Here is a 46,099-nt window from a genome sequence, read left to right as displayed (position 1 = left end):
GTCGAGGTTGAAACCGAAGACGTACTCCAGGTGCTGCCACCGGCCCAGCAGGCTGCGCCGGTTGCCGACCTTGGTGTTCCCGCTCACCGCGCCGATGGCCGGGTGGGCGAGCGGCTGGATGAGCTGGTGGATGGCATCGGCCTCGAAGACGGTGTCGGCGTCGACCATGACCACGATGTCGTGCGCCGCGTGCGCGAGCCCGGTGTTGAGGGCGGCCGCCTTGCCGGAGTTGACCTGCCGGATCACCGAGATCCGGGGGTCGTTGATCCAGGTGGCGAGGTCCGCCGTCCGGTCCGTCGATCCGTCGTCGACCACGATGATCTGGAGATGCGGATGGGTGGAGGCCAGCAGGGAGCGGACGGTGGCCTCGATGCCCGCCTCCTCGTTGTACGCGGGGACGATCACCGTCACCGGGTCGTTGACCTCGCGCAGCCAGGGGGAGCCGGGGCGGAAGCGGGTCAGCCGCCGGACATGGGCGCGGGCGAAGAAGACGAGCGTGATCAGCCGGAGCAGGCCCAGCGCACCCGCGATCGCGAGCACCCAGGCCATGGTGTTGGTGAACGCCCGCCCGATGGCACCAACCCAGAGCAGCGCATCGCCCTCCAGGCGCTCCCACAGGGACGCCGGGGCGTTGCCCGCCTTCGCCCCGGCCCCTGCGGTCACGGTGGTGAACCGGTCGACCTTCCGGTTGCCGAGCAGCTTCTGCGCCTCCTGGTACGCCGTCTCGTTCTGGCTGAACTGCCGGACCACGCCCTGCGACGGCTTGCGGTACCACTGGTCGGCGGTGACCAGGGTGTATCCGTCCGCGGCGACGCGCTGCGCCGCCTTCCACTCGGCGCCGCACAGGGTGTCCATCGCGGTCGTCTGGGGCATCCGGAGCAGCTTGGTGCGGACGCCCGAGGAGCCCGCCAGCGCCGTTTGCGTGAGCGACAGCTCGAGACCGGTGCGCGCGGATGACGAGGTGCCCAGGTCGGCGCCGGTGTAGGTGTTCGACCCGATCTCATGGCCCGCGGCGCGGATCTTCCGCACCAGGTCCGGGTGCTCGGCCGCCTTGGCGCCGTAGAGGAAGAAGGTGGCGTGCGCGTGGTGCTTGCGCAGCAGGTCGAGCAGGCGCGGTGTCCATACGGGGTCGGGGCCGCCGTCGAACGTGAGCGCCACGGTGCGTGCGGGCATCGAGGCCGACGACACCTTGCCGTCCTTGATGCGCAGGACCGGGCCGCCCTTGTCCACGGCCCGGGGCACGGGGGTGGTGCAGGGGCGCCGGGTCTTCGCGGCGTCGATCTCGTTGTCGGTCCACCCCTGGAACATCAGCATGGCGAACATCACAGGGAGGACGATGATCAGGAACAGCCAGTGGCCGCGCGGATCACGGGACGCGGCATGCCGACGTCTGGGCTTGCGGCTCATTCGCCGACGCCCGGAGCCACCCGGCGGAGCACGCGGACGACCCGTCTTCGGCCCGGTGCGGGGCCGGGCGCGGTGGTGACCACCATGGCGCGGCGAGATGTGGCTATGAGACGGATTTTTTGTCGCTTGCGGTTCCGGCTGGCCTTACACATGTGGAGGGAGTGTAGCGATCAGTCATTTCGGCGCGACCCCGAGATTTCTTACCGACCAGTTGGCCCGCGTGACAGAGAACTCACTGATGGGGGAAGGGCGGCGGCGGCGCCGGGGGCGGTTGACGGGCCGCGGTATTCGATGATCGAATCGTCGGCCCTGTCAACCGCGGGCCGGATTACGGGAATTCACGTTGTCGTTGAATGTATTTCGCCGACGCCGCCGCAACGGTTGAATTCAGAACGGCACGCCGCAGCGCAGCAGCACGTTCGCGTACGGCCGCGCCTCGCCGGTCCGCACGACCAGCTTCGCCGTGGCGGTACGGGCCTTCAGCTCCTCGTGCGACACGAGATCGAGCGCGGGGTACGGGAAGTAGGTGTCGAGCAGGGCCAGCGCCGCCGGGTTGTACTCGCTCACCTCCCGCGCCGCGACGGCCCCCTCGGTCACCAACTCGTCCAGCAGCCCGGTCAGCACCTGCTCGAAGGACGGCACCCCCGCCCTGAAGGCGAGGTCGACGACGAGGGGACCGGAGGACGGTATCGGCAGGCCCGCGTCGCACACCATCACCGTGTCGGTGTGGCCCAGCAGCGCCAGACCCGCGCTCAGGTGACGGTTGAGGATCCCCCCACGCTTCACAGGGCCGCCACCTCGTCGGCGGTCGGGAACGACACCTGCGCCCCGGACCGGGTCACCGCGGCCGCACCGACGCGCACGGCGTACCGGACCGCGGTCTCCAGGTCGTCGCCGACGCCCAGACGCCAGGCGAGCGCACCGGTGAAGGCGTCACCGGCGCCCGTGGTGTCCACGGCCTCGACCGGCAGGCTGGGGATCCGCACCGTACGGTCGCGGTCGGCGACGAGCGCGCCCGCGCCGCCCAGGGTGACCACCACCGAGCGCGGGCCGCGCGCCAGCAGAGCCGCCGCCCACGCCTCGGGGTCGGTGGCGTCCCCGTCCGGATCGTCGCCCAGCAGATACCGCGCCTCATGCTCGTTGACGACGAGGGGGTCGCACGCGGCCAGCACATCGGCGGGCAGGGGTGCGGGCGGTGAGGGGTTGAGCACCACGCGCGGCCCGGACCGGTCGCCGAAGCCCGCGTCCGCGGTGCGCACCACCGCGGCGACCGTCTCCAGCGGGATCTCCAGCTGGAGCGAGACGACCCGGGCGGCGGCCAGCAGGCTCCCGGCGTCGCGCACGTCCGAGGGGGTGAGCCGGGAGTTGGCGCCGGGGGAGACCACGATGCTGTTGTCACCCGAGGGGTCCACCGTGATCAGCGCGACCCCGGTGGGCGCGCCGCCGACCAGGACGCCGACGGTGTCGACCCCGGCGGCCCGCTGCGAGTCCAGCAGCAGCCGGCCGTGGTCGTCGTCGCCGACCCGGGCCAGCAGGGCCGTACGGGCTCCCAGGCGACCGGCGGCGACGGCCTGGTTGGCGCCCTTGCCGCCCGGGTGGACGGCCAGGTCGGAGCCGAGGACGGTCTCCCCGGCCCCGGGGCGGCGGTCGACGCCGACCACCAGGTCGGCGTTGGCCGACCCCACGACCAGCAGGTCGTAGTCGTGCATGCGGTATGTCCTTTCAGACGGGCGATTTTGTCAGCCGTCAGCTGATAGCTGTCAGCCGCCACGTGTCAGCTGTCAGGTGTCAGCCGCCACGTGTCAGCTGTCAGGTGTCGGCCGTCACGCGTCAGCCGAAATCTGTCAGCTATCACGTGTCAGCCGACACCTGTCAGCCGTTCCGTGTCGGCGGACGGTCACTTCGCCGCGACGACCTTCACCGGGACCTTGACCGCCCCGGCGATCTTCTGACCCTTCGCGGCCTTGATCGCGTTCCGTACGACCAGTCGCCCCAGCTCCTCGGGCTGCTGGGCGACGGTCGCGGTCAGCGTGCCGTTCTTCACCGCCTTGAGGCCGTCCGGTTCGCCGTCGAAGCCGACGACCTTGACGGACTTGCCCGCCTTGGAGCCCAGCGCCTTGATCGCGCCGAGCGCCATCTCGTCGTTCTCGGCGAAGACGCCGTCGACGCCGGAGTGGGCCTGGAGCAGGTTGGTGGTCACGTCCAGGGCCTTGGTGCGGTCGAAGTCCGCGGGCTGCTTGCCGACGACCTCGATGCCCGGGTACGCCTTCAGCCCCTCCGCGAAGCCCTGGCCGCGCTCGCGCGAGGCCGACGTACCGGCGACGCCCTGGAGGACCAGGATCTTGCCCTTGCCGCCCAGCCGCTCGGCCAGCGTCTTGGCGGCGAGCTTGCCGCCCGCGATGTTGTCGGAGGCCACCAGGGACTCGACGTTCGCCTTGTTGACCGTGCGGTCGGCTGCGAGCACCGGGATACCGGCCTTGTTGGCGGTCTTCACGGACGGGCTCGCGGCGTCGGAGTCGACCGGGTTGATGATGATCGACTTCATGTTCTGGCTGGTGAAGTTCTGTATCTGATTGGCCTGCTGGGAGGCGTCGTTCTGGGCGTCGGTGACGGTCAGGCTGATCCCCGCGCGCTTGGCCTCGGCCTGCGCGCCCGCCTTGAGCTGGACGAAGAAGGGGTTGTTGAGGGTCGAGACCGACAGCCCCACCCTGGGCTTCGAGCCGCCGTCCGAACCGGAGTGCCACATCGACGAGCCGAAGGCGAACGCCGCGACGACCACGGCGGCCACCGCGAACTTCCCGGCGTTCATGGCCGCCTGACGGCCGCCGCCGGACGGTCCGCCCGCCGAAGCGCCCGGCGCCGCGGGCCGGGCCCCGGCGCGCCGGCGCACCGTGTCGAGCAGCACCGCGAGCGCGATGACGACACCGATGACGACCTGCTGCCAGAAGGCGGAGACCTCCAGCAGGTTGAGCCCGTTGCGCAGCACGGCCAGGATCAGTGCGCCGATGAGCGTGCCGGACGCCTTGCCGACGCCCCCGGACAGGCTGGCACCGCCGATGACGACCGCGGCGATCGCGTCCAGTTCGTAGCCGACCGCCGCCTGCGGCTGCGCGGAGGAGAGCCGGGAGGCCAGCACGATGCCCGCGATCGCGGCGAAGCCGCCGGACAGGGCGTAGATGACCAGCTTCTGACGGCCCACCCGGATGCCGGAGAGCCGGGCCGCCTCCTCGTTGCCGCCGATCGCGTACATCGCGCGGCCCGCGTACGTACGGCCCAGCACCCCGGAGGTGATCAGGCCCATCGCGACCATCACGAGCACCGGGACCGGCAGCCAGCCGCCGAGCGTGTCGCCGAGGCCGGACACCGAGTCGGGGACGGAGATGGGGCTGCCCTGCGAGATGACCAGGGCCAGGCCCCGGCCGACCGACAGCATCGCGAGCGTGGCGATGAACGGCGGCAGCTTCCCGAAGGACACCAGCGCCCCGCTGACCAGGCCGCACGCGACGCCCGTGGCGACCGCGAGCAGCGCCGCGAGCCAGATGGGCAGCCCCTGCGAGGTCGCCGACCAGGCGAGCACGGTGGCGGACAGCGCGGCCACCGAGCCGACCGACAGATCGATGCCCGCGGAGACGATGACGAAGGTGACGCCGAAGGCGAGGATCGCGGTGACCGCGGCCTGCACGCCGACGTTGAGGAGATTGTCGGTGGTGAGGAAGTCGCCGGACAGCAGCGACATGGCCGCCACCAGCAGCACCAGGGCGCTCAGCGCGCCGTTGTCGAGCAGCACGCGGCGCAGTACGGCCGGGCCCCCGGGGTCCTTCGTGGACGCGAGCGTGTCAGTGGCCACGGGAGCCCTCCTTTTCGTTGACGCCGACTCCGTCGACGGCGCCGTCTGTGCTTCCTTCGACGCCCTTGACGTCCTTCACCGCCAGGGCCATGACCGCGTCCTGGGTCGCTTCCCGAGCGGTCAGCTCCCCGGCGATCCGGCCCTGGGCCATGACCAGGACGCGGTCGCTCATGCCCAGCACCTCGGGGAGGTCGCTGGAGATCATCAGGACGGCGTGGCCGGACGCGGTGAGTTCGTTGACGAGCTGGTAGATCTCGACCTTGGCGCCCACGTCGATGCCGCGGGTCGGCTCGTCGAGGATGAGCACCTTGCTGTCGGCGAGCAGCCACTTGCCGATGACGATCTTCTGCTGGTTGCCGCCGGAGAGCGTGCGCACCTGCTGGTCGAGCCCGGCCATCCGGACCGCCAGCTGTTCGGCGATGCGCTCCGCCGCCCGGCGCTGCCCGGCCCGGTCGACCAGCCCGGCGCGGGTGGCGCCGCGCAGCGTGACCAGGCCCAGGTTCTCCTGCACGGACGCGTCCAGGACCAGCCCCTGGCCCTTGCGGTCCTCCGGTACGAGGCCGACCCCGGCGTCCATCGCGGCGACCACGTCATGGCGGGGCAGCGGTACGCCCGCGACCTCGACGGTGCCGGTGTCGTACGGATCGGCGCCGAAGAGGGCCCGTACGACCTCGGTGCGGCCCGCCCCGACGAGCCCGGCGAGGCCGACCACCTCCCCGGCGTGCACGTCGAAGTCGACGTCCTGGAAGCTGCCGCCGCGGCCGAGCCCCCGGACCCTCAGCAACGGCTCGCCGTCGCTCTCCCCGGCATCCTCGGACGCGGGGCGCTCCCTCGGGTACTGCTGCTCGATGGACCGCCCGACCATCAGCCGCACCAGCTCGTCCTGGTCGGTGGCGGCCGGGACCTGGGTGACGCTGCGGCCGTCGCGCAGGACGGTCACGCGGTCGCCCAGGGCGGCGATCTCCTCCAGGTGGTGGGTGATGAAGACGACGCCCACGCCGTCCGCGCGCAGTGTGCGGACGATCCGGAAGAGCTTGTCGACCTCCTCCGTGGTGAGCACGGCGGTCGGCTCGTCCATGATCAGGACGCGGGCGTTCAGGCTGAGCGCCTTGGCGATCTCGACCATCTGGAGCCGGGCGATCCCCAGGTCGCGGACGCGGGTCCGGGGGGAGACGTCCACGTCGACGCGGGCGAGGAGTTCGGCGGCCTGCTCGTCCATCTTCGTGCGGTTGACGACGCCGAAGCGGCGCGGCTGGCGCCCCAGGAAGATGTTCTCGGCGACGCTGAGGTCGGGGACGAGGTTGAACTCCTGGTAGATGGTGGCGATGCCCAACCGCTCGGCGTCCTGCGCCCCCTGGATACGGACCGGGCTGCCGTCGACCAGGACGCGTCCCCCGTCGGGGCGGTGCGCCCCGGACAGCATCTTGATCAGCGTGCTCTTGCCCGCGCCGTTCTCGCCGAGGAGGACGTGCACTTCGCCGCGGCGGAGGTCGAAGTCGACGCCGTCCAGCGCGACCACCCCCGGAAACGTCTTCCGGACCCCCTCCATCCGCAGGATCTCCGCCCCGTCGTCCGCGTGCGCAGGGCGGTCCGCGGGTGCGGGCGGCGCCGGTTCCGGCTCGGGGCTGGGCGTCGTGGTCATGGCGTGCTCCCTTCGGGCTCGCCGCAGGAGCGGCGGGGGACCAGGCGGGCGGACAGGGTCACCGATGCGGCGGGTCGCCCCTCGATGCGGTCGATCAGCGCGCCGACGGCGGCGTGGCCGAGGTCTCCGGTGGGCTGGGCGATGGCGGTGATCGGCGGATCGGTGTGGACGAACCACGGGATGTCGTCGAACGCGGCGAGCGCCACGTCGTCGGGCACCCGCAGCCCGCGGGAGCGGATCTCGTCCATCGCGCCGAGCGCCATCAGATTGTCGGCGGCGAAGATCGCTTCCGGGGGATGGGGCAGATCGAGGAACCCGGCGGTCACCCGCCGCCCGCTGTCGGCCTGGAAGTCGCCCTGGCCGATGTGATCGGCGGGCAGGGCGAGGCCGAACTCGCGCAGGGCGGAGCGGAAGGCGTCCACCCGTTCGCGCCCGGTGGTGGTGGCGGCCGGGCCCGCGATGATGGCGAGCCGGCGGTGGCCGAGGGCGTGCAGATGGGCCACCAGATCGCGGACCGCGGCGCCGCCGTCGGTGCGGACGACGGGCACCTCGTCCAGCCCCTCGCCCTCGATCCAGCGGTCGACGAAGACCATGGGCGTGCCCGAACGGGCCGCGTCCAGCATCAGCGGGGAGCCGCCGTCGGTGGGGCTGACCAGCAGGCCGTCGATGCGGCGGTCCACCAGGGTGCGGACGTGGTGGTCCTGGAGGTCGGGCCGCTCGTCGGCGTTGCCGATGACCACGCTGTAGCCCCGGTCCCGGGCCGCGTCCTCGACGGAGCGGGCCAGCTCGGTGAAGAAAGGGTTCAGCACATCGCTGATGACGAGCCCGAGGGCGCGGGTCTGGTGGGTGCGCAGCGAGCGGGCGACGGCGTTGGGCCGGTAGCCGAGGTCGGCGACGGCGGCGAGCACCTTGTCCCGGGTGTCCGTACGGACGGCCGGGTGGTCGTTGAGCACCCGGGAGACCGTCGCGACGGAGACGCCGGCGCGCTGCGCCACGTCCTTGATGGCCGGCATCGCCCCACCTCCTTGTGGAATCGATTACATCGATGACGCCGAGGGAGATTGGAATCGATTACACGAGGCTGGGGCAAGATGCCGGAACCGGCCGCAACCCGATCGTGATGTTCCGCTCTGTCCGATGTGCCGCCTCGCCGCTCTCCCGCCCGCGCCGGGTTGTCCACAGGCCCGCTCGTCGCCCCGACCCGGTGTCCGCCCTCGGCGGTACGGTCGGTGCATGCTCAAACTCGCGGTGGTCGAAGGGGTTCTGGAGCGGATCACCTATGCCAATGAGGAGAACGGGTACACGGTCGCCCGGGTCGACACCGGCCGCGGCTCGGGTGATCTGCTGACCGTCGTCGGCTCGCTGCTGGGCGCGCAGCCGGGGGAGTCGCTGCGGATGGAGGGCCGCTGGGGTTCCCATCCGCAATATGGCAAACAGTTCACCGTCGAGAACTACCAGACCGTCCTGCCCGCCACCGTCCAGGGCATCCGGCGCTATCTCGGCTCGGGCCTCATCAAGGGCATCGGCCCGCGGATCGCCGACCGGATCACCGAGCACTTCGGCATCGACACCCTCGATGTCATCGAGGAGCAGCCGAAGCGGCTGATCGAGGTCCCCGGCCTCGGACCCAAGCGGACCAAGATGATCGCCGCGGCCTGGGAGGAGCAGAAGGCCATCAAGGAGGTGATGGTCTTTCTCCAGGGCGTCGGCGTCTCCACCTCCATCGCGGTGCGGATCTACAAGAAGTACGGTGACGCGTCGATCGCGATAGTGAAGAACGAGCCGTATCGGCTGGCCGCCGACGTCTGGGGCATCGGCTTCCTCACCGCCGACAAGATCGCCCAATCGGTCGGCATCCCGCACGACAGCCCCGACCGGGTCAAGGCCGGTTTGCAGTACGCGCTGTCCCAGTCCGCCGATCAGGGCCACTGCTATCTCCCCGAGGAGCAACTGATCGGAGATGCCGTGAAGTTGCTCCAGGTCGACACGGGCCTGGTCATCGACTGCCTGGGTGAGCTCGCCGCCGAGGACGAGGGCGTGGTGCGCGAGCCGGTGCCGGGACCGGAGGACGGCGAGCCGGTCTCTGCGGTCTATCTGGTGCCGTTCCACCGCGCCGAGATCTCGCTGGCGGGGCAGGTGCGGCGGCTGCTGCGTACCGAGGAGGACCGGCTGCCCGCCTTCCAGGGCGTGGACTGGGGCGCGGCGCTGGGCTGGCTCGCGAAGCGCACCGGCGCCGATCTGGCCCCCGAGCAGAGCCAGGCGGTGCGGCTCGCGCTCACCGAGAAGGTCGCGGTGCTCACCGGCGGCCCCGGCTGCGGCAAGTCGTTCACCGTGCGGTCCGTGGTGGAGCTGGCCCGCGCCAAGAAGGCCAAGGTGGTGCTCGCGGCCCCCACCGGCCGGGCCGCCAAGCGGCTCGCCGAGCTGACCGGGGCCGAGGCGTCCACGGTGCACCGGCTGCTGGAGCTGAAGCCCGGCGGGGACGCGGCGTACGACAAGGACCGTCCGCTCGACGCCGACCTGGTGGTCGTCGACGAGGCCTCGATGCTCGATCTGCTGCTGGCCAACAAGCTGGTCAAGGCGGTCCCGCCGGGCGCCCATCTGCTGTTCGTGGGGGATGTGGACCAGCTGCCGAGCGTCGGCGCCGGGGAGGTGCTGCGCGATCTGCTGGCCGACGGCAGCCCGGTGCCGGCCGTCCGGCTGACCCGGATCTTCCGCCAGGCGCAGCAGTCCGGGGTGGTCACCAACGCCCACCGGATCAATTCCGGGGCCCCGCCGATCACGCAGGGGCTGTCGGACTTCTTCCTCTTCGTGGAGGACGACACGGAGGAGGCCGGGCGGCTCACGGTGGACGTCGCGGCCCGCCGCGTGCCCGCGAAGTTCGGCCTCGATCCCCGCCGTGACGTGCAGGTCCTCGCCCCGATGCACCGCGGCCCGGCGGGCGCGGGCACCCTCAACGGACTGTTGCAGCAGGCCATCACCCCGGCCCGGCCGGACCTGCCGGAGCGGCGTTTCGGCGGTCGGGTCTTCCGTGTCGGCGACAAGGTGACGCAGATCCGCAACAATTATGAGAAAGGGGCCAACGGGGTCTTCAACGGCACGGTTGGAGTCGTCACCTCCCTCGACGGCGACGAGCAGCGGCTGACCGTGCTGACGGACGAGGACGAGGAGGTGCCGTACGACTTCGACGAGCTGGATGAATTGGCTCACGCCTATGCGGTGACCATCCACCGCTCCCAGGGCAGTGAGTACCCGGCCGTCGTGATCCCGGTGACCACCGGGGCCTGGATGATGTTGCAGCGGAACCTGCTGTACACGGCGGTGACCCGGGCCAAGCGCCTTGTGGTGCTGGTCGGCTCGCGCCGCGCGCTCGGGCAGGCGGTGCGTACCGTCTCGGCGGGCAGACGCTGTACGGCGCTGGATCACCGGCTCGGCGGGACATAGGAGTCGAGTGTGTCAAGAGGGTTTCCGAACGGTGACGAACGGGGCAGGATGGCCGTGTAGGCGGCACTGAGTGCCGCCAAAAGGCCCTTCAGTCGACCCCGAGTGCAGCTTCATCACCCGAGTAGGGGAAGGTGGGGGGAGTCAGGGCACCTCGAGGAAGAGAACCAGACGTCGGTGAGGGATGACGTGAGCGACAACTCTGTAGTACTGCGGTACGGAGACGACGAATACACCTACCCGGTGGTCGACAGCACCGTCGGCGACAAGGGCTTCGACATCGGCAAGCTGCGTGCCCAGACCGGTCTGGTGACCCTGGACTCCGGTTACGGCAACACCGCCGCGTACAAGTCCGGCATCACCTATCTGGACGGTGAGCAGGGCATTCTGCGGTACCGCGGGTACCCCATCGAGCAGCTGGCGGAGCGTGCCTCCTTCGTGGAGACGGCCTTCCTCCTGATCAACGGTGAGCTGCCGACGGTCGACGAACTCGCCGCGTTCCGTGAGGACATCACCCGCCACACGCTGCTCCACGAGGACGTCAAACGGTTCTACGACGGCTTCCCGCGTGACGCTCACCCGATGGCGATGCTGTCCTCCGTGGTCAGCGCGCTGTCGACGTTCTATCAGGACAGCCACAACCCGTTCGACGAGAAGCAGCGCAACCTGTCGACGATCCGGCTGATGGCGAAGCTGCCGACCATCGCGGCGTACGCGTACAAGAAGTCGGTGGGCCACCCGTTCGTCTACCCGCGCAACGACCTCGGTTACGTGGAGAACTTCCTCCGCATGACCTTCTCGGTCCCGGCGCAGGAGTACGAGCTGGACCCGATCGTGGTCAGCGCGCTCGACAAGCTGCTGATCCTGCACGCCGACCACGAGCAGAACTGTTCGACCTCCACGGTCCGGCTCGTCGGCTCCTCGCAGGCCAACATGTTCGCCTCCATCTCGGCGGGCATCAACGCCCTGTGGGGCCCGCTGCACGGCGGCGCCAACCAGTCGGTGCTGGAGATGCTCGAGGGCATCCAGGCGTCCGGCAGCGACGTCGACACCTTCATCCGCAAGGTGAAGAACAAGGAAGACGGCGTGAAGCTCATGGGCTTCGGGCACCGCGTCTACAAGAACTTCGACCCCCGGGCGAAGATCATCAAGTCGGCGGCGCACGACGTCCTCTCCGCGCTCGGCAAGTCCGACGAGCTGCTCGACATCGCGCTCAAGCTCGAGGAGCACGCGCTCGCCGACGACTACTTCGTGGAGCGCAAGCTCTACCCGAACGTGGACTTCTACACCGGTCTGATCTACCGGGCGATGGGCTTCCCGACCGAGATGTTCACCGTGCTGTTCGCGCTCGGCCGGCTGCCGGGCTGGATCGCCCAGTGGCACGAGATGATCAAGGAGCCGGGCTCCCGCATCGGCCGCCCGCGCCAGATCTACACGGGCATCGTCGAGCGCGACTTCGTCCCGGTCGAGCAGCGCTAAACCGGCACCGCCAGGGCGGCGCCGAAGAAAGCCAGAAGCGCCCCGCTGCCGATCCCCCCACGGGTCGGAGCGGGGCGCTTCCCTTGTCCCGGTTCGGATTCCCCCCACGGGATCCGGCCCGGGCGTTCAGTGGGCCGTACGGGCTCGTACGGACGCGATCTGCCGGGACGCGTACGTACGGGAGGGCCGCTCAAAGCTCCCCGGGTACGTCGCCCCGGCCACGCGTAGCAGGATGCGTCCCCCAAGACGTATCCTCACCGCCCCATTAGACTCGCGACCCCCCTCAATGGTTACGTTGGGTTGTCTGTGATCTGCGTCTCCCGTCATATGGGGGCGTAAAAGGGCAAGAGCCCCGATTCAAAGATCGAGGCTCTCGTGTATGGGTGTTGTGCGGCTTATGGGGACGTGGTGGAGACCGTGGAGGCCGTGAAGGAACGCAGTCGCAGACTGTTGCTCACGACGAACACGGAGGAGAACGCCATCGCGGCGCCCGCGATCATCGGGTTGAGCAGACCGGCCGCCGCGAGCGGCAGCGCGGCGACGTTGTAGCCGAACGCCCAGAACAGATTGCCCTTGATCGTGGCGAGGGTCCGGCGGGCCAGCCGGATCGCGTCGGCGGCCACGCGCAGATCGCCCCGGACGAGGGTGAGGTCGCCCGCCTCGATCGCCGCGTCCGTCCCGGTGCCCATGGCGAGCCCGAGGTCCGCGGTGGCCAGGGCGGCGGCGTCGTTGACCCCGTCGCCGACCATGGCGACCGTGCGGTCCTCGCCCTGGAGCCGCTTCACGACGTCGACCTTCTCCTCCGGCAGGACGTCGGCGATGACCTCGTCGATGCCGACCTCGCGGGCGACGCTCTCGGCGACGCGCCGGTTGTCGCCGGTCAGCAGCACCGGGGTGAGGCCGAGGGCGCGCAGCTGGGCGACGGCTTCGGCGCTGGTTTCCTTGACGGCGTCGGCGACGGTGAGGACGCCGCGGGCGTGCCCGTCCCAGGCCACGACGACCGCCGTATGGCCCTCCGCCTCGGCCGCGGCCTTGGCGGAGGCCAGCTCCTCCGGCAGGTCGATGGCCCACTGGCGGAGCAGTGCGTCGCGGCCGACGAGCACCGCGTGCCCGTCCACGACGCCCTGGACGCCGAGCCCGGGCACGGATCCGAAGCTCTCGGGCGCCGGGAGCTCCCCGGTGCGCTCAGCGGCGCCGTCCGCGATGGCGCGGGCGATGGGGTGCTCGCTGGCGTGCTCCACCGCGCCCGCGAGCCGCAGCAGCTCGTCCTCGCCGGTGCGCGGTGCCGGGATGATCTGGTGCAGCCGCATCCTGCCGGTGGTCACGGTGCCGGTCTTGTCGAGGACGACGGTGTCCACCCGGCGGGTCGACTCCAGCACTTCGGGGCCCTTGATGAGGATGCCGAGCTGGGCGCCGCGGCCGGTGCCGACCATGAGCGCGGTCGGGGTGGCCAGGCCCAGGGCGCACGGGCAGGCGATGATCAGGACGGCGACGGCGGCGGTGAAGGCGGCGGTCGCGTCCTGCGTCGTCAGCCACCAGACCAGCAGGGTGCCCACGGCGATCAGCAGCACGATCGGCACGAACACGCCGGAGACCCGGTCGGCGAGCCGCTGCACCTCGGCCTTGCCGTTCTGCGCGTCCTCCACCAGGCGGGCCATCCGGGACAGCTGGGTGTCGGCGCCCACCCGGGTGGCCTCCACGACGATGCGGCCCGCCGTGTTGACGGTCGCGCCAGCGACCGTGTCGCCCGCCGTGACGTCCACGGGGACGGATTCGCCGGTCAGCATCGAGGCGTCGACGGCCGAGCTGCCCTCGACCACCGTGCCATCGGTGGCGATCTTCTCGCCCGGGCGGACGACGAAGCGGTCCCCGACGGCGAGTTCGCGCACCGGGATACGTACTTCCTGTCCTCCGCGCAGGACGGCGACGTCCTTGGCGCCCAGCTCCATCAGGGCGCGCAGCGCCGCTCCCGCCCGCCGCTTGGACTTCGCCTCCAGATAGCGGCCGATGAGGATGAAGGTGGTCACCCCGGCCGCCGCCTCCAGGTAGATTGAGGACGAGCCGTTCGCGCGGGTGACGGTGACGTCGAAGCCGTGCTGCATGCCGGGCATGCCCGCGTCGCCGAAGAACAGGGCCCACAGGGACCAGCCGAGCGCTGCGAGGGTGCCCAGGGAGACCAGGGTGTCCATGGTGGCCGCGCCGTGCCGGGCGTTCGTCCAGGCGGCCTTGTGGAAGGGCGTCCCGCCCCAGACGACGACGGGCGCGGCGAGGGTGAGGGAGAGCCACTGCCAGTTGTCGAACTGGAGTGAGGGCACCATCGCCAGCACCACGACCGGCAGGGAGAGGGTGAGCGAGACGAGCATGCGGTGGAGCAGCGGGTCGTGCTCGGCCGGTGCCTCGGGCGCGGCCTCGGGGCTGTCCGCGGCGGCGGGCTCGGGCTCGGCCGGGGGCGGCTCCTCGGCGGTGTAGCCGGTCTTGATGACCGTGGCGATGAGGTCCGCGACCTCGATCCCCGCGCCGTAGGACACCTGGGCCTTCTCGGTGGCGTAGTTCACCGTGGCGGTGACGCCGTCCAGCCGGTTGAGCTTCTTCTCGATGCGCGCCGCGCAGGAAGCGCAGGTCATGCCGCCGATGGCCAGCTCGACCCGCGCCTCCTGCCCGACGGCGGGAGCCGTGATGGTCATGCGAGTTCGTAACCTGCTTCGTCGACGGCGGCGCGGACGGCCTCGTTGTCCAGCGGGGCGGCCGAGACGACGGTGACCTGGCCGGTGGAGGCCACGGCCTTGACGGAGCTGACGCCGTCGAGGGCGCCGATTTCCTCGGCGACGGCCCCTTCGCAGTGGCCGCAGGTCATGCCGGTCACCTGGTAGACGGCGGTGACGGTGTTCGCCTCGGAGCTCATGGTTTCTCCTCTGTGGGGGAGTGGCTGACGGTACGCGAGCGGCGCCGGTTGGCGCAGCGCCTCCTGACGGTTTCAACTCTATACCCCTAGGGGGTATTCCCGAAAGCCAGGGGTGCGCCGGCTCCGTACGCAGCGGCGGTCAGTGCCGGGCGGATGCCGCCTCGGTGCCGATGACGGGGGCCAGGTACCCGTAGAGGCAGTGCTTCATCTCGGCGATGTACGCCTCCCGGTCCTCGCCCTCGTGGGAGAGGATCAGCTCCAGTCCGGCCTTGAACAGGGCGAACGCCATGGTCGCGATGCGCGTACGGCGCTCCGGGGCCAGCTCGGGGACGTAGGTGCCGATCAGCTCCTCGACCCGGGTCTGGAGCGCGGCGTGCAGCGCCGCGTGCTCCTCGGCGACCGTGCCCGGGGTGTCGGAGGAGCGGATCAGGGTGAGGAAGACGGGGTTGGCGCAGTTGAACTCGATCAGCGGGTCGAGGACCACGTCGAGCATCTCGCCGAGCGGCAGTGCGGCGTTCTCGTCGGTGAAGGCCGCGCCGTGGGTGTCCCGCATCTGCTGGGTGAGGCGGTCGCCCAGCTCGACGGCGATGGCCTCCTTGTTCGGGAAGAACTGGTACAGCGTGCCGGGGGAGACCCCGGCCTCGCGGGCGATCGCGTTGGTGCTCGCGGAGGTGTAGCCGGTGCGGCAGAAGACGCTGGCGGCGGCGTCCAGCAGCTGCTGGATCCGGCGCTCGCCGCGCGCCTGCCTGCGGCGGGGGTTCGCGGGTCGGGCTACCTGGCTCTCGGTCACAATCCCCAGCTTCCCATGAGCGATTGACAAACACGAGTGGCCGCTCGCATTCTTGAGAAATGCGAGCGGTCGCTCGTATTTGCCATCCCGTGGCAATCAGCGACCCATGCTGCCTGCCTGCCCGCTTGCCCGAGCGGGGGCGGCCGCATGGGCACAGGTGAAGGGGACACCGCGTCATGACCGATGCCCATCGGCCGCCCGGCGAGCGGATCGGAGGATGGACCCGCCTGGTCACCGCCAGGCCGCGGCTGTCCTTGCTGGTCGCCTTGGTCTTCACGGCGCTCGCCGTCGTGGCCGGGAGCGGAGTCGCCGACCGGCTCTCCGGCGGCGGCTGGGAGGACCCGGCGTCCCAGTCCTCGTACGCCACCAAGGCGCTGGAGAAGCGCTTCCCCGCCTCCCAGCCCAACCTCCTCCTGCTCGTCGACGGCGGCGGCAAGAAGGTGGACGACCCGGCGGTCGCCACCGAGGCCCGGGCGCTCGCCAAGAAGCTCTCGGGTGAGAAGTCGGTCACCGGCGTCACCTCCTACTGGGACACCGGCGCGTCCGCCCTGCGCAGCAAGGACCGCGGCGAGGCGATCATCGCCGCGCGCATCACCGGCGACGAGACGGCCGCGGGCAAGGCGCTGGAGCGCATCGCCCCCGACTACCGCGGGCAGCACGGACCGGTCGAGGTCTCCGTCGGCGGACCGGTCGCGGTCAAGCAGGAGATGCAGACCACCATTCAGGAAGACCTGCTGCGGGCCGAGATGATGGCCCTGCCCGTCACCCTGGTGCTGCTCGTCATGGTCTTCGGCAGCGCGGTGGCCGCGCTGCTGCCGCTCGGCATCGGCGTCATCGCGATCCTGGGCACCGACGCCGTGCTGCGCGTGCTCACCGAGTTCACCGATGTCTCGGTCTTCGCGCAGAACCTGACCACCGCGCTCGGCCTCGGACTCGCCATCGACTACGCGCTGTTCATCGTGCGGCGCTTCCGCGAAGAGCTGTCGGCGGGCGGGGAGACCCTCCCGGCCGTCGCCGCCACCCTGCGCACCGCCGGGCGGACCGTGCTCTTCTCGGCGCTGACCGTCGCCGTCTCGCTCGCCGCGATGATGGTCTTCCCGCAGTACTTCCTGCGCTCCTTCGCCTACGCGGGCATCGCCGTGGTGCTCATCGCCGCGGCCGCCGCCCTGGTGGTGCTGCCCGCCGCGCTCGTCCTGCTCGGCGACCGGGTCAACAAGTGGGACCTCACCCGGCTGCTGCGCCGCGGCCGCCGCGCCGATGCGGCCGCGAAGGGGGCCGAACCGGGCGCGGGCTGGGGCCGGTTCGCCCGGCTGGTGATGCGGCGCGCCCCGGTCTTCGCCCTGGCGACCGTCGCCGGGCTGGTGGCGCTCGGGCTGCCCTTCCTGCGGGTGGAGTTCGGCACTGCGGACGACCGCCAGCTGCCCTCCAGTGCCGAATCGCACGTGGTCCAGCAGCACATCCGGGACGGCTTCGCGGGCGGACCCGGCGGCGGGGTGGAGATCCTCGCCGAGGGCAAGCCCGGCGCCGCGGCGCTCGCCGACTACAGCGCCGAGGTCTCCGCCCTTCCCGGGGTGCTGCGGGTGGACAGCCCGGCCGGTCGCTTCGCGGACGGCCACCAGCTGGGCAAGCCCGGCCCGGCCGAGGCGGCGCGCGCGGCCGGTGGCGCGGCGTATCTCAGCGTGCAGCCCAAGGGGGAGCCCGTGGAGCCCGCCACCCAGGATCTGGTGCGGGACATCCGCGCCCAGAGTCCCCCGTTCCAGACCTCGGTGACCGGCACCGCCGCCGTCCTGGTGGACACCAAGGAGTCCCTGGGCGACCGCACCCCCTGGGCGGGCGCGATCATCATCGCGGTCACCCTGCTGCTGGTCTTCCTGCTCACCGGGAGCCTGCTGATCCCGCTCCAGGCCGTGCTGCTCAACGCGCTCAGCCTGACCGCGATGTTCGGCGCCATGGTGTGGGTCTTCCAGGAGGGGCATCTGTCCGGGCCGCTGGCCTTCACCAGCTCCGGTGACATAGAGACCACCCTGCCGGTGCTGATGTTCTGCGTCGCCTTCGGTCTCTCCATGGACTACGGCGTCTTCCTGCTCTCCCGTATCAAGGAGGAGTACGAGCGCACGGGGGACCATGAGGCGGCGGTGGAGTTCGGACTGCGGCGCACCGGCGGGCTGATCACGGCGGCGGCGCTGATCCTGGCCGTGGTCATGGTGGCCATCGGCACCTCGCGGGTCACCAACACCAAGATGCTCGGCCTCGGTATCGCCCTGGCCGTGCTGATGGACGCGATGGTGGTGCGCAGTCTGCTGGTCCCGGCGGTGATGAAGCTGACCGGCCGGGCCACCTGGTGGGCCCCGGGCCCGCTGCGGCGGCTGCACACCCGGTTCGGGCTGAGCGAAGGGGAGTCCGCGCCCGGCTCCGACGACCCCTCCGGTGGTGCATCCGGTGACGCTCCGGGCGGCTCCTCCGGCGGCGGCGCCGGGGAGGCGGACGGGGACAAGGACGCGGATCCGGGGAAGGGCCGTCGCCGGGACCGGGTGAGCATCCGCTGACGCGCGCGGCCCGGGCGCGAGACACCCCCTAGTCCTTGGTCTCGCGCCGGGCGCGGCGGTTGCCCGGTCTGCGGGCCACCCAGGCCCGGATCGTATCCGCGTACCACAACGGTTTGCCGCCCTCCACCAGGTCGGGGGGCGGCATGTGACCGTGCTTGCGATAGGACCGTACGGTGTCGGTCTGCACACCGATGTGTGCGGCGATCTCCTTGTAGGACCACAGCCTTCGATCGGTCATCACTCGCGCCCTTTCACTCGGCCTGTGTCCGGTGAACGACGTCGGGTGACGGGCGGCTAGGGGCTGTTGAACACCTGTGACGTAAGACGCGCGGAGATGTGACGCCTGTGACCGGCGGGTGACGCGGCGTCCCCTGCTTGCGGGAGGACCGCTACGTCCAGGTGGACAGGTATTCGTCGATCTTCCGGCGCATGAACACGGACGACTCGCGGGCCCGGTCCTCCCAGGCGAAGACGCAGGAGGTCAGCGTGCCGTCGAAGTTGTTGTCACGCAGCGCGCCGAACAGCGCGTCGAAGTCGACCTCGCCCTGCCCGATGTCCAGGTGCTGGTGGATACGGGCCGGGGAACCGGGCGGGTTGATGATGTAGCGCAGGCCCGAGGACGCGGTGTGATCGAAGGTGTCGGCCAGATGCACGTTGGTGAGCAGATCGCCCGCGTGCTTGATCAGACCGGGGGCGTCATTGCCGTGGTGGAAGGTGTGAGGGGCGCAGTAGAGGTAGGAGACCAGGGGGTGGTTGATGCCCCGGATCATGTTGATCGCCTCGTACCCCTCCTCGATGAAGTCATCGGGGTGCGGCTCCAGCGTCAGCCGGATGGACTCGCGCTCGAAGACCGGCAGCAGCTCCTCGATCGACCGCCAGAATTGGCCCTCGCTGCGGCTGGGGTCCTCGGGGCGGCCGTTGAACTCCGAGATCATGCTGTCCACGCCCAGATCCGCGGTGATCTGGATGGCCCGCTTCCAGTAGCGGACGGCGGCCTGGCGCTCGTCCTCGTCCGGACCGGACCAGCGGAACAGCGGCAGTACGGAGGAGATCTTCACCCCGGCGGCGTCCAGCGCCTTGCGGAACTGCCGCACCGTGCCGTCGTCCACCCGCGGGTGCTTGAAGAACGGGATGAAGTCGTCGCGGGGCGACAGCTCGATGTACTCGAAGCCCAGCTCGGCGACGAGGGCCGGGAGTTCGAGCAGGGGCCCCTTGCGCAGCATATGCGGGTCGAGGGCGATCTTCATGAGAAGGAGAAACCTTTCCAACAGGGAGAACGCGGAGGGTGCGGAACACAGAGAGGCGGGCCGGTACACAGAGAGGCGGGCCGGTCGTGGCGGCGACCGGCCCGCCCGGGAGCCTCAGGCGTAGAAGGCGGGGCGCACGATCATGTCGACGGGCGTGCGCTCGCCGGTGGCCTGCGCCCGCACCCCCGCCTCGCAGACGGCGGCCGCGGCGTAGCCGTCCCAGGCGCTCGGGCCCTCGACCTCGCCGCGCCTGGTGGCGTTGACCCAGGCCTGCACCTCGCGGTCGTACGCCTCCTCGAAGCGGGCCACGAAGTCGGGGGCGATCTCGCCGCCCCAGGTGCCGGGGCGGTTGACGAGCATGCCGTGGGCGTCGCCGACGCGCGCGGTGCCGCGCTCGCAGACCGCCTCGGCCTGGACCTGGTAGCCGAAGCCGCAGCTCGCGAAGATCTCGACGTTGACGATCGCGCCGCCGGTGGTCTCGAAGATCACCAGCTGCGGGTCGGCAAGGCCCTCGGGGGCGTTCGCGTTGGGGGTCGGCTTGAGCACGGTGACGTTGGCGATCTCCTGCTCCAGCAGCCAGCGCGACTGGTCCATCTCGTGCACCACGGAGTCGTTGATCAGCATCTCGGTGGTGAAGTACGAGTGCACCGAGGCATTGCGGTGGCGGCAGTGCATCAGCAGCGGGCGGCCCAGCTCACCGGAGGCGAGCAGCGCCTTGAGCTTCATGAACTCGGTGTCGTAGCGGCGCATGAAGCCGACCTGGACGCGGCGGTGACCGAGCCGCTGCTCGGCCTCCAGCACTCGCAGCGCGGACTCCGAGTCCGGGGTCAGCGGCTTCTCGCACAGCACCGGCAGATCGTGCTCGAACGCGCTGAGCAGCGCGGCCTCGTGCGCGGGGCCGGGCGAGGCGATCAGGACCGCGTCCACGCCCGGCGCGGCCATGGCGGCGGCCGGGTCGGTGAACGCCTGGCAGCCCTCGGACAGATCGGCGACGGACTTGGCGCGCGCCTCGTCGATGTCCACCACGGCCGCCACCCGGGCGCCGCTGATCACGTCGTTGATGCGGCGGACGTGGTCGGCGCCCATCTTGCCGGTCCCGATGACGGCGATCCCGAGCGTGCCCTGCTGGGTCATAGGTGTCTCTCTTCTCTTTCTGCGCGTTCGGAGGATCGAAGGGGATCGAAAGGGGATCGAAGGGAGCGGGGGAGGCGGAAGGTCAGGCGCCGCAGGAGCGCAGGAAGCGGCGGGTGCGCTCGGCGATCGGGAACGGCTGGTCGGGCGGGCAGGGGTACATGTCCTGCTCGACGATCGCGAACAGGTCCACGTCCAGCTTCTGGGCGGCCGCCAGGACCGGTTCCAGCTCCGGGACGCCCTTGGGCGGCTCGCACATCACGCCGCGCTTCACGGCCGGGCCGAACGGCACGCCGTTCTTGACCACGTCGGCCAGGATCTCCGGGTCGACCTGCTTGAGGTGGAGGTAGCCGATGCGCTCGCCGTAGGTCTCGATCAGCTTGACGCTGTCGCCGCCGCAGTAGGCGTAGTGGCCGGTGTCCAGGCAGAGGTTGACCAGGTCGGAGTCGGTGGCGTCCAGGAAGCGGGCCACGTTCTCCTCGCCGTCGATGTGGGTGTCGGCGTGCGGGTGGACGACGATGTCGAGCCCGAAGTGCTCGCGCACCTCACGGCCGAGGCGCTCCATGCCGGTGGACAGGTGGCGCCACTGCTCGGCGGTCAGCTCGGGCGGCTCGATGATCTCGGCGGTCTTGTCGTCGCGCCAGAAGGAGGGGATGACCACGAGGTGCTTGGCGTTCATGGCCCGGGTCAGCTCCGCCACCTGGGAGACGTGCTCCCAGGTGGCGTCCCAGACCTCGGGGCCGCGGTGCAGGGAGGTGAAGATCGTGCCCGCCGAGACCGTGAGGTTCCGGCGGGTGATCTCCTCGGTGAGCCGGGCGGGGTCGGTCGGCAGATAGCCGTACGGGCCCAGCTCGATCCACTCGTAGCCGGCCTCCGCGACCTCGTCGAGGAAGCGCTGCCAGGGGACCTGCTGCGAGTCGTCGGGGAACCACACCCCCCATGAGTCGGGGGCCGAGCCGACCCGGATGCGGTCCAGGGCGGGTACGGGGGAGGCGGCGGCAGTCATGGAAGAGGGTCTCCTCTCGCCGGTCGTTGAAGACCGGGGAAGGGGGCAGTGCGGGTCGCTTGCTCGCGGTGGTGGCCGGGCCCGCGTTTCATGCTGTTTTGGGCAGCTTTACGGGCCGGGCCGGGGGCCGTCAAGACTTCGTCAGGACATTCGGACGTAATGTCAGGCCGAGAGTCGGGATGAGGGTCGGGGTGAGGGCCGGGATGTCAGGTCGAGGGGCTGTTGACGACCTCGGGAAGCTCCTCCACATCGACCCCGCGCACCTGTGCGAGTTCGTGCTTGAGAGCGGCCAGCTCGGTGCCGCCGGCCATGTGGTTGGTGAGTTCCTCCAGGCTGACGTCGTCCCGGGCGGCGTTCAGCTCCAGGGCGCCGAGTCTCAGCACCGAGAAGTGGTCGCCGACCATGTACGCGTGGTGCGGGTTGTGGGTGATGAAGATGACGCCCAGGCCCCGCTCGCGGGCCGCCGCGATGTACTTCAGGACGACGCCCGACTGCTTGACGCCCAGCGCCGCGGTGGGCTCGTCCAGGATCAGCACTCTGGCGCCGAAGTACACCGCCCGCGCGATGGCCACGGACTGCCGCTGGCCCCCGGAGAGGGTGCCGATGGGCTGTTCCAGGTTGTCCAGGTGGATGCCCATGGCGGACAGCTCCGTCCGGGTGGTCTCCTTCATCCGCTCGATGTCGAGCCGCCGGATGGGCCAGGGGCCGCGGGTCAGCTCGGAGCCGAGGAAGAAGTTCCGCCACACCGGCATCAGGGGCACCGTGGCCAGGTCCTGGTAGACGGTGGCGATGCCGAGGTCGAGGGCCTCGCGCGGGTTGTGCAGCCGCACCGGCTTGCCGTCGACGACGTACTCGCCCTCGTCGTGCTGGTGCAGCCCGGAGATGATCTTGATGAGGGTGGACTTTCCGGCGCCGTTGTCGCCGAGGACGCAGGTCACCTGGCCCGGCCGGACGTCGAGGTCGATGCCCTCCAGGGCCCGGACGTTGCCGTAGAGCTTGCCGACGCCCTTGAGCTGGACGACCGGCTCCGGCACGCCCTCGGCGGCGGGGGTGGGCTTCGTGAGGTCGTTGGCGGTCATTCCCATCACCTCCTGGCGGCCTGACGGCGCACCCACAGATTCACGAGCGTCGCGAGCAGCAGCATCACGCCGACGAAGAACTTGAACCAGTCCGGGTTCCAGTTGGCGTAGACGATGCCCTGGTTGACCATGCCGAAGATGAACGCGCCGAGGAGCGCGCCGATCGCGGAGCCGTAGCCGCCGGTGAGCAGACAGCCGCCGATCACGGCCGCGATGATGTAGTAGAACTCGTTGCCGACGCCCTCACCGGCCTGCACGGTGTTGTACTCGAAGAGCAGGTGCATGCCGACGAACCAGGCCGCGAAGCCCACGGTCATGAACAGTGCGATCTTGGTGAGGTTCACCGGGACGCCGACCGCCCGGGCGCTCTCCTTGGAGCCGCCGGCCGCGAAGATCCAGTTGCCGAACTTGGTGCGCAGCAGGACCCAGGTGGCGAGGGCCGCGAAGGCCAGCCAGTACAGCACGGTGATGTTCAGGTTGACGCCGAAGATCGGGATCTCGGAGGCGAAGACCGCCTTGGCGGAGTCGAAGCCGTCCATGTCGTTGATGGCGTTGGTGGCGACGTTGTCGGTCAGCAGCTTGGTGATGGCCAGGTTGAGGCCCTGGAGCATCAGGAAGCTGGCGAGCGAGACCAGGAAGCTGGGCAGCCCGGTCTTGATCAGCAGCAGACCGTTGATCAGGCCCACCGAGAGCGAGATGACCAGGGCGACCCCGACGCCGACCCAGACGTTGGCGGTGAGCTGGAAGCTGAGCATGCTCGCGGCCAGCGCCGAGGAGGTGACGGCGACACCGGCCGACAGGTCGAACTCGCCGCCGATCATCAGCAGGGAGACGGCGAGCGCCATGATCCCCAGGGTGGAGCCCTGGTAGAGCACGGTGGCGAACGAGTCCGCCTGGCGGAAGGTCGGGGCGACGGCGAAGAAGAAGATGTAGACGCCGACGGCGGCGACCAGCGCGCCGATCTCCGGCCGGGCGAGGGCCCGGCGGGCCAGCGAGCGTTCGGCGGTGCGGCTCTTGGGGCGCGCCGCCGGGGAGGCCGGTGGCGTGGCGGTGGCGGGTGGGGCGGCTTGGGTCATGGTCGGATCACCGCGTGCCCTTCTGTGCGAACTTGGCGATCTTCTCCACGTTGTCCTTGGTGACGAACGCGGGTCCGGTCAGTACGGGCTTCTCACCGCCGCCGCTGAAGTTGCCGTTGTTCTTGTAGAGCCACAGGGAGTCGATGGCCAGATAGCCCTGGAGGTACGGCTGCTGGTCCACCGCGAACTGCACATCCCCGCTCTGGACGGCGGCGATGAGGTCCTTGTTGAGGTCGAAGGTGGCGACCTTGGCCTTGCCGCCCGACTCCTTGGCGGACTGCACCGCGGTCAGTGCGAACGGCGCGCCGAGCGTGACGACGTAGTCGATGCTCGAATCCTGCTTGAGCTTGGCGGAGATCGTGGACTTGACCGACGGCATGTCGGTCCCGTTGACGTAGAGGGTGTCCGTCTTGCCCTTGAACGTCTTCTTCACGCCCGCGCAGCGGGCCTCCAGGGCGACATGGCCCTGCTCCTGGATGACACAGATGTTGTGCTTGGCGCCCACCTGGTTGAGGCGCTTGCCGAAGGCCTGTCCGGCGAGGTTCTCGTCCTGGCCGAAGTATTCGAGCAGCCCCTGGGACTTCCAGTCCTCCAGGCCGGAGTTGAAGCCGACGACGGGGATCCCGGCCTTCTCGGCCCTGGCGATCGCGCCCTTCATCGCGGCGGGCTTGGCCAGCGTGACGGCGATGCCGTCGACCTTCTGGTTGATCGCGTTCCGGATGAGGTTGGCCTGGTCGCCCCCGTTGGGGTTGCTGGAGTAGACCAGTTCGATGTTGTCCTTGGCCGCGGCCGCCTTGGCGCCCTTGCGGACCGTGTCCCAGAAGGTGTCACCCGGAGCGGCATGGGTGATCATCGCGATCTTCATCCGGGGGGTGTTGGCCTTGCCCGCGGAGATGTCGTCCGCCTCGTCCTGGGCCTTCTTGCCCCCTTGACTGCTGCACCCCGTTGCGAGGAGAACCGTGACGACGGCGACGGTGGCGAGTCCCGCCCTGCGGCGTCGGTCGAATCTGAGGTCCATCTGTTCCAGCACCTCTCAAGCCAGGTCCGGTGTTAACACAGCCGTTGCATGAGGGGGAGCCAACTCCTCGCGGCCACCGCCTGTCAAGAGTTTGTCATGACAACATTTCATCTGGACGTAACGAGACCATAACGCGCTCCAAGGCGGCTCTCGTGGTTAGGTCCGAATGTAATGACAAATCCTTGACACGGGGCTGTGCGCGCGTCTAGACCTGAAGGGGCCGGGCAGGACCCGGTGTTCGCCACGACAACCCTGAGCTGCGTCTTTCCCGAAGGGGCACGCATGAGTGAGCCGTACGACCTGATCACGATGGGCCGCATCGGAGTGGACCTCTATCCGTTGCAGACCGGAGTGCCGCTGCCGCAGGTCGAGTCATTCGGAAAGTTCCTGGGAGGCTCGGCGACCAACGTCGCGGTGGCCGCGGCCCGGTTCGGCCACCGCTCCGCGGTGATCAGCCGCACCGGCGCTGACCCCTTCGGCGAGTACATCCACCAGGAACTCCAGGGCTTCGGCGTGGACGACCGCTTCGTCACCCCGGTCGAGGACTACCCGACCCCGATCACCTTCTGCGAGATCTTCCCGCCCGACGACTTCCCGCTCTACTTCTACCGCCGCCCCAAGGCCCCCGACCTGGAGATCCACCCCGACGAGCTGGACCTCGACGCGATCCGCGCCACTCGGATCTTCTGGATGACCGGCACCGGCCTCAGCGAGGAGCCCAGCCGCGGCAGCACCCTCACCGCCCTCGCCCACCGCGCCAAGAGCGGCATCACCGTCTTCGACCTCGACTGGCGCCCCATGTTCTGGAAGGACCCCGAGACGGCGCGCCCCTTCTACGTCGAGGCCTTGCGCCACGCCACCGTCGCCGTCGGCAACGTGGACGAGTGCGAGATCGCCACCGGTGTACGGGAGCCGAAGGCCTGCGCCCAGGCGCTGCTGGACGCGGGGGTCGAGCTGGCCGTCGTCAAACAAGGCCCCAAGGGGGTCCTCGCCGTGCACCGCGACGGCACGTCCACCGAGGTCCCGCCCGTCCCGGTCGACGTCGTCAACGGCCTCGGCGCGGGCGACGCGTTCGGCGGCGCCCTGTGCCACGGGCTGCTGGCGGGCTGGGACCCGGAGCGGATCATGCGCTACGCCAACGCCGCGGGCGCGATCGTCGCGTCCCGCCTCGCCTGCTCCTCCGCGATGCCGACGGAAGCAGAGGTCGACGCCCTGCTCAGCCAATAGCGACGCGGGCGCCCGTTTCGCCACCGAGCCTCAAATAAGAGAGGACCCTGCTTTGAGCATCAGCATCTCCGACCTCGTGACGGTGCGGAGCCGCCACCCGGAGGCCATCGCCGAGGCGGCCGCCCGCCGGGTCCGCCGCCCGCTGATCGGCGACAGCGGCCGACTGATGATCGTGGCCGCCGACCACCCCGCGCGCGGCGCCCTCGCCGTCGGCGGGCACAAGCTGGCCATGGCCAACCGGGCCGATCTGCTGGAGCGGCTGTGCGTGGCGCTGTCCCGCCCGGGTGTCGACGGCGTGCTGGCCACCGCCGACATCCTGGAGGACCTGCTGCTGCTCGGCGCCCTCGACGGCAAGGTCGTCATGGGCTCGATGAACCGCGGCGGGCTGGCCGGTGCCTCGTTCGAGCTGGACGACCGCTTCACCGGCCACCGCCCGCAGGACATCGCCCGGCTCCGCTTCGACGCCGGAAAGCTGCTGCTGCGGGTCGACTACGACGACGCCGGATCGCTCAACACCATGCTCACCACGGCCCGCGCCATCGACGAGATGGCGGAGCGGAAGCTGCCCGTGTTCGTCGAACCGTTCATCTCCCGCCGGATAGACGGCAGGGTCTCCAACGACCTGAGCGCCGAGGCCGTCACCAAGTCCATCGCGATCGCCTCCGGGCTCGCCGGGACCTCCGCGTACACCTGGCTGAAGGTGCCGGTCACCAATGACCCGGACGAGATGGCCGCCGTCATGGAGACGAGCACGCTGCCCGCGGTGCTGCTCGGCGGCGAGGTGGGGAAGGACCAGGAGGGGGCGTACGAGAAGTGGCGCAAGGCGCTGCGTCTGCCCACCGTCCAGGGCCTGGTCGTCGGCCGCTCGCTGCTCTACCCGGCGGAGGGCAGTGTGGAGACCGCCGTGGACACCGCCGTCGGCCTGCTGTGAAGCGGCCCTTGAATCGGCCCGCAGCTGAATCGGCCCGCTCTGCATCGGCCCCGGAACCGGAGGAAACACTGACGCCATGACCACCAACGAACCTTCCCTTGGCTTCCATGTGCAGGCCGGTAAGGCGGCCGACGGCCCGTATGCGCTGGACATCGACCCCGGGCGGGCCGGCTGGGGCTACTCCAGCCTCCGCGTGCTCGACCTGCCGCCCGGCGGCTCGCACCAGCTCGCCACCGGCGACAGCGAGTGGATCGTGCTGCCGCTCAGCGGCGGCTGCACGGTGATCACCGAGGGCGAGACCTTCGAACTGCACGGCCGCGACAGCGTGTTCAGCGGGGTGACCGACTTCGCGTACGTCCCGCGCGACGCGCACGCCACGATCGCCAGCGGCGCCGGGGGCCGCTTCGCGCTCACCGGCGCCCGCTGCGAGCGGCGGCTGCCCGCCCGCTACGGGCCCGCCTCCGCCGTCCCCGTCGAGCTGCGCGGCACCGGCAACTGCTCGCGCCAGGTCAACAACTTCGCCGCGGCGGCCCCCGCCGGAGGCGGAAAATCAGGTGGCAGTTTCGAGTGCGACAAGCTCATCGCCGTCGAGGTGCTCACCCCCGGCGGCAACTGGTCCTCGTACCCGCCGCACAAGCACGACGAGTGCCGCCCCGGCGAGGAGAGCGAGCTCGAGGAGATCTACTACTTCGAGATCGCCGAGGCCCACGGCAACGAGGGCGTCGGCTACCAGCGGGTCTCGCCCTCCGGCCACGGCCGCAACACCGATGTGCTGGCCGAGGTCCGCTCCGGCGACGCCGTCCTCATCCCGGACGGCTGGCACGGCCCCTCCATCGCCGCGCCCGGCCACGCCATGTACTACCTCAACGTCATGGCGGGCCCCGGCGAGGAGCGCGCCTGGCTGATCTGCGACCACCCCGACCACGGCTGGATCCGCTCCACCTGGCCCGACCAGCCCGTCGACCCCCGCCTTCCGCTGTACGAAGCCCCTGAAGCTCCCGCAGGAGACGCCCGATGACCACCCGCCGCCTCACGGTCGCCCAGGCCCTGGTCGAGTTCCTGGCGCACCAGTACACCGAGCGGGACGGGCAGCGGCACCGTCTGATCAACGCCACCTGGGGCATCTTCGGCCACGGCAACGTGGCCGGGCTCGGCCAGGCGCTGCTGGAGGCCGGGCAGGACACCATGCCGTACCTCCAGGGCCGCAACGAGCAGGCGATGGTGCACGCCGCGGTCGGCTACGCCCGCCAGTCCAACCGGCTCGCCGCCCAGGCCGTCACCACCTCCATCGGGCCCGGCGCCACCAACCTGGTCACCGGCGCCGCGCTGGCCACCGTCAACCGGCTTCCGGTGCTGCTGCTGCCCGGCGACATCTTCACGACCCGGCCCGCCGACCCCGTGCTCCAGCAGCTGGAGGTGCCGTACGCGGGCGATGTGTCCGTCAACGACGCGCTGCGCCCGGTCTCCCGCTACTTCGACCGCGTCGTACGCCCCGAGGCGCTGATCCCGGCCGCGCTCGCCGCGATGCGGGTGCTCAGCGACCCGGCCGAGACCGGCGCGGTCACCCTGGCCATGCCGCAGGACGTGCAGGCCGAGGCGTTCGACTGGCCGGAGGAGTTCTTCGCCGACCGGGTGTGGCGGGTACGCCGCCCCGCCCCGGAGCACGCCGAGACCACCGCCGCCGCGCAGGCGATCCGCGCCGCCCGGCGCCCGCTGGTCGTCGCGGGTGGCGGCGTCCACCACAGCGAGGCCGAGGGCGCGCTGCGGGCGTTCGCCGACGCCACCGGCATCCCGGTCGCCTCCACCCAGGCGGGCAAGGGGTCGCTGCGCCACGACCACCCGGCCGACATCGGCGGCATCGGGCACACCGGCACCGCCGTCGCCGACGACCTGGCCCGCACCGCGGACCTGATCATCGGGGTCGGCACCCGCTACAGCGACTTCACCACCGCCTCCGCGACCCTCTTCGCGAGCCCGGACGTCCGGTTCCTCAACCTCAACATCACCGGCTTCGACGCCCACAAGCTGGCCGCCACCACGCTGGTCGCCGACGCCCGCGCCGGTCTTGAGGCGCTGACCGCCGAGCTGGCCGGGCACCGGGTCGATACGACGTACGAGGCCGAGTACCGCACCGGCAAGGCCCGGTGGGAGCGGCTGGTGGACGCCGCGTACGCCGCCGAGGACCCCTCCGCGCGCCCCTCCCAGACCCAGGTGCTGGGCGCGCTGGACGCGGTGGTCGGCGACGACGACGTGGTGATCAACGCGGCGGGCTCGCTCCCCGGCGACCTGCACAAGCTGTGGCGGGCCCGCTCGCCCCGCCAGTACCACCTGGAGTACGGCTACTCCTGCATGGGCTACGAGATCCCGGGCGCCATCGGCGTACGGCTCGCGGCCCCCGACACCCCGGTATGGGCGCTGGTCGGGGACGGTACGTACCTGATGATGCCGACCGAGATCGTCACCGCGGTCCAGGAGGGCATCAACATCAACGTCGTCCTCCTCCAGAACCACGGCTACGCCTCGATCGGCGGCCTGTCGGAGACGACCGGCGCCGAGCGGTTCGGCACCGCCTACCGCTTCCGGTCCGCCGACGGCCTGTACACCGGCGATCCGCTCCCCGTGGACCTGGCCGCGAACGCCGCCTCGCTCGGCATGGACGTGCTGCGCGCCGCGACCGTGGCCGAGTTGCGGGAGGCGCTCGCGGCGGCCCGCGCCTCGGACCGTCCCACATGTGTCTATGTGGAGACCGAAACGGGCGACACAGTGTCGGGCGCCCCGGACGCACAGGCGTGGTGGGATGTGCCCGTAGCCGAGACCGCGACCCGACCCGCTGCCGTGAAGGCCCGCGAGGAGTACGACCGGCACGCCGCAGGCCGCCGCCGCCACCTCTGACGTTTTTCGAGAGAAAGGCTCCGCACCCATGAAGACCGTCAACCACTGGATCGGCGGAAAGCCCGTCGAGGGCACGTCCGGCAACCACGGCCCGGTGTACAACCCCGCCACCGGTGCCCAGGACACCCGGGTCGCCCTCGCCTCGGTCGCGGACGTCGACGCGGCCGTCGCGTCCGCGAAGGAGGCGTACCGGTCCTGGGGCACCGTCTCGCTGTCCAAGCGCACCGCGATCCTCTACAAGTACCGCGAGCTGCTGGACGCCCACCGCGACGAGATCGCCGAGCTGATCACCGCCGAGCACGGCAAGGTGCACTCGGACGCGCTCGGCGAGGTGGCCCGAGGTCTGGAGATCGTCGAACTGGCCTGTGGAATCGCCGAGAAGCTCAAGGGCGAGCTGTCCACCCAGGTCTCCACCGGGGTCGACGTCTCCTCGATCCGTCAGCCGCTGGGTGTCGTCGCGGGCATCACGCCGTTCAACTTCCCTGCCATGGTGCCGATGTGGATGTTCCCGGTGGCCATCGCCTGCGGGAACACCTTCGTCCTCAAGCCCAGCGAGAAGGACCCGTCGGCGTCCCACCGGCTGGCCGAGCTGGCCGCCGAGGCGGGGCTGCCGGAGGGCGTGCTCAACGTCGTCAACGGCGACAAGGTGGCCGTGGACCGGCTGCTGGAGCACCCGGACGTCGCCGCGGTCAGCTTCGTCGGCTCCACCCCGATCGCCAAGTACATCCAGTCCAAGGCCGTCGAGCACGGCAAGCGGGTGCAGGCGCTCGGCGGCGCCAAGAACCACATGCTGGTGCTGCCCGACGCCGACCTGGACTTCGCCGCGGACAACGCGATCAACGCGGCCTACGGCTCGGCCGGTGAGCGCTGCATGGCGGTCTCCGTCGTCGTCGCCGTCGGCGACATCGGCGACGAGCTGGTGAAGAAGATCGCCGACCGGGCCGCCAAGCTCCGCATCGGCCCCGGCAACGACCCGTCCTCCGAGATGGGCCCGCTGATCACCAAGGAGCACCGGGACAAGGTGGCCGGTTACGTCCACGGGGCCGCGGCCCAGGGCGCGGAGGTGGTCGTGGACGGTACCGGCTACACGGTCGAGGATCACCCTGAATGTGCTGACGGCTTCTTCATCGGCGTCTCGCTGCTGGACAAGGTGCCCGCCACCGCCGACGCCTACCGCGACGAGATCTTCGGCCCGGTGCTGTGCGTGGTCCGCGCCGAGACGTACGACGACGCCATCGAGCTGATCAACTCCTCGAAGTGGGGCAACGGCACCGCGATCTTCACCCGCGACGGCGGCGCCGCCCGCCGCTTCCAGCTGGAGGTCGAGGCGGGCATGGTCGGCGTCAACGTGCCGATCCCGGTGCCGGTGGGCTACCACTCCTTCGGCGGCTGGAAGGACTCGCTCTTCGGCGACCAGCACATCTACGGCAACGACGGGGTGCACTTCTACACCCGCGGCAAGGTCGTCACCACCCGCTGGCCGGAGCCGTCGGAAGAGGTCGGCATCAACCTGGGCTTCCCCAAGAACCACTGACCCGGGCGCGTATGGGGCACCCTCGCCGGTCATCGACCGGCGAGGGTTTCTCTGTGTCACAGGGCAACCATCTACCCGTGTTGTAGGTCTTCTTGAGTGTTCGCCCGAACCATGGGCACACGACCACATTCAGGGGGATCTCCTATGCTTCGTACCCTTCGTTGCTCCGCGGCCGCGCTCGGCCTCGGGCTCGTGCTGGCCGCGGGCGCACCCGCTACCGCCGCCCCGCACGGCGGGAAGAAGACCGATCCGAACGGCCGCTTCACCGCCGAGGAGATCCACCACTTCCTGGAGGGTTTCTACGGCAACCACGGACCGCGCCCCTGGGAGCGCGAGAACCTGGTCTCCGACCAGCTGAAGGAGCGGATCGCCCAGACGCCCGACTACGACCTGCTGCTGTGCGCGCAGAACGAGCCGCGGGACATCGAGGTCGGCGAGGTGACCACGGCCCAGTCGGCCCGGGTCGGCTGGGCGACGATCACCACGTACTGGGGCCAGGGCTCGCCGAGCTCCTTCACCGCGTACGTCGACCTCGACGCGACCCGGCCCATCGAACTGCTCGATGTGGACTGCGCAACACCCGAGGGCTGACGCGGCCGAAAGGGCGGGAAGGCGAGGAATCGGCCAAAGACGGCCGGTTCCTCGCTTGCAGATCAAGGTCGTAGTCTCGCCGTATGAGCTGGTCACACGCGCTGAAGCAGACGGCCCAGGCGGGTTTGACGATCGAGCGCATCCGGCTGGAGCCGCTGGTCGCGGTCCGTGGCGCCTGCGGTGTGGCGATCGTCGTCGGGCTGACTCTCTGGTTCGGCTCGCCGACCCTCGCGGTGTCGTCGGCGTTCGGCGCGTTCTCCGCCGGGATCGCCATCTTCCAGAAGAGCTGGCGCCCCCGCCCGGAGCTGGCGCTGGCCGCGGCGTCCCTGCTCGCGGTCTCCACCTTCCTCGGCTATCTGGCCGCCGCCCACATCGCCACCTTCGTCGTGATGCTCGCCGTGTGGACGCTGCTGACCGGCATGTCGTGGGCGGTCGGCCCGGTGTCCGGGCTGGTGTCGACCCAGATGGTCGCGGTGATGCTGGTCACCGTCACCCTCCCCACCTCGGTGTTCGGCGCCCTGGAGCACGCCGCGCTGATCGGGGTCGGCGGGGTCGTCCAGGCGGCGCTGATCGTGCTCTTCCCGGTGCGGCCCTGGGGTGTGCAGCGCGACGCCCTCGCCGACGCGCTCGCCGGCGTGGCCGACTACGCCCGGCGGCTGCGCCACGACCCGCAGGCGCCGTTCGACCCGCAGCCGCTGATGGACGCCCGCAGCGCCGCCGCCGTCACCCCGCGCGCGGCGAAGCGGCGCCCGAGCCAGCTGCGCGGCTACCGGCTGCTGGCCGAGCGGATCCGGCCGGTGCTCGCCTCGATGGCCGATCCGGTGGTCGGCGCCCCGATGCTCGGGCCCGAGCGCGACCGGGTGCGTGAGCTGCTGGCCGCGACCGCCACCGTGCTCGACGCGGTGGCCCACGCCGTCCGCCGCAGCAGGCCGGTCCGGTTGCCGCCCGAGGCGATGGCGGTGCTGGAGGTGCCGGAGAGCGGCCCGATGCTGGGCGGCGCGGCCCGCCGCGCGGCGCTGAAGCTGATGGCCCTGGTGAACGACGTCGTGGAGTCCTCGGACGAGCGGGTGGAGGCGGTGACCTCCGAAGGCACCAAGGACCGCCGCCATCTGCCCCGCCCCACCGTCCCCGGCCTGGTGCCGGTGGCGCTGCGCGCCCTGCGCCGCGAGGTCCGCTGGGACTCGCGCATCCTGCGGCACGCGGTGCGCCTCACGGTGGTGGCGGTCTGCGGCTATCTGCTGGGCGCCGTGCTGCCGTTCGGCCACGGCTACTGGGCGCCGCTGACCTCGGTGATGGTGCTGCGCCCGGACTTCGGCCAGACCTTCTCGCGCGGGGTCGCCCGCTTCTGCGGCACCCTGGCCGGGGTCCTGATCGGCGGGCTGGTGGTGACGCTGGCCCATCCGGACCCGTATGTGAGCGCCACCCTGGCCGTGGTGTGCGCGGCCTTCATGTTCATGCTGCTGCGCACCGGCTTCATCGTGGCCTCGCTGTGCGTGAGCGCGTACGTGGTCTTCCTGCTCGGCATCGCGGGCGCGGAGGTCGGCCAGACCGTGCAGGCGCGGGTGGCGCTGACGCTGCTGGGCGGGCTGATGGCGATGGCCTCGTACGTGGTCTTCCCCGCCTGGGAGACCCCGCTGCTGCGCGACCGGCTGGCCGACTGGCTGGCCGCGGGCGGCCGGTACGCCATCGCCGTCTTCGACGCCCACGCCCGGCCCGCCGAGCGCCGCTCCCGCCAGGTGCGGGAGGCGCTGCTGGACCAGCGGGCGGCCCGCAGCGAGTACGAGCAGCTGGAGGGCCGGGCCCGCCGGGAACCGGTGCGCCACCGCGGGCTCGGCCCCCGGGCGGCGCGGGCGGCGCAGACCGCGCTGTCCACCGCGGGCCGGGTCACCATGCTGCTGGAGGCGCATCTTCCGGACCGCGACGCGGCCCCGTCGCCGGAGGCCGAGGAGTTCGCGGCGGCGCTGCGGACGGCGGTCCCGAAGGCCGTGGAGGCCGTACGGGAGCGGCGGCCCCTGGACTGGACCGCCGTACAGGAGTCGCTGGAGCACTGGCAGGAGCGCGCCGGGGAGCGGCAGGGGGTCGCGGTGCGCAGTGCGGAGCTGCTGGTGGAGGCGCTGGACGACCTGGCGGAGGCGCTCGCGGGGGGCGCGCGGCAACAGCGCGCGCTCCAAGACCCCACTCGTGGGGGTGACCCCTCGCATTAGGGGTGCCCCCTACATGAATTGTCGTGTTAGAACATTTAGGGGCAGCCTCTTCCGGCACATCTTCCGGAGCGTCACCTTCTGGTGTGACGGTGTGTTGAGCTGCTGTCGCGACGGCGAACCTGATGAGGGAAAGACTTTTCACGTACATGGGTGCTCAGCAAGAAGACAGCGTCTGGATACGACGGTTCCATCCGGCATCCGACAGCCGTGTGCGGCTGGTCTGTTTGCCGCACGCCGGGGGTTCGGCGTCGTTCTTCTTCCCGGTGTCCCAGGCGCTTTCGCCGTCCGTCGACGTCCTCTCCCTCCAATATCCGGGGCGTCAGGACCGGCGTCTCGACCCGCGGATCGAAAACATCGGCGAGTACGCGGACGCCATCGCCGCGGAGTTGAAGCCCTGGCTCGATCTGCCGATCGCCTTCTTCGGCCACAGCATGGGCGCCGTTCTCGCGTTCGAGGTGACGCGCCGGCTGGAGGCGGCCGATCCGGAGTTCTCCCCGGTCGCCCTCTTCGCCTCGGGCCGCCGGGCACCGTCCCGTTACCGGGACGAGAAGGTGCACCGGCGTGATGACGACGGCATCGTGCGCGAAATGAAGATGCTGAGCGGAACCGACGCACGGGTCCTCGGAAATGAGGAGATCCTGCGCATGGTGATGCCCGCGATTCGCAGCGACTACAAGGCGATCGAGACCTACCGCTCCGAGCCCGACGCCGCCGTCCGCGCACCGATCACCGTGCTGACCGGCGACAGCGACCCCAGGACCAGCCGGGACGAGGCGGAGGCGTGGCGGTCGCACACCACCGGCGGGTTCGACATCAAGGTGTTCTCCGGCGGTCACTTCTTCTTGGCCAACCATCAAGCGGAGATCACGAACCTGGTATCCGAGGCGCTTTCGGCGTCGAGGCCCTGACCCGGCCCTCACCCCGGCGACGAATCGTCAGCACGATCGAAACGCAAGAAAAGCCTGCGTCACGTTACCTGCCCTCGGCGTCACCGCCGGGGGCATGAGGTGATACTTCATCGGGGGATAAGACCTGTGCTCGCAAACCTTTTCGAATGGGAGAGCCGCCTCTCCGTCCTGCGCGACATGCTGCACGGCGCCACACAGGGCAGAGGTCGGCTGGCGCTTGTCAGCGGCGCGGTGGCCAGTGGAAAGACCCGGCTGCTGGACAGTTTTGCCGAACAGGCCATCGAGAGCGGTGCGTTGCTCCTCGAAGTGACCGGTTCACGGGCCGAACGTGAACTACCCTTCGGTATTCTCCGGAAGATCTTCGATAACGCCGCGATGCCCCCGGACGTCCGCTCCGAGGCGGTGGCCCTGCTTTCCGATATCGGCCCGGAGAGTACCGCCGCGGCGCGCATGCATGTGATGTCCCAGATTTCCTCGGTGCTGCTGCGACTGGTCGACGAACGCACCCTCGTCATCGCCGTCGACGATGTGCACTGCGGCGACGACCATTCCCTGCAATTCCTGCTCCACCTCGCCCGCCGGGTCCGCCAGGCGAGGGTTCTCATCGTCCTCACCGAATCCCCCCGGCTGCGCCAGCAGCAGCTGACCTTCCACGCCGAACTCCTCCGCCAGCCCAACTGTGTGCGGATGCGGCTGCCCATGCTCACCGAGGCGGGCGTCGCCGAGGCGCTGTCGAACACCCTGTCCGCCCCCGTCGCCTCCCGGCTCGCCCCCGAATGCCACCGCCTCTCCGGCGGCAACCCGCTGCTGCTGCGCGCCCTGCTGGACGACTGGCGGGCCGGGGGCGACCACGGTGAGGCCCTCCAGCGGCCCGCGCCCGGCGAGGCGTTCGCGCAGGCCGTCCTCGGCTGTCTGTACCGGGGCGAGCCCGATGTGGCGGCGATCGCCCGCGGTGTCGCCGTCCTCGGCGACGCCCGCTCCCCGCGGTCCCTGAGCGGCCTCCTCGACCTGAACGTCGGCACGGTCGAACAGGGCGTCCAGGACCTGCACGAGTGCGGGATCCTGGAACACGGCCGGTTCCGCGACGAGGTGGCCCGTACCGCCGTCCTCGACGCGGCCCCCGCGGCCCTCTGCCACGACCTGCACGCCCGGGCCGCCCGGCTGCTGCACGCCGACGGCGCCTCCGCGCTCGACGTCGCCCGCCATCTGGTCCGCGCCCGCCAGGACGGCGAGCCGTGGACCGTGCCCGTCCTCCGCGAGGCCGCCGAATACGCGCTGGTGCAGAAGGAAACCGACGTCGCGCTCCGCTGCCTCGAACATGCCCACCACGCGTGCGAGCCGGGCCCCACCCGCACCGCCCTCAAGGCGCGGCTCGTCAGCGTCGCCTGGCGGGTCGGCCCGGCCGTCGCCGAGGGGTATCTGCCGTCGCTCACCGAGGAGGCCGAGAAGGGCTGGCTCGCCCCGCGCGACATCGCCCCCATCGCCTCGTACCTCGCCTGGTCGGGGCGGCTGGACGCGGCCGCGGACGCCATCACCGCGCTGAACCGCACGGCGGGCCCCGGCGCGACCGACGGCGGCGATCCCGCGATGAGCGCCGCTCTCTCGGCCTCCGTCCAGTGGCTGACGATGCTCAGCCCGCCGCTGCGCGACCGCCTCCCCACCCTCGGCGGGGGTGCCGCCAAGGCCACCGGCTCCCCGCACGACGTGGCCGACCTCGCCCACGCGCACGCCGCCGCCACCCTGTCCGCCGCTTTCACCGAGGGCCGGGCCGACCAGGCGGTCATCGAGGCCGAACGCGTCCTCCAGCGCTACCACCTCGGCGACAACACCCTCCAGCCACTGGTCATCGCCCTGTACGCGCTCGTCGTCGTCGACCGCCTGGACCTCGCCCTGTCCTGGTGTGAACGGCTGCTCGGCGAATGCTCCTCCCGCAGCGTCCCCGCCTGGCAGGCGATGCTGTCCGCCGTACGGGCCGAAATCGCCCTGCGCCAGGGCGACCTCCAGGTCGCCGCGCACCAGGCGCGCAGCGCCCTGGCGCAGATCCCCGCGCCGGGCTGGGGGGTGGGCATCGGCCTGCTGCTGTCCGCGCTGATCCAGGCCGAGACCGGGATGGGCCACCACGACGAGGCCATGGCGCTGCTCGAACAGCCCCTCCCCGACGGGCTCTTCCGCACCGTTCCCGGGATGTACTACCTGCGCGCCCGCGGCCGCTGCCACCTGGCCACCGGCCGCTACCACGCCGCCCTCGGCGACTTCCAGGCGTGCGGGGAGCTGGCCGAGTCCTGGCGCATGGACACGCCCCTGCTGGCGCCGTGGCGGCTGGACGCCGCCGAGGCGTGGCTCGCCCTCGGCAACCCCGCCCAGGCCCGCTCCCTCGCCGAGGAACAGCTGCGCCGGGGCGCCGGTGACACCCGGCTGCGCGGCGCGCTGCTGGTCGTCCTGGCCCGCACCGACCAGCTCAGGCGGCGGCTGCCGCGGCTCAAGGAGGCCGTCGAGGTGCTGGAGGGCGGCGACGACCGCATCCAGCTCGCCATCGCCCTCGGTGAACTCGGCCGCGCCTACCGCGCGCTGGGCGACTTCAACCGGGGCCGGGTCTTCGTCCGCAAGGCCTGGCACGTGGCCAAGACCTGCGGCGCCGAGCCGCTGTGCCGGGAGCTGATGCCCCGGCAGGCGGACTCCGGCGAACTCGCCCCGGCCCCCGCCCAGCCCGGCGGCGAGGCCGAACCGCAGCGGGATGTGGAGGCGTTGACGGAGGCGGAGGTGCGGGTCGCGCTGCTGGCCGCGCACGGCAACACCAACCGGGAGATCGCCTCCAAGCTGTTCGTCACCGTCAGCACGGTGGAGCAGCACCTGACCCGCATCTACCGCAAGCTGAACGTCAAGCGACGCCGCGACCTGCCCGCCAAGCTCTCCGACAGCAGCCTGACGGGCACCGTATAGGCAGGTCAGGTCAGCGGGAGGGTCAGGACAGCAGTCCGCGCTCCATCGCCGTCATCACCGCCGCCGTGCGGTCGGAGACGCCGAGCTTCCGATACGAACGCAGCAGATGCGTCTTCACCGTGGCCTCGGCCACGAACAGCTTGGCGCCGATCTCCGCGTTGGTCAGCCCCTGGCCGACCAGCCGCAGCACCTCGCGCTCCCGGCCGGACAGCGGGGACGGCTCGGCCACCCGGGTGCGCAGCAGCTTGCCCGCGAGGGACGGGGTGAGCACCGTCTCGCCGCGCGCCGCGGTCTGTACGGCGCCGATCAGCTCCTGACGTGAACTGCCCTTCAGCAGATAACCCGCGGCGCCCGCCTCCACCGCCCGCAGGATGTCGGAGTCGTCCTCGTACGTGGTCACGATGACGACCTTGCAGCCGGGCACCTTCCGCAGGATCTGCGTGGTGGCCTCGACCCCGTCCATCCCGCCCATGCGCAGGTCCAGCAGGATGATGTCCGGCCGCAGCGCCATCGCCTGGACGACCGCCTCCTCACCGGAACCGGCCTGTCCGACGACCGTGATGCCGTCGGCGGACTCCAGCATGGCGCTCAGGCCCTCCCGCACCACGGGATGGTCGTCCGCCAGCAGAACCCGGATCTCCTGGTCAGCCATTCACTGCCTCCCCGGCCAGCGCCGCCGCCGGCACGTTCACCTCGACGGTGGTGCCCCGCCCGGGGCTGCTGGTGATGGACGCCATTCCGTCGATCTCCTCCATCCGGGCCTGCATCCCGCGCAGCCCGTACCCTTCCTGCGTGCCGTCCGGGGTGAAGCCCTCGCCGTCGTCGCGGATCAGCAGCCGGACGCCGGAGTCGTCGAAGACCAGGATCACATCCACCGTACGGGCCTGCTTGGCGTGCTTGCGGACGTTCGCGATCGCCTCCTGCACCGAGCGCAGCAGCACGACGCTGACGGCCATCGGCATGGGCTGCTCCTCGCCGCTGACCGAGCACCGCACCTCCAGGCCGGTCTCGGCGATCAGCCCGTCCGCCTGACGGCGCACCGCCTGCACCAGTGAGCCGCCGCGCAGCGCGGGCGGGGTGAGGGCCGCCACGAAGTCACGGGCCTCGGCGAGCGATTCCTTGGCCACCCGCCCGGCCAGCGACAGATGGTTCACCGCCTGGTCCGGTGCGCCGTGCACCTCCGACTCCGCCGCCTGGACCAGGCTGATGATGCTGGTCAGGCCCTGCGCGAGGGTGTCGTGGATCTCCCGGGCCAGCCGCTCGCGTTCGGCGGAGATACCGGCCTCGTGGGACAGCCGGGCCACCCGCTCCCGGCTGCGCCGCAGTTCCTCGATGAGCAGCCCGCGCTCCTTGCTCTGCCGCACCACCCGCTTGATCCACAGGCCCAGCAGCACCGACAGCGCGATGCTCAGCAGCGAGACGGGCAGCACGCCCCAGACGCTCAGGCCCAGCGCCTCACCGCTGACCGCCACCACCAGGACGGGGCACAGATTGGCGGCCGTGGCCATCGCGACCGCCCAGCCCATCGGCAGGCTCATGATGAGCATCGGGATGACGGCGAACAGCGCGAAGGCGCCCACCAGGTTGAACGCCGTGGTGATGGAGAACAGCGCCACCAGCCCGATCGCGTAGACCTGGTTGCGCGGCCCGTAGGTGTCCTCGACCATCAGGGCACGGCCGAGCGCGGCGTACCAGGGGACCGTCAGCGTCAACGAGCCGATCGCCACGGCGGCGAGCGGCTGGGAGCCGCCGGAGAGCAGCAGCAGGGTCGCGGTGACGAGGTAGGAGACGGCGAAGAAGCCGTCCCAGAGGCCGAACCAGCGGGTTCCGGACTCGGGACCGTAATACGCGCCGGTCGCCGATTCCTCCCCCGGAGAGTGAGTGCGCACGGCCTCAGTACTACCACGCGTGTCCACCGTGTCCACCGGACGGTTGACAGGAGGAACCCACCGTTCGGTCGTCCCGTGGCGCGCGCTCCGCTTCTAGCGTTGGTATCGGTTAGACAGCACGTGTCAAGCCACGAAGTACGTCGTCCCCCTGGCTTGAAAGAAGGTCACCTATGCCACAGATGAGTCAGTTCATGTCCGCGCTGATCGCGAGCGGCACGATTCTGATCATCATCCTCGCGACCGACATCGGCCGCCGCCGCATCACCACGATGCGCATGGTGCGCTCGGTCATCGCGGTGGCCGTGGTCATCGCGATCTTCGTCGAGTCGTTCCCGACCAAGGGCAACGACCTGTCCCTCCAGCTCCTCGGCGTCGGCACCGGCGTCATCTGCGGGCTGATCGCCGGTGTGCTGCTGCCCGCCTTCAAGGACTCCTCCTCCGGCGAGCTGTACACCATCGGTGGCATCGGCTACGCCCTGGTGTGGATCGTCCTCTCCAGCGGACGCATCATCTTCGCCTACGGCGCCGAGCACTGGTTCACCATGGACCTGGTCAAGTTCTCCATCGACTACAAGATCAGCGGCCAGGACACCTACGCCAACGCGTTCGTCTTCATGTCGCTGGCCATGGTGCTGACCCGTACCGCCGTCCTGCTCGTCAAGATGCGCAAGCTGAACGACGGCACCACCACGGGTGGCCAGTCGGCCGAGCCGGTCACCAGCGGCGCCTCGGTCTGAACCGAGCCTGGTTTCATGGTCCACCAGTCCCGGACGGGGCAGGCGCGACGACGTCTGACGCAGGAACAGGGTGAAGCAGTGGAACACAACGACAACGTGAGGCTCCGGCCTCCTCGCCACCGGGTCGACCGCCGTGCTCTCGGCTGGTGGACGCTCCAGTCATCACTCTTCGCCCTGCCCCTGCCGCTCACCTTCGGCATCCTGTGGGCCTCGATTCCCCCCACGCGGACGTTCTTCATGTGGGCCACGCTGATCTCGCTGGTCCCCGGGATCCTCTACGTGGCGGTCATGCCCGCCTGGCGCTACCGGGTGCACCGCTGGGAGGCCACCGACGAGGCCGTGTACGCGGCCTCCGGGTGGCTGTGGCAGCAGTGGCGGGTCGTCCCGCTGTCCCGCGTCCAGACGGTGGACACCCTGCGCGGCCCGCTCCAGCAGATGTTCGGCCTCTCCGGCATCACCGTCACCACCGCATCCTCCGCGGCGGCGGTCAAGATCAAGGGCATCGACCACAAGGTCGCCGGGGACCTGGTCGAGTACCTGACCCGGACCACCCAGGCCGTACCGGGAGACGCCACATGATGGCCGACACCGACGTGCGGCGGCCCGCCCACGCGGCGGGCCGTGACTGGGAGCGGCTGAACGGCCGGCTGCTCCTGGTCAACCTGTCCATCCTCGCCGCGCCGCTGGCCATGTTCTTCGCCAGCCTCGCGCTCACCGGCGGCAAGACCAACCTCCAGATCATCATCACCCTCGGCTCGCTGTTCGTGACCTTCCTGGTCATCAGCGGCATCGGGCTGATGCGGCTGTTCACCACCCGCTTCCGGCTCACCGAGGAGCGCTTCGAACTCCACTCGGGCCTGGTCTTCCGCAGTCGGCGCTCGATCCCCGTCGCCCGCATCCGCGGCGTCGACATGACCGCCAACCCGGTCCACCGGCTCTTCGGCCTCACCACGCTGCGGCTCGACACCGGGGAGCAGAGCGACAACGCGGGCCGCCGGTTCTCGCTCGACGGCATCACCCGGGCCGACGCCCGCGCGCTGCGCCGCCGCATCATCGAACTGCGCGACGCGGGGCAGGCCCGCCCGGTGGCCGACAGCGACGGCCGCCTCTGCGAACTCGACTGGTCCTGGCTGCGCTACGGCCCGCTGACCGTCTGGGGCGTCGGCGGTGTCCTCATCGCCGCCAGCAGCGTGTACCGCACCCTGCACGAGATGCAGGTCGACCCGCTCGAATGGGGCATCGTCAAGGACCTCCAGAACCGCTTCGGCTCCGTCCCCCTCTGGTACGGAATCCTGGTGTGCGTCGTCGTCCTCGTCGCCCTCGGCATGGCGGGCTCCACCGCCACCTTCGTCGAGAACTGGTACGGCTACGAACTGCGGCGCGAGGACGGCGGAATCCTCCGGGTCCGCCGCGGACTGTTCGCCACCCGCTCCGTCAGCATCGAGGAACAGCGGCTGCGCGGCCTCGAACTGGTCGAGCCGATCCCGCTGCGCTGGGCCAAGGGCGCCAAGCTCAACGCCGTCGCCAGCGGCCTGGGCAACCTGGAGGACAACCGCAGGCGCCGCGCCCTCACCCCGCCCGTCCCGCGCGGCGAGGCCCTGCGGGTCGCCGCCGAGACGCTGCCGGTGGGCCCCGGCCTCGTCGAACGCCAGGGGCTCACCCGGCACCCGCAGGCCGCCATGTGGCGCCGGGTCAACCGCGCCCTCCTGTGGACGGCCCTGATCATCGCCGTCCAGATCGGCCTCGGCGTGTGGCTCGGCTCCTGGCTGATCGTCATCGGCATCTTCTCCGGTGCGGTGGTGATGCCGGCCCTGGTCGGGTTCGCGCTCGACGCGTACCGCGGCCTGGGCCATGGCATCCGCGGCCGCTATCTGGTCGCCTCCAGCGGTACGTTCGCCCGCCGCACCGCCGCCCTCCAGCGCGACGGGATCATCGGCTGGACCATCACCCGGTCCGCGTTCCAGCGCCGGAAGGGGCTGCTCACCCTCGGCGCCACCACCGCCGCGGGCGACGGCGTGTACAAGGTCCACGACGTGACCGAAAGCCAGGGAATCGCCCTCGCCGAGACCGCGGTACCGCGGCTGCTGGCGCCGTTCGTCGAGCGGGTGCCCGACGGACGCCGACCCCACTAGACCAACTGGCGATCCCCCGAGAGGTGGAGGGGCGGACCGAGAGGCCGCCCCTCCACCTCTGAACACCTCTCAACGTGACCGAAGGCCTTTATTTCTGCGAGTTCCTTGTCGCCACCGGAATTCTCGTGCACTCTGGTTAATTAAACGCGGCCATTGTGTGGCGTGCAGTGGATAAGGGGCTCCCCGGGTACGGTAGGGGGCCATAGGGGGTTTGAAGGGGTTTCTTGCCGCACCGCCCTGTGTAAGGCTGACCTACGGTTTGGTTTATGTCTGCGAGGGTAATGGGGCGCGCGATGGTGAGTGAGTCCGTGGATTTCACGCACGAGCACACCGAAAAGCGGGGGAGCGGCCCCGATGAAGCCTCCCGCGGAGCCTCCCCGTGGCGGGCCCGGCTCTCCGAACTCCCCGAGGCCGAGCGCGCCGACGCCCTCACCGCATGGGTCGGCGAGATCGCCGCCCAGGCCCTCAAGGACAAGGCGCCCGACGTCCTCGACCCCCAGCGGCCCTTCCTCGACCTGGGCTTCGACTCCCTCGCCACCGTCGACCTGCACGCCCGGCTGACCGCCGCCACCGGACTGCGCCTGCCCGTCACCCTCGCCTTCGACCACCCCACCCCCGCCGACCTCGCCCGCCATCTGCGGACCGAACTCCTCGGCGCGGACGCGGGTGAGGACCTGCCGTCGGATGTGACGCCGCGCGGCCCCATCGCCGACGACGAGCCCATCGCCATCATCGGAATGAGCTGTCGATTTCCCGGCTCGATCGGTTCGCCCGAAGAGCTGTGGGATATCGTCGCCGACGGAAAAGACGTCATCTCCGAATTCCCGGTGACCCGGGGCTGGGATCTCGCCGGTCTTTACGACCCCGACCCGGACAAGGCGGGCAGCAGCTATGCCCGCGAGGGCGGATTCCTGCACGACGCCGATGAGTTCGATCCGGCGTTCTTCGGTATTTCGCCGCGCGAGGCCCTCGCCATGGATCCGCAGCAGCGGCTGCTGCTGGAGACCTCCTGGGAGGCGTTCGAGCGCGCCGGTATCGACCCCGCGGCGCTCCGCGGCGGCCGGGCCGGGGTGTTCGTCGGCGCCGAGCAGCAGGACTACGGACCCCGGCTGCACGAGGCCGAGCAGGGCTTCGAGGGCTACCTGGTCACCGGCAACGCCGCGAGCGTCGCCTCCGGCCGTATCGCCTACACCTTCGGCTTCGAGGGCCCCACCGTCACCGTCGACACCGCGTGCTCCTCCTCGCTGGTGGCGCTCCACCTCGCCGTCCAGGCCCTCCGCAACGGCGAATGCCCGCTCGCCCTCGCCGGCGGCGTCGCCGTCATGGCCAACCCCGGCTCCTTCATCGCCTTCAGCCGTCAGCGCGGCCTCGCGCCCGACGGCCGCTGCAAGCCGTTCGCCGCCGCCGCCGACGGCACCGCCTGGGGCGAGGGCGTCGGCATGCTGCTCGTGGAGCGGCTGTCCGACGCGCGGCGCAACGGCCACCGGGTGCTGGCCGTCGTACGCGGCACCGCCATCAACCAGGACGGCGCCAGCAACGGCCTCACCGCCCCCAGCGGCCCCGCCCAGCAGCGCGTCATCCGCCAGGCGCTGGCCGGTGCGGGACTGTCGGCCGCCGACGTGGACGCCGTGGAGGCGCACGGTACGGGGACCACGCTGGGCGACCCGATCGAGGCGCAGGCCCTGCTCGCCACGTACGGGCAGGAGCGGGACCCGGACCGGCCCTTGCTGCTCGGCTCGCTCAAGTCGAACATCGGCCACACCCAGTCCGCGGCCGGTGTCGGCGGCATCATCAAGATGGTCATGGCGATGCGCCACGGCGAACTGCCGCGCAGCCTGCACATCGACCAGCCCACCCCGCACGTCGACTGGGCCGCGGGCGACGTCGAACTGCTGACGCAGGCCCGGGAATGGCCGGACACCGGCCGCCCGCGCCGCGCGGGTGTGTCGTCGTTCGGCATGAGCGGCACCAACGCCCACGCCATCATCGAGCAGCCGCCCGCCGCCGACGACGAGGCTGCGGAGCAGGCCACTGGGGGACCCGCCCCCGCCGTACTGCCCTGGATCCTGTCGGCCAAGACCACCGACGCCCTCCGCGCCCAGGCCGAACGGCTGCGGCACCACCTGGAGGCCCACCCCGGCCTCGCCCTCACCGACATCGGCCACTCCCTGGCCACCACCCGCGCCACCTTCGAACAGCGCGCCGTGGTCCTCGCCGACGGCCGCGACGGCGCCCTCGCCGCGCTGCGCACCCTGGCCGCGGGCGACGACGCACCGGCCGTCATCCAGGGCGCCCCCGCCGCCGGGAAGCTCGCCCTGCTGTTCACCGGGCAGGGCAGCCAGCGCCTCGGCATGGGCCGCGAGCTGTACGCCACGTACCCCGTCTTCGCCGAAGCCCTCGACGACGCCTGCTGGTACCTCGAGGAGCAGCTGGAACACCCGCTCCTCGACGTGCTCTTCGCCGAGGAAGGCTCGCCCGAGGCGGCCCTCCTCGACCGCACCGACTACACCCAGCCCGCCCTGTTCGCCATCGAGGTCGCGCTCTACCGCCTGGCCGAATCCTGGGGGCTGCGCCCCGACCTGCTCGCCGGACACTCGATCGGCGAACTGGCCGCCGCGCACGTGGCGGGGGTGCTGTCCCTGGAGGACGCCGCCGCGCTGGTGGCTGCTCGTGGCCGTCTGATGCAGGAGCTTCCGGCCGGTGGCGCGATGGTCGCGGTGCAGGCGTCGGAGGACGAGGTACTGCCGCTACTCAGCGACCGGGTGGGCATCGCCGCGGTGAACGGGCCCGCATCGGTGGTCATCTCGGGCGACGAGGACGCTGTTGTTGAGGTTGCCGCGTCGTTCGAGGCGCAGGGTCGTAAGACGAAGCGGCTCACGGTCAGCCACGCCTTCCACTCCCCGCTCATGGACGGCATGCTCGCCGAATTCCGGCGCGTCGCCCAGGTGCTGGAGTACGCGCCGCCGCGCATCCCCGTCGTCTCCACCGTCACCGGGCGGCTCGCCACCGCCGAGGAGCTGTGCTCGCCCGAGTACTGGGTACGCCACGTCCGCGACGCGGTGCGCTTCCTCGACGGCGTCCACACCCTGGCCGACAAGGGCGCCACCACCTTCCTGGAACTCGGCCCCGACGCCGTGCTCACCGCCATGGCGCAGGACTGCCTGCCCGACACCGACGGCGTGCGGTACGGGTCTGCGCTGCGCGCCTCCCGCCCGGAGGGCGAGACCGTCACCGCGGCCCTGGCCCTGGCGTACGTACGGGGCAAGAAGGTCGACTGGGCCGCCCCGTACGCCGGTACCGGCGCGACGACCGTCGACCTGCCCACCTACGCCTTCCAGCGCCAGAGCTACTGGCTCAACGCCCCCGTCGCCACGGCCCCCGCCGCATCGGGTGATGCGGCCGATGGGCGGTTCTGGGATGTGGTGGAGCGCGGGGATGTGGCCGCGCTGGCTGCGGAGTTGGAGGTGGATCCGGGGCTGTCGTTGGGTGAGGTGCTGCCCGCGTTG

At 70.9% G+C, this 46,099-nt stretch carries 34 protein-coding genes; 16 read left to right on the top strand and 18 right to left on the bottom strand.

What is annotated here, in order from left to right; translation table 11 throughout:
• The 6 genes from LCH29_RS38780 to LCH29_RS38755 form a co-directional block, all read right to left on the bottom strand.
• Positions 1 to 1,407: glycosyltransferase (locus LCH29_RS38780; RefSeq protein ID WP_446466377.1), on the bottom strand; the 1,407-nt coding region annotated here is incomplete at its 3' end.
• 387 nt (positions 1,408 to 1,794) lie between these two features.
• Entirely contained in the window at positions 1,795 to 2,193 is a 399-nt protein-coding gene (gene rbsD / locus LCH29_RS38775) for a D-ribose pyranase (protein ID WP_446466376.1), read from the bottom strand.
• Entirely contained in the window at positions 2,190 to 3,116 is a 927-nt protein-coding gene (locus LCH29_RS38770; RefSeq protein WP_446466375.1) for a ribokinase, read from the bottom strand. The genes rbsD and LCH29_RS38770 overlap by 4 nt, the downstream gene beginning before the upstream one ends.
• A gap of 188 nt (positions 3,117 to 3,304) precedes the next feature.
• The gene (locus tag LCH29_RS38765; protein WP_446466374.1) at positions 3,305 to 5,254 is read right to left on the bottom strand and encodes an ABC transporter permease/substrate-binding protein; all 1,950 of its coding nucleotides are present in this window, start codon (positions 5,252 to 5,254) and stop codon (positions 3,305 to 3,307) included.
• Positions 5,244 to 6,803 carry a sugar ABC transporter ATP-binding protein gene (locus LCH29_RS38760; RefSeq protein WP_446466379.1) on the bottom strand — a complete coding sequence of 520 codons (1,560 nt, stop codon included), beginning with the start codon at positions 6,801 to 6,803 and terminating at the stop codon, positions 5,244 to 5,246. The genes LCH29_RS38765 and LCH29_RS38760 overlap by 11 nt, the downstream gene beginning before the upstream one ends.
• Before the next feature lie 89 nt (positions 6,804 to 6,892).
• Positions 6,893 to 7,909 carry a LacI family DNA-binding transcriptional regulator gene (locus LCH29_RS38755; RefSeq protein ID WP_446466373.1) on the bottom strand — a complete coding sequence of 339 codons (1,017 nt, stop codon included), beginning with the start codon at positions 7,907 to 7,909 and terminating at the stop codon, positions 6,893 to 6,895.
• A 220-nt stretch (positions 7,910 to 8,129) separates the two neighbouring features.
• Here LCH29_RS38755 and recD2 point away from each other — a divergent pair, with 220 nt between their 5' ends.
• Together recD2 and LCH29_RS38745 are read left to right on the top strand one after the other, a co-directional pair.
• Positions 8,130 to 10,337: an SF1B family DNA helicase RecD2 gene (recD2, locus tag LCH29_RS38750; protein ID WP_446466372.1), complete on the top strand. Its 2,208-nt coding sequence runs from the start codon at positions 8,130 to 8,132 to the stop codon at positions 10,335 to 10,337.
• A 186-nt stretch (positions 10,338 to 10,523) separates the two neighbouring features.
• Positions 10,524 to 11,813 (top strand): citrate synthase, encoded by a 1,290-nt coding sequence (locus LCH29_RS38745; protein WP_123099678.1) that lies wholly within the window; start codon positions 10,524 to 10,526, stop codon positions 11,811 to 11,813.
• Between the two features lie 395 nt (positions 11,814 to 12,208).
• Here the strand turns inward: LCH29_RS38745 and LCH29_RS38740 are convergent, their stop codons facing one another.
• From LCH29_RS38740 to LCH29_RS38730, 3 genes are all read right to left on the bottom strand, one after another.
• Positions 12,209 to 14,497 carry a heavy metal translocating P-type ATPase gene (locus LCH29_RS38740; RefSeq protein ID WP_446466371.1) on the bottom strand — a complete coding sequence of 763 codons (2,289 nt, stop codon included), beginning with the start codon at positions 14,495 to 14,497 and terminating at the stop codon, positions 12,209 to 12,211.
• Positions 14,494 to 14,715, bottom strand: a complete 222-nt coding sequence (locus tag LCH29_RS38735; RefSeq protein ID WP_446466370.1) for a heavy-metal-associated domain-containing protein — start codon at positions 14,713 to 14,715, stop codon at positions 14,494 to 14,496. Before LCH29_RS38735 ends, LCH29_RS38740 begins: the two co-directional genes overlap by 4 nt.
• Before the next feature lie 139 nt (positions 14,716 to 14,854).
• Positions 14,855 to 15,514 carry a TetR/AcrR family transcriptional regulator gene (locus tag LCH29_RS38730; RefSeq protein ID WP_446466378.1) on the bottom strand — a complete coding sequence of 220 codons (660 nt, stop codon included), beginning with the start codon at positions 15,512 to 15,514 and terminating at the stop codon, positions 14,855 to 14,857.
• Positions 15,515 to 15,681: 167 nt separating this feature from the next.
• On the opposite strand from LCH29_RS38730, the gene LCH29_RS38725 reads away from it, so the two are divergent.
• A complete protein-coding gene (locus LCH29_RS38725) occupies positions 15,682 to 18,051 on the top strand; it encodes an MMPL family transporter (RefSeq protein ID WP_446466369.1) in 2,370 nt (789 codons plus the stop codon).
• 28 nt (positions 18,052 to 18,079) lie between these two features.
• Here LCH29_RS38725 and LCH29_RS38720 read toward each other — a convergent pair whose 3' ends face one another.
• From LCH29_RS38720 to LCH29_RS38690, 7 genes are all read right to left on the bottom strand, one after another.
• Entirely contained in the window at positions 18,080 to 18,289 is a 210-nt protein-coding gene (locus tag LCH29_RS38720) for a helix-turn-helix transcriptional regulator (protein WP_446466368.1), read from the bottom strand.
• Positions 18,290 to 18,440: 151 nt separating this feature from the next.
• Entirely contained in the window at positions 18,441 to 19,298 is an 858-nt protein-coding gene (locus tag LCH29_RS38715) for a sugar phosphate isomerase/epimerase family protein (RefSeq protein ID WP_446466367.1), read from the bottom strand.
• Between the two features lie 114 nt (positions 19,299 to 19,412).
• Positions 19,413 to 20,432, bottom strand: a complete 1,020-nt coding sequence (locus tag LCH29_RS38710; RefSeq protein ID WP_446466366.1) for a Gfo/Idh/MocA family protein — start codon at positions 20,430 to 20,432, stop codon at positions 19,413 to 19,415.
• An 82-nt stretch (positions 20,433 to 20,514) separates the two neighbouring features.
• The gene (locus LCH29_RS38705; protein WP_446466365.1) at positions 20,515 to 21,435 is read right to left on the bottom strand and encodes a sugar phosphate isomerase/epimerase family protein; all 921 of its coding nucleotides are present in this window, start codon (positions 21,433 to 21,435) and stop codon (positions 20,515 to 20,517) included.
• Positions 21,436 to 21,641: 206 nt separating this feature from the next.
• Positions 21,642 to 22,514, bottom strand: a complete 873-nt coding sequence (locus tag LCH29_RS38700; RefSeq protein WP_446466364.1) for an ATP-binding cassette domain-containing protein — start codon at positions 22,512 to 22,514, stop codon at positions 21,642 to 21,644.
• A gap of 5 nt (positions 22,515 to 22,519) precedes the next feature.
• A complete protein-coding gene (locus LCH29_RS38695) occupies positions 22,520 to 23,590 on the bottom strand; it encodes an ABC transporter permease (RefSeq protein WP_446466363.1) in 1,071 nt (356 codons plus the stop codon).
• 7 nt (positions 23,591 to 23,597) lie between these two features.
• Complete coding sequence (locus tag LCH29_RS38690) at positions 23,598 to 24,608, bottom strand: sugar ABC transporter substrate-binding protein (RefSeq protein WP_446466362.1); 1,011 nt, start codon at positions 24,606 to 24,608, stop codon at positions 23,598 to 23,600.
• Between the two features lie 282 nt (positions 24,609 to 24,890).
• Between LCH29_RS38690 and iolC the strand changes: the two genes are divergently transcribed.
• From iolC to LCH29_RS38645, 9 genes are all read left to right on the top strand, one after another.
• Complete coding sequence (iolC, locus tag LCH29_RS38685; RefSeq protein ID WP_446466361.1) at positions 24,891 to 25,835, top strand: 5-dehydro-2-deoxygluconokinase; 945 nt, start codon at positions 24,891 to 24,893, stop codon at positions 25,833 to 25,835.
• A 52-nt stretch (positions 25,836 to 25,887) separates the two neighbouring features.
• On the top strand, positions 25,888 to 26,766 hold the full coding sequence (locus LCH29_RS38680) for a Cgl0159 family (beta/alpha)8-fold protein (protein ID WP_446466360.1): 879 nt from the start codon (positions 25,888 to 25,890) through the stop codon (positions 26,764 to 26,766).
• Between the two features lie 76 nt (positions 26,767 to 26,842).
• On the top strand, positions 26,843 to 27,784 hold the full coding sequence (gene iolB / locus LCH29_RS38675) for a 5-deoxy-glucuronate isomerase (protein WP_446466359.1): 942 nt from the start codon (positions 26,843 to 26,845) through the stop codon (positions 27,782 to 27,784).
• Positions 27,781 to 29,658: a 3D-(3,5/4)-trihydroxycyclohexane-1,2-dione acylhydrolase (decyclizing) gene (gene iolD, locus LCH29_RS38670; protein ID WP_446466358.1), complete on the top strand. Its 1,878-nt coding sequence runs from the start codon at positions 27,781 to 27,783 to the stop codon at positions 29,656 to 29,658. Before iolB ends, iolD begins: the two co-directional genes overlap by 4 nt.
• A gap of 28 nt (positions 29,659 to 29,686) precedes the next feature.
• Entirely contained in the window at positions 29,687 to 31,192 is a 1,506-nt protein-coding gene (locus LCH29_RS38665; protein ID WP_446466357.1) for a CoA-acylating methylmalonate-semialdehyde dehydrogenase, read from the top strand.
• A gap of 144 nt (positions 31,193 to 31,336) precedes the next feature.
• Positions 31,337 to 31,783, top strand: a complete 447-nt coding sequence (locus LCH29_RS38660; RefSeq protein ID WP_446466356.1) for a hypothetical protein — start codon at positions 31,337 to 31,339, stop codon at positions 31,781 to 31,783.
• 83 nt (positions 31,784 to 31,866) lie between these two features.
• The gene (locus LCH29_RS38655) at positions 31,867 to 33,987 is read left to right on the top strand and encodes an FUSC family protein (protein ID WP_446466355.1); all 2,121 of its coding nucleotides are present in this window, start codon (positions 31,867 to 31,869) and stop codon (positions 33,985 to 33,987) included.
• A gap of 146 nt (positions 33,988 to 34,133) precedes the next feature.
• Complete coding sequence (locus tag LCH29_RS38650; RefSeq protein ID WP_446466354.1) at positions 34,134 to 34,895, top strand: thioesterase II family protein; 762 nt, start codon at positions 34,134 to 34,136, stop codon at positions 34,893 to 34,895.
• Positions 34,896 to 35,021: 126 nt separating this feature from the next.
• The gene (locus LCH29_RS38645) at positions 35,022 to 37,835 is read left to right on the top strand and encodes an AAA family ATPase (RefSeq protein WP_446466353.1); all 2,814 of its coding nucleotides are present in this window, start codon (positions 35,022 to 35,024) and stop codon (positions 37,833 to 37,835) included.
• A gap of 22 nt (positions 37,836 to 37,857) precedes the next feature.
• Here LCH29_RS38645 and LCH29_RS38640 read toward each other — a convergent pair whose 3' ends face one another.
• Both LCH29_RS38640 and LCH29_RS38635 read right to left on the bottom strand, forming a co-directional pair.
• Complete coding sequence (locus tag LCH29_RS38640; protein ID WP_446466352.1) at positions 37,858 to 38,487, bottom strand: response regulator; 630 nt, start codon at positions 38,485 to 38,487, stop codon at positions 37,858 to 37,860.
• Entirely contained in the window at positions 38,480 to 39,724 is a 1,245-nt protein-coding gene (locus LCH29_RS38635) for a sensor histidine kinase (protein WP_446466351.1), read from the bottom strand. The genes LCH29_RS38640 and LCH29_RS38635 overlap by 8 nt, the downstream gene beginning before the upstream one ends.
• Positions 39,725 to 39,894: 170 nt before the next feature.
• On the opposite strand from LCH29_RS38635, the gene LCH29_RS38630 reads away from it, so the two are divergent.
• The 4 genes from LCH29_RS38630 to LCH29_RS38615 form a co-directional block, all read left to right on the top strand.
• Positions 39,895 to 40,461: a hypothetical protein gene (locus tag LCH29_RS38630; protein WP_446466350.1), complete on the top strand. Its 567-nt coding sequence runs from the start codon at positions 39,895 to 39,897 to the stop codon at positions 40,459 to 40,461.
• A 78-nt stretch (positions 40,462 to 40,539) separates the two neighbouring features.
• Positions 40,540 to 41,040, top strand: coding sequence for a PH domain-containing protein (locus tag LCH29_RS38625; RefSeq protein WP_123098598.1), 501 nt, complete (start codon positions 40,540 to 40,542; stop codon positions 41,038 to 41,040).
• Positions 41,037 to 42,593 carry a PH domain-containing protein gene (locus LCH29_RS38620; protein WP_446466349.1) on the top strand — a complete coding sequence of 519 codons (1,557 nt, stop codon included), beginning with the start codon at positions 41,037 to 41,039 and terminating at the stop codon, positions 42,591 to 42,593. Before LCH29_RS38625 ends, LCH29_RS38620 begins: the two co-directional genes overlap by 4 nt.
• A gap of 266 nt (positions 42,594 to 42,859) precedes the next feature.
• Positions 42,860 to 46,099: type I polyketide synthase (locus tag LCH29_RS38615; protein WP_446466348.1), on the top strand; the 3,240-nt coding region annotated here is incomplete at its 3' end.

Source organism: Streptomyces sp. BRA346 (assembly GCF_052851135.1).
Note: the sequence above shows the minus strand (reverse complement) of the source record. Positions and strands in the feature narration are given on the sequence as shown.

Coding starts and splice junctions, on each gene's coding strand:
- LCH29_RS38695 (WP_446466363.1), bottom strand. CDS start 23,590: ATGACCCAAGCCGCCCCACCCGCCACCGCCACGCCACCGGCCTCCCCG.
- LCH29_RS38720 (WP_446466368.1), bottom strand. CDS start 18,289: ATGACCGATCGAAGGCTGTGGTCCTACAAGGAGATCGCCGCACACATC.
- LCH29_RS38715 (WP_446466367.1), bottom strand. CDS start 19,298: ATGAAGATCGCCCTCGACCCGCATATGCTGCGCAAGGGGCCCCTGCTC.
- LCH29_RS38630 (WP_446466350.1), top strand. CDS start 39,895: ATGCCACAGATGAGTCAGTTCATGTCCGCGCTGATCGCGAGCGGCACG.
- LCH29_RS38705 (WP_446466365.1), bottom strand. CDS start 21,435: ATGACTGCCGCCGCCTCCCCCGTACCCGCCCTGGACCGCATCCGGGTC.
- LCH29_RS38755 (WP_446466373.1), bottom strand. CDS start 7,909: ATGCCGGCCATCAAGGACGTGGCGCAGCGCGCCGGCGTCTCCGTCGCG.
- iolC (WP_446466361.1), top strand. CDS start 24,891: ATGAGTGAGCCGTACGACCTGATCACGATGGGCCGCATCGGAGTGGAC.
- recD2 (WP_446466372.1), top strand. CDS start 8,130: ATGCTCAAACTCGCGGTGGTCGAAGGGGTTCTGGAGCGGATCACCTAT.
- LCH29_RS38660 (WP_446466356.1), top strand. CDS start 31,337: ATGCTTCGTACCCTTCGTTGCTCCGCGGCCGCGCTCGGCCTCGGGCTC.
- LCH29_RS38665 (WP_446466357.1), top strand. CDS start 29,687: ATGAAGACCGTCAACCACTGGATCGGCGGAAAGCCCGTCGAGGGCACG.
- LCH29_RS38710 (WP_446466366.1), bottom strand. CDS start 20,432: ATGACCCAGCAGGGCACGCTCGGGATCGCCGTCATCGGGACCGGCAAG.
- LCH29_RS38760 (WP_446466379.1), bottom strand. CDS start 6,803: ATGGAGGGGGTCCGGAAGACGTTTCCGGGGGTGGTCGCGCTGGACGGC.
- LCH29_RS38640 (WP_446466352.1), bottom strand. CDS start 38,487: ATGGCTGACCAGGAGATCCGGGTTCTGCTGGCGGACGACCATCCCGTG.
- iolD (WP_446466358.1), top strand. CDS start 27,781: ATGACCACCCGCCGCCTCACGGTCGCCCAGGCCCTGGTCGAGTTCCTG.
- LCH29_RS38770 (WP_446466375.1), bottom strand. CDS start 3,116: ATGCACGACTACGACCTGCTGGTCGTGGGGTCGGCCAACGCCGACCTG.
- LCH29_RS38740 (WP_446466371.1), bottom strand. CDS start 14,497: ATGACCATCACGGCTCCCGCCGTCGGGCAGGAGGCGCGGGTCGAGCTG.
- LCH29_RS38655 (WP_446466355.1), top strand. CDS start 31,867: ATGAGCTGGTCACACGCGCTGAAGCAGACGGCCCAGGCGGGTTTGACG.
- LCH29_RS38690 (WP_446466362.1), bottom strand. CDS start 24,608: ATGGACCTCAGATTCGACCGACGCCGCAGGGCGGGACTCGCCACCGTC.
- LCH29_RS38725 (WP_446466369.1), top strand. CDS start 15,682: ATGACCGATGCCCATCGGCCGCCCGGCGAGCGGATCGGAGGATGGACC.
- LCH29_RS38650 (WP_446466354.1), top strand. CDS start 34,134: ATGGGTGCTCAGCAAGAAGACAGCGTCTGGATACGACGGTTCCATCCG.
- LCH29_RS38620 (WP_446466349.1), top strand. CDS start 41,037: ATGATGGCCGACACCGACGTGCGGCGGCCCGCCCACGCGGCGGGCCGT.
- LCH29_RS38700 (WP_446466364.1), bottom strand. CDS start 22,514: ATGACCGCCAACGACCTCACGAAGCCCACCCCCGCCGCCGAGGGCGTG.
- iolB (WP_446466359.1), top strand. CDS start 26,843: ATGACCACCAACGAACCTTCCCTTGGCTTCCATGTGCAGGCCGGTAAG.
- LCH29_RS38735 (WP_446466370.1), bottom strand. CDS start 14,715: ATGAGCTCCGAGGCGAACACCGTCACCGCCGTCTACCAGGTGACCGGC.